Source organism: Jeotgalibaca sp. A127, assembly GCF_052266745.1.
Classification (GTDB): Bacteria; Bacillota; Bacilli; order Lactobacillales; family Aerococcaceae; genus Jeotgalibaca.
The window spans coordinates 1-57,671 of sequence record NZ_JBQPRC010000002.1; the positions used below are offsets into that span (position 1 = coordinate 1).

General features: G+C 40.6%; 52 protein-coding genes, 1 pseudogene and 1 other annotated feature (1 of these 54 running past the window's edge). Of the genes and pseudogenes, 40 read left to right on the forward strand and 13 right to left on the reverse strand.

From position 1 onward, the window contains the following. Positions 1–130: 130 nt before the first annotated feature. Positions 131–427 (reverse strand): hypothetical protein, encoded by a 297-nt coding sequence (locus tag ACTVAI_RS02285; RefSeq protein ID WP_443485779.1) that lies wholly within the window; start codon positions 425–427, stop codon positions 131–133. Between the two features lie 196 nt (positions 428–623). On the opposite strand from ACTVAI_RS02285, the gene ACTVAI_RS02290 reads away from it, so the two are divergent. The 11 genes from ACTVAI_RS02290 to ACTVAI_RS02340 all read left to right on the forward strand — a co-directional run bounded on the left by ACTVAI_RS02290 (position 624) and on the right by ACTVAI_RS02340 (position 15,972). Beyond that, positions 624–3,032 carry an AAA family ATPase gene (locus ACTVAI_RS02290; RefSeq protein WP_443485780.1) on the forward strand — a complete coding sequence of 803 codons (2,409 nt, stop codon included), beginning with the start codon at positions 624–626 and terminating at the stop codon, positions 3,030–3,032. Then, the gene (locus ACTVAI_RS02295; RefSeq protein WP_443485781.1) at positions 3,025–4,062 is read left to right on the forward strand and encodes a 5-methylcytosine restriction system specificity protein McrC; all 1,038 of its coding nucleotides are present in this window, start codon (positions 3,025–3,027) and stop codon (positions 4,060–4,062) included. The genes ACTVAI_RS02290 and ACTVAI_RS02295 overlap by 8 nt, the downstream gene beginning before the upstream one ends. A 362-nt stretch (positions 4,063–4,424) precedes the next feature. After that, complete coding sequence (locus ACTVAI_RS02300) at positions 4,425–5,378, forward strand: ABC transporter permease (RefSeq protein WP_443472644.1); 954 nt, start codon at positions 4,425–4,427, stop codon at positions 5,376–5,378. 14 nt (positions 5,379–5,392) lie between these two features. Continuing rightward, a complete protein-coding gene (locus tag ACTVAI_RS02305) occupies positions 5,393–6,274 on the forward strand; it encodes a carbohydrate ABC transporter permease (protein WP_443472643.1) in 882 nt (293 codons plus the stop codon). Positions 6,275–6,297: 23 nt separating this feature from the next. Further along, a complete protein-coding gene (locus tag ACTVAI_RS02310; RefSeq protein ID WP_443485782.1) occupies positions 6,298–7,914 on the forward strand; it encodes an ABC transporter substrate-binding protein in 1,617 nt (538 codons plus the stop codon). 33 nt (positions 7,915–7,947) lie between these two features. Further along, complete coding sequence (locus ACTVAI_RS02315) at positions 7,948–9,435, forward strand: glycoside hydrolase family 32 protein (protein ID WP_443472641.1); 1,488 nt, start codon at positions 7,948–7,950, stop codon at positions 9,433–9,435. Then, the gene (locus tag ACTVAI_RS02320; RefSeq protein ID WP_443485783.1) at positions 9,432–10,298 is read left to right on the forward strand and encodes an ROK family protein; all 867 of its coding nucleotides are present in this window, start codon (positions 9,432–9,434) and stop codon (positions 10,296–10,298) included. The genes ACTVAI_RS02315 and ACTVAI_RS02320 overlap by 4 nt, the downstream gene beginning before the upstream one ends. A 110-nt stretch (positions 10,299–10,408) precedes the next feature. Next, positions 10,409–11,392 (forward strand): LacI family DNA-binding transcriptional regulator, encoded by a 984-nt coding sequence (locus ACTVAI_RS02325; protein ID WP_443472639.1) that lies wholly within the window; start codon positions 10,409–10,411, stop codon positions 11,390–11,392. 213 nt (positions 11,393–11,605) lie between these two features. Then, a complete protein-coding gene (gene licT / locus ACTVAI_RS02330; RefSeq protein WP_443472638.1) occupies positions 11,606–12,430 on the forward strand; it encodes a BglG family transcription antiterminator LicT in 825 nt (274 codons plus the stop codon). A 133-nt stretch (positions 12,431–12,563) separates the two neighbouring features. Then, on the forward strand, positions 12,564–14,531 hold the full coding sequence (locus ACTVAI_RS02335; protein ID WP_443485784.1) for a beta-glucoside-specific PTS transporter subunit IIABC: 1,968 nt from the start codon (positions 12,564–12,566) through the stop codon (positions 14,529–14,531). A 4-nt stretch (positions 14,532–14,535) separates the two neighbouring features. Continuing rightward, a complete protein-coding gene (locus ACTVAI_RS02340; protein WP_443472636.1) occupies positions 14,536–15,972 on the forward strand; it encodes a 6-phospho-beta-glucosidase in 1,437 nt (478 codons plus the stop codon). 219 nt (positions 15,973–16,191) lie between these two features. On the opposite strand, the gene ACTVAI_RS02345 is transcribed toward ACTVAI_RS02340, so the two are convergent. Together ACTVAI_RS02345 and ACTVAI_RS02350 are read right to left on the reverse strand one after the other, a co-directional pair. Next, positions 16,192–16,737 (reverse strand): DUF6512 family protein, encoded by a 546-nt coding sequence (locus ACTVAI_RS02345; protein ID WP_443472633.1) that lies wholly within the window; start codon positions 16,735–16,737, stop codon positions 16,192–16,194. A gap of 74 nt (positions 16,738–16,811) precedes the next feature. After that, a complete protein-coding gene (locus ACTVAI_RS02350; protein ID WP_443485785.1) occupies positions 16,812–17,393 on the reverse strand; it encodes a dihydrofolate reductase family protein in 582 nt (193 codons plus the stop codon). Between the two features lie 158 nt (positions 17,394–17,551). On the opposite strand from ACTVAI_RS02350, the gene ACTVAI_RS02355 reads away from it, so the two are divergent. The 7 genes from ACTVAI_RS02355 (at position 17,552) to ACTVAI_RS02385 (ending at position 26,128) form a co-directional block, all read left to right on the forward strand. Beyond that, complete coding sequence (locus tag ACTVAI_RS02355) at positions 17,552–18,382, forward strand: DUF2382 domain-containing protein (RefSeq protein ID WP_443485786.1); 831 nt, start codon at positions 17,552–17,554, stop codon at positions 18,380–18,382. Positions 18,383–18,541: 159 nt separating this feature from the next. Next, positions 18,542–19,114 carry a TetR/AcrR family transcriptional regulator gene (locus ACTVAI_RS02360; RefSeq protein ID WP_443472630.1) on the forward strand — a complete coding sequence of 191 codons (573 nt, stop codon included), beginning with the start codon at positions 18,542–18,544 and terminating at the stop codon, positions 19,112–19,114. Between the two features lie 73 nt (positions 19,115–19,187). Continuing rightward, positions 19,188–20,315, forward strand: coding sequence for an ABC transporter permease (locus ACTVAI_RS02365; protein WP_443485787.1), 1,128 nt, complete (start codon positions 19,188–19,190; stop codon positions 20,313–20,315). Further along, a complete protein-coding gene (locus ACTVAI_RS02370) occupies positions 20,315–20,992 on the forward strand; it encodes an ABC transporter ATP-binding protein (RefSeq protein WP_443472628.1) in 678 nt (225 codons plus the stop codon). Before ACTVAI_RS02365 ends, ACTVAI_RS02370 begins: the two co-directional genes overlap by 1 nt. Positions 20,993–21,959: 967 nt before the next feature. Further along, the gene (locus ACTVAI_RS02375) at positions 21,960–24,317 is read left to right on the forward strand and encodes an ABC transporter ATP-binding protein/permease (protein ID WP_443485788.1); all 2,358 of its coding nucleotides are present in this window, start codon (positions 21,960–21,962) and stop codon (positions 24,315–24,317) included. A gap of 45 nt (positions 24,318–24,362) precedes the next feature. Continuing rightward, positions 24,363–25,277: an ATP-binding cassette domain-containing protein gene (locus tag ACTVAI_RS02380; protein WP_443485789.1), complete on the forward strand. Its 915-nt coding sequence runs from the start codon at positions 24,363–24,365 to the stop codon at positions 25,275–25,277. Next, complete coding sequence (locus ACTVAI_RS02385; RefSeq protein ID WP_443485790.1) at positions 25,274–26,128, forward strand: ABC transporter permease; 855 nt, start codon at positions 25,274–25,276, stop codon at positions 26,126–26,128. Before ACTVAI_RS02380 ends, ACTVAI_RS02385 begins: the two co-directional genes overlap by 4 nt. 162 nt (positions 26,129–26,290) lie before the next feature. On the opposite strand, the gene fabV is transcribed toward ACTVAI_RS02385, so the two are convergent. Continuing rightward, positions 26,291–27,487 carry an enoyl-ACP reductase FabV gene (fabV, locus tag ACTVAI_RS02390; protein WP_443485791.1) on the reverse strand — a complete coding sequence of 399 codons (1,197 nt, stop codon included), beginning with the start codon at positions 27,485–27,487 and terminating at the stop codon, positions 26,291–26,293. 171 nt (positions 27,488–27,658) lie between these two features. Between fabV and ACTVAI_RS02395 the strand changes: the two genes are divergently transcribed. The 9 genes and pseudogenes from ACTVAI_RS02395 to ACTVAI_RS02435 all read left to right on the forward strand — a co-directional run bounded on the left by ACTVAI_RS02395 (position 27,659) and on the right by ACTVAI_RS02435 (position 37,624). After that, complete coding sequence (locus ACTVAI_RS02395; protein ID WP_443485792.1) at positions 27,659–28,930, forward strand: CinA family nicotinamide mononucleotide deamidase-related protein; 1,272 nt, start codon at positions 27,659–27,661, stop codon at positions 28,928–28,930. 15 nt (positions 28,931–28,945) lie between these two features. Next, positions 28,946–29,464 (forward strand): DNA-deoxyinosine glycosylase, encoded by a 519-nt coding sequence (locus ACTVAI_RS02400; RefSeq protein ID WP_443472622.1) that lies wholly within the window; start codon positions 28,946–28,948, stop codon positions 29,462–29,464. Between the two features lie 550 nt (positions 29,465–30,014). Further along, the gene (locus tag ACTVAI_RS02405; protein ID WP_443472621.1) at positions 30,015–30,215 is read left to right on the forward strand and encodes a cold-shock protein; all 201 of its coding nucleotides are present in this window, start codon (positions 30,015–30,017) and stop codon (positions 30,213–30,215) included. A 239-nt stretch (positions 30,216–30,454) separates the two neighbouring features. After that, complete coding sequence (locus tag ACTVAI_RS02410; protein ID WP_443485793.1) at positions 30,455–32,566, forward strand: DNA topoisomerase 3; 2,112 nt, start codon at positions 30,455–30,457, stop codon at positions 32,564–32,566. Between the two features lie 286 nt (positions 32,567–32,852). Further along, positions 32,853–33,221, forward strand: a pseudogene (locus ACTVAI_RS02415) (transposase); the annotation flags it as partial. A gap of 106 nt (positions 33,222–33,327) precedes the next feature. After that, positions 33,328–33,574, forward strand: a binding site (T-box leader). A 63-nt stretch (positions 33,575–33,637) separates the two neighbouring features. Next, positions 33,638–34,483, forward strand: a complete 846-nt coding sequence (locus ACTVAI_RS02420) for an SAM hydrolase/SAM-dependent halogenase family protein (protein ID WP_443472619.1) — start codon at positions 33,638–33,640, stop codon at positions 34,481–34,483. 22 nt (positions 34,484–34,505) lie between these two features. Beyond that, positions 34,506–35,060 (forward strand): ECF-type riboflavin transporter substrate-binding protein, encoded by a 555-nt coding sequence (locus tag ACTVAI_RS02425; protein WP_443472618.1) that lies wholly within the window; start codon positions 34,506–34,508, stop codon positions 35,058–35,060. Positions 35,061–35,087: 27 nt separating this feature from the next. Then, positions 35,088–36,803: an ABC transporter ATP-binding protein gene (locus tag ACTVAI_RS02430; protein WP_443472617.1), complete on the forward strand. Its 1,716-nt coding sequence runs from the start codon at positions 35,088–35,090 to the stop codon at positions 36,801–36,803. Beyond that, positions 36,794–37,624 carry an energy-coupling factor transporter transmembrane component T family protein gene (locus ACTVAI_RS02435; RefSeq protein ID WP_443472616.1) on the forward strand — a complete coding sequence of 277 codons (831 nt, stop codon included), beginning with the start codon at positions 36,794–36,796 and terminating at the stop codon, positions 37,622–37,624. The genes ACTVAI_RS02430 and ACTVAI_RS02435 overlap by 10 nt, the downstream gene beginning before the upstream one ends. A gap of 178 nt (positions 37,625–37,802) precedes the next feature. Here the strand turns inward: ACTVAI_RS02435 and ACTVAI_RS02440 are convergent, their stop codons facing one another. From ACTVAI_RS02440 to ACTVAI_RS02450, 3 genes are all read right to left on the reverse strand, one after another. Continuing rightward, on the reverse strand, positions 37,803–38,516 hold the full coding sequence (locus ACTVAI_RS02440; protein WP_443485794.1) for a Fic family protein: 714 nt from the start codon (positions 38,514–38,516) through the stop codon (positions 37,803–37,805). Positions 38,517–38,806: 290 nt separating this feature from the next. Further along, on the reverse strand, positions 38,807–39,784 hold the full coding sequence (locus ACTVAI_RS02445) for a D-alanine--D-alanine ligase family protein (protein WP_443472614.1): 978 nt from the start codon (positions 39,782–39,784) through the stop codon (positions 38,807–38,809). 72 nt (positions 39,785–39,856) lie between these two features. Continuing rightward, complete coding sequence (locus tag ACTVAI_RS02450) at positions 39,857–40,498, reverse strand: YaaA family protein (protein ID WP_443485795.1); 642 nt, start codon at positions 40,496–40,498, stop codon at positions 39,857–39,859. Between the two features lie 211 nt (positions 40,499–40,709). Between ACTVAI_RS02450 and ACTVAI_RS02455 the strand changes: the two genes are divergently transcribed. Both ACTVAI_RS02455 and ACTVAI_RS02460 read left to right on the forward strand, forming a co-directional pair. After that, positions 40,710–41,582, forward strand: coding sequence for a DegV family protein (locus ACTVAI_RS02455; RefSeq protein WP_443485796.1), 873 nt, complete (start codon positions 40,710–40,712; stop codon positions 41,580–41,582). A 99-nt stretch (positions 41,583–41,681) separates the two neighbouring features. Continuing rightward, the gene (locus ACTVAI_RS02460; RefSeq protein ID WP_443485797.1) at positions 41,682–42,173 is read left to right on the forward strand and encodes a hypothetical protein; all 492 of its coding nucleotides are present in this window, start codon (positions 41,682–41,684) and stop codon (positions 42,171–42,173) included. Positions 42,174–42,294: 121 nt separating this feature from the next. Here the strand turns inward: ACTVAI_RS02460 and truA are convergent, their stop codons facing one another. Continuing rightward, the gene (truA, locus tag ACTVAI_RS02465) at positions 42,295–43,035 is read right to left on the reverse strand and encodes a tRNA pseudouridine(38-40) synthase TruA (protein ID WP_443485798.1); all 741 of its coding nucleotides are present in this window, start codon (positions 43,033–43,035) and stop codon (positions 42,295–42,297) included. A gap of 425 nt (positions 43,036–43,460) precedes the next feature. On the opposite strand from truA, the gene ACTVAI_RS02470 reads away from it, so the two are divergent. After that, entirely contained in the window at positions 43,461–43,592 is a 132-nt protein-coding gene (locus tag ACTVAI_RS02470) for a hypothetical protein (protein WP_443472608.1), read from the forward strand. Positions 43,593–43,613: 21 nt separating this feature from the next. On the opposite strand, the gene ACTVAI_RS02475 is transcribed toward ACTVAI_RS02470, so the two are convergent. Further along, positions 43,614–44,240 carry a phosphatase PAP2 family protein gene (locus ACTVAI_RS02475; RefSeq protein WP_443485799.1) on the reverse strand — a complete coding sequence of 209 codons (627 nt, stop codon included), beginning with the start codon at positions 44,238–44,240 and terminating at the stop codon, positions 43,614–43,616. Between the two features lie 78 nt (positions 44,241–44,318). Here ACTVAI_RS02475 and ACTVAI_RS02480 point away from each other — a divergent pair, with 78 nt between their 5' ends. The 8 genes from ACTVAI_RS02480 (at position 44,319) to ACTVAI_RS02515 (ending at position 50,783) form a co-directional block, all read left to right on the forward strand. Then, positions 44,319–45,083 carry a helix-turn-helix domain-containing protein gene (locus ACTVAI_RS02480; protein ID WP_443485800.1) on the forward strand — a complete coding sequence of 255 codons (765 nt, stop codon included), beginning with the start codon at positions 44,319–44,321 and terminating at the stop codon, positions 45,081–45,083. Between the two features lie 71 nt (positions 45,084–45,154). Further along, positions 45,155–45,808 (forward strand): YczE/YyaS/YitT family protein, encoded by a 654-nt coding sequence (locus ACTVAI_RS02485; protein WP_443472605.1) that lies wholly within the window; start codon positions 45,155–45,157, stop codon positions 45,806–45,808. Next, positions 45,771–46,766, forward strand: coding sequence for a hydroxyacid dehydrogenase (locus tag ACTVAI_RS02490; RefSeq protein ID WP_443485801.1), 996 nt, complete (start codon positions 45,771–45,773; stop codon positions 46,764–46,766). Before ACTVAI_RS02485 ends, ACTVAI_RS02490 begins: the two co-directional genes overlap by 38 nt. A gap of 11 nt (positions 46,767–46,777) precedes the next feature. Then, positions 46,778–47,530 carry a sugar phosphate isomerase/epimerase family protein gene (locus tag ACTVAI_RS02495; RefSeq protein ID WP_443472603.1) on the forward strand — a complete coding sequence of 251 codons (753 nt, stop codon included), beginning with the start codon at positions 46,778–46,780 and terminating at the stop codon, positions 47,528–47,530. Between the two features lie 167 nt (positions 47,531–47,697). Beyond that, complete coding sequence (locus ACTVAI_RS02500) at positions 47,698–48,273, forward strand: TetR/AcrR family transcriptional regulator (protein ID WP_443472602.1); 576 nt, start codon at positions 47,698–47,700, stop codon at positions 48,271–48,273. Between the two features lie 20 nt (positions 48,274–48,293). Further along, positions 48,294–48,941 (forward strand): cobalamin B12-binding domain-containing protein, encoded by a 648-nt coding sequence (locus ACTVAI_RS02505; RefSeq protein WP_443485802.1) that lies wholly within the window; start codon positions 48,294–48,296, stop codon positions 48,939–48,941. A gap of 2 nt (positions 48,942–48,943) precedes the next feature. After that, positions 48,944–50,101 (forward strand): ABC transporter permease, encoded by a 1,158-nt coding sequence (locus ACTVAI_RS02510; RefSeq protein WP_443472600.1) that lies wholly within the window; start codon positions 48,944–48,946, stop codon positions 50,099–50,101. Next, positions 50,094–50,783 carry an ABC transporter ATP-binding protein gene (locus tag ACTVAI_RS02515; RefSeq protein WP_443472599.1) on the forward strand — a complete coding sequence of 230 codons (690 nt, stop codon included), beginning with the start codon at positions 50,094–50,096 and terminating at the stop codon, positions 50,781–50,783. Before ACTVAI_RS02510 ends, ACTVAI_RS02515 begins: the two co-directional genes overlap by 8 nt. Positions 50,784–51,013: 230 nt before the next feature. On the opposite strand, the gene ACTVAI_RS02520 is transcribed toward ACTVAI_RS02515, so the two are convergent. Together ACTVAI_RS02520 and ACTVAI_RS02525 are read right to left on the reverse strand one after the other, a co-directional pair. After that, on the reverse strand, positions 51,014–51,757 hold the full coding sequence (locus tag ACTVAI_RS02520) for an SDR family NAD(P)-dependent oxidoreductase (protein ID WP_443472598.1): 744 nt from the start codon (positions 51,755–51,757) through the stop codon (positions 51,014–51,016). 30 nt (positions 51,758–51,787) lie between these two features. Beyond that, positions 51,788–53,329, reverse strand: a complete 1,542-nt coding sequence (locus ACTVAI_RS02525; RefSeq protein ID WP_443485803.1) for an FAD-dependent oxidoreductase — start codon at positions 53,327–53,329, stop codon at positions 51,788–51,790. A 199-nt stretch (positions 53,330–53,528) separates the two neighbouring features. Between ACTVAI_RS02525 and gloB the strand changes: the two genes are divergently transcribed. After that, on the forward strand, positions 53,529–54,230 hold the full coding sequence (gloB, locus tag ACTVAI_RS02530) for a hydroxyacylglutathione hydrolase (protein WP_443472596.1): 702 nt from the start codon (positions 53,529–53,531) through the stop codon (positions 54,228–54,230). A gap of 26 nt (positions 54,231–54,256) precedes the next feature. Here the strand turns inward: gloB and ACTVAI_RS02535 are convergent, their stop codons facing one another. Further along, positions 54,257–55,564, reverse strand: coding sequence for an MATE family efflux transporter (locus tag ACTVAI_RS02535; RefSeq protein WP_443472595.1), 1,308 nt, complete (start codon positions 55,562–55,564; stop codon positions 54,257–54,259). Positions 55,565–55,697: 133 nt separating this feature from the next. Continuing rightward, complete coding sequence (locus ACTVAI_RS02540; protein WP_443485804.1) at positions 55,698–56,807, reverse strand: PQQ-dependent sugar dehydrogenase; 1,110 nt, start codon at positions 56,805–56,807, stop codon at positions 55,698–55,700. Between the two features lie 166 nt (positions 56,808–56,973). Here ACTVAI_RS02540 and ACTVAI_RS02545 point away from each other — a divergent pair, with 166 nt between their 5' ends. Continuing rightward, positions 56,974–57,671, forward strand: partial view of a 2-keto-3-deoxygluconate permease gene (locus tag ACTVAI_RS02545; protein ID WP_443485805.1) — the 5' portion only. It continues 241 nt past the right edge of the window; 698 of the gene's 939 nt are visible here — the first part of the coding sequence; it begins with the start codon at positions 56,974–56,976; its stop codon lies off the right edge, out of view.

Below are 57,671 nucleotides of genomic sequence, written 5' to 3' on the forward strand. Positions count from 1 at the left end.
TTTGAGCCGAAGGCACTCCATTACAAGGAGGAAAAGCGCCGACAAGAAGAAAAAGAAAAAGCCAAAGCGAGTTAGTCTTCGCTTTGACTTTCATTTGGTCCACCAACACTATTTGACATAGAACCATTTTTTATAATAAAACGGCAAACCATTCACTTAGTTTCCATGAACAAATGACAATCAACAATGTATAACTCAAAAACAGAAAAATATTATTGTAAGTGAGCTTTTTGTAGTGCACAAAGATATTTTTTCTAGCAAAAACAAGCAGTGTCAATGCCATTGCGATGATGATGCCGAGATGAATGAGTCCAAAAGGGTAATAGGCCATACTTAAAGTTGATTCAACCCGGAAATATAAGGTGAAGACTACGAAATAAAGAAGAGCATAAATGAATAATAAAATTCTTGCCGTACGTGCGCCCATTTGTGAAACCCCTTTCTTTTTAGTATACCATTGAAACGGGTTTGATACTCAGAAGAAACCCGCTTCTTTGAGGAGTGGGTTTTTATTTATAAGTTGCAAAACAACCACTAACAATTGACTCTGTTATGTCAATTAAACACTTAATACATTAATGGTACAATTAATATGACAATTATTATTACGAGGTGATTAGTATATGGATAATGAGTATCAATGGATACCTTTTTACGAAGAGTTTGCTGACAAGTTACTGGGTTTTTATGATAAACGGGATGCGTTATTTGAAATTGTGCGTGAACTATCAGAAACGCAACCGTTTATGACTTACCTCCATTTTGAAAGAGATGATTGGTGGGAACCGCGTAATTACCATATTGATCCTTTTTCTGTCTTGGCAACATTCAATCGGGGAACTAAGAATAGTAACCGTACGGCTTTAGCTAAAGCATTTGCAGAGGTCTTGGGTATTCTGTCTCCCATTCCAGAAGAATTTGATGGAATTCCTGTAGTTGATAATAGAAACTCATTTTTCGGAGACACAGAAGAGGGTGTTTTATGGGAGTTGTTTGCAGAGGCGTTAAAAATATCCAAGGAGAATACCTCAGTAGAAAAATTCACGGAGTTTTTTGATAAATCAATTAATGGCATAGCGATGCTAACATGCGGTTTGTATTGGATACGACCCAAAACATTTATGCCATTAGATGCGAATTCCCGGAAATATATTTCCGATGCTTTCGATATTGATATAATACCTAGCACACTCTCAGGTCATGACTATCTGAACATATTAATGAAAATTGAATTGGAAACACAACTTACTTTTCCAGAGATCTCTAATTTGGCTTGGACTGAAAGGGGAAATATCGAAGGAAGTAATTATACGCCTGGTATTTCAGTGGGACAATGGCAGGAACTTTTGGATAATCCGTCTGTCTTTGATAGTAGAAGTTTAGAAATAATGAAACGGTTCAAAGATTCAAGTGGAGCAGCTACATGCACACAGTTAGCAACTAAGTATGGGGAATTGAAGAATTTTTATAGTCGGGGTTCCTCTGCTTTGGCGGAGAGAATCCATAGAGAGACAAATTGTGACTTGTTCAAAGTGAATGGAAAGCCACAATGGTGGCGGATTCTATATACCGGTGAACAAGTTAAAGATTCGTCTGTCGAAGGATCTACCATTTGGCAATTAAGAGACGAACTGAGTGCGGCTCTGGATCAAGTTGATCTATCAGATATTCAACTTTTTGCGAATCCAGCAATTAAAAAGGACAAAACGAATACCAAAGAATTACTTTTTGAAAATTTTATGGATTATGATCATGACCAAGCTAATTATTGGTGGGTTACTGCAAGCCCGAAAATATGGAATTTTTCGGAAATAAAAGTTGGGGAAAGTATCAATTACACGAAGTATAACGAAAATGGGAACCGACGAAAAATCATTAAAAACTATAATGCAATCAAGGAGGGGGATCTTATTGTAGGATATGAGAGTTCGCCGGAATTGCAAATCGTTGCTTTGGGAACCATAGCTTATACTGATGATGAGATTGTGCGCATTACAAAGCAAGAAGAACTCATTCATCCAATTTCCTACAATGTCCTGAAAGAGATAAACGAAATACAGGATATGGAATTTTTTAGCGGAACACAAGGTAGCTTATTCAAACTTACTAGAGAAGAATTCTATCATTTGATGGACCTCATTCGAGAAGATAACCCTATCCCTGAAGTGGATGAAATACCTTCTTATGGGAAAGAAGAATTGTTAAGCGAGGTATTCATTAATGAAGGCGATTACGACACTTTAGTGAATCTACTTAAACGGAAGAAAAACATTATTCTTCAGGGATCACCAGGGGTGGGGAAAACATTTTTGGCCAGACGCTTAGCGCATGCATACATGGGAATGAAAGATGATAATCGTATAGGCTTTGTACAATTCCATCAGAATTATACCTACGAGGATTTTGTGATAGGCTATAAACCGGAAGAAGATGCCTTTGTCCTAAAAAATGGTAAATTTGTGGAATTTTGCATTCATGCAAATAATAACCCTACTCAACCCTACTTTTTTATTATCGATGAAATAAATCGCGGAAACATCAGTAAAATTTTTGGTGAACTCTTGGTGGCAATTGAATCGGACTACCGTGACGTTCCAATCGAACTAGCGTATAAAACTAAAAAGTTTTCGGTTCCGAGCAATGTCTACATTATTGGAATGATGAACACAGCGGATCGCAGTCTGGCCATGATTGACTATGCGTTGAGGCGACGGTTTAGTTTCTTTGAGATGCAGCCTGGTTTTGATTCTTTCGGTTTTAAAGAATATCAAGCTGGCCTTGATTCAGATAACTTCAATCGGGTTGTTGAGGTTCTGAAAAATTTGAATGAAACAATAAGTTTGGAACCATCTCTGGGTTCGGGATTTCAGTTAGGACACAGCTACTTGATTACGGATACATATGAAGATGCGTTGCTCATGGAAATCATTAATTACGAAATCGTTCCTATGTTGCAAGAATACTGGTTTGATGATGCGGATCAAGTAGGCATATGGCATGAAAAGCTGTTAGGAGCTATTCGAAATGACTAGTACAATTCTTATTAAGAATATTTATTACATGCTGTCATATGCTTTCACGGATTTAAATCATCCTATTTATAAACGTATGGCTGGTGAAATGTTTCAGAACAGTCACGATTTGTTTGCGGCTATTCTGGTAAATGGACTTAGGAAACAAGTGAAACAAGGACTTTTTAAAGACTACGTTCGTTACTCAGAAGACTTAGCAGTTTTACGAGGGAAAATTAATCCACGCAAGACCATTGCTAATCGAATGCAACGCAAGCAACTCTTGCATGTTGAATTTGATGAGATGACGGAAAATAATCTTTATAATCAAATTCCAAAAACAGTAGCCTTACTTATAATCAGGAATCCTTATGTCAAAAAAACGACTAAGAATAGCTTAAAATGTCTCTTGCCGTATTTTAACGAAGTGTCTACAATAGGTTTGCAACACGTTTCGTGGTCGGAACTTATATACCATCGGCATAACAAGGAATATGAATTGCTACATAATATTTGTTATTTCATATATAATAGTCTCCTGCTAACTTCAGAGAATGGAGAAAATCAATTACCGGATTATAATGAAGAAAATTTATCCCGATTGTTTGAAAAATTTGTTTTGTGTTATTTTCAAAAACATCATCCTGAATTAAAGCCCAGGGCGAGCCAAATTAGTTGGGCTCTTGATGATTTTTCACAGAAAAAGACGCATTTACCTAGGATGCAGTCGGATATTACTTTGTCGGGGAAAGAAAAAGACTTGATAATTGATACCAAGTTTTATAAGCGCATGTATCAGCATAATTTTGAGACCCGAAAACATCACTCGAACAATTTGTACCAAATTTTTACATATGTGCAGAACAAACAGTTTTCTCAAGAAAAAGAGGTTTCGGGAATGCTTTTATATGCCCAGACCTACAACGAAGACCGAATACAGGCAACTTATAGTTTGGTAGGAAATAGCATCACTATCCAATCGCTTGATTTGAATAAAGAATTCAAAGAAATTCAAAGTGATTTGGAAGCGATAGCTGTTGGAATAAAATAAAAAATCTATTACATACATTAAAAGTATTCCGTCTGAAGGCTCTCTTCCGTAGCTAACGAAATACGTTTTCTATTTCATCGTCCTACCTTATAAAATAATAAAACCATTTCAGATTTTTTAAACAATCGAAATGGTTTTATTATTGCTTTTTGAACCATTTGTAGTTCGTTTAGAAGCCAAAAAGGTTTAATTATCCAAATAAGATTTATCCGTCCCCATACTTTTTATTATTTGGAAAAAAAACAATTGACACCCCTTTCAATTCAAGTTATTATGTGTTTAACAAATATGAAACGTTTCCAAAAACGGAAAACTTTATTTTTTCTCACATATTGGAAACGTTTCAAAAAGGAGGAATTTAAGTGGAGTCTTCTCCAACGGTAGTTAAAGAAAAAGTAAAAGTAAAAGAAAAATCCTCGAATTGGGAGTACTTTAAGAAACACCGTTTGCTATATCTTATGCTAGTTCCTGGACTCTTGTTGACGCTTGTTTTTAAGTATATTCCGATGTACGGAATATTACTTGCTTTTAAGGACTATAATCCACTGCGTGGAATATGGGGAAGTGATTGGGTAGGGTTAGATAACTTTAGGCAATTTATAATTTCACCAAATTTTGGCATGTTATTGGAAAACACTTTGAAAATTAGTATCTACGGACTTTTACTGGGCTTCTTTCCTCCTGTCATACTTGCCATTTCGTTAAATCAGATAATGAGTACGAAGTGGAAGAAAAGATTTCAATTGATCCTTTATGCACCGAATTTTATTTCACTAGTAATTGTAGTGGGGATGTTGTTTATTTTCCTTTCTGCAAATGGACCAATTAATAGCTTTATTGAAGGCTTAACAGGACAAAGTATTCGATTCATGAGTGAGACATCCTTTTTCCGTTCAATCTATATTGCTTCTGGTATTTGGCAAGGAATGGGCTGGGCATCCGTTCTTTATACCGCCACACTAGCAAATGTTAGTCAAGATTTGATAGATGCTTCATTTATAGATGGGGCAAATATTTTCCAACGTATTTGGTACATTGATTTACCAACCTTACGTCCAATCATGGTCATTCAATTTATTTTATCAGTTGGAGGAATCATGAACGTGGGTTATGAAAAAGCATTCTTGATGCAAACACCAATGAATTTACCTACCTCCGAGATTATTTCTACTTATGTCTACAAGGTTGGTTTACAAATGGGGGACTATGGTTACTCAACTGCTGTAGGACTTTTCAACACAGTTATTAATGTCATCTTACTTTTATTGGTAAATACCATTGCAAATAAAATAAGTGATGACGGAAGTGCTCTATAGAGGAGGGATAAAAGATGATTTCATTAACAAAATTTGATAGACGAATTCTTTGGTTAAACAGATTAGTGATTGGCTTGTTGATTTTAATTACGCTGGGACCTTTAATATATGTTTTGATTGCTTCTTTTATGGATCCGTTTACTTTAAGAACGCAAGGTTTGAGTCTTAATCCGGGTAACTGGACTTTGGAAGGCTATAAGCGCGTTTTACAAGACCCTGCAATTGTAAGGGGTTTTATAAATTCCATCGTCTATTCAGTCACCTTTAGTACTTTAACCGTAGCCGTTTCGATCTTGACGGCCTATCCACTGGCCAAAAAAAATCTGGTTGGTAAGAGACCGATAACGATTTTTCTAATCTTGACCATGTTTATTGGGGGTGGACTGGTTCCCACTTATTTATTGATTAAAAACTTGGGTATGCTGAACACGATTTGGGCGATTATTCTTCCGGGATCAGTGAATGTATGGAATATTATTTTAGCGCGAACCTACTTCAGTCAACTGCCAAACGAGCTCGAAGAAGCGGCAATAATTGATGGTGCCAATGAAATGCAAGTGTTCTTCAAAATCATGTTGCCGTTAGCAAAACCGATTATTTTCGTACTGTTTCTATATGCATTTGTAGGGCAATGGAATGCTTACTTTGATGCAATGATTTATTTGAATGATGCGGATTTACAACCATTGCAACTCGTCCTTCGTAAAATACTTGTTCAGAATCAACCGCAACAAAACATGGTCGGTGCTGCAACAGAGATGGCAGAGATGGCGCAATTAGCCGAACTGATTAAGTATTCTACAATCGTCGTTTCAAGTTTACCATTGTTGATTATGTACCCATTCTTCCAGAAGTATTTTGATAAAGGCATGATGGCTGGTTCATTAAAAGGATAATAAATAAAAAGGAGATAAATATAATGAATAAAAGAAAAAAAGTTTTTCCATTAGTTTTAGGGGCTTCTGCAAGCTTGTTATTGGCGGCGTGTGGAGGTAGTACTGGGAGTGCTTCTTCAGAGGACTATGAACTGACAGATGTTTCATTTCCATTAGAAGAAACGGTCACTTTAAAAATGACGACATCGAGTTCTCCGCTCGCTCCAGCAGATCCGAATGAAAAATTGATTTTTGAACGTCTTCAGGAAAAGACTGGCGTTCAGATTGATTGGAAAAACTATTCTTCTGATTATGTTGAAAAACGCAATTTGGATATTTCTTCAGGCGACTTGCCAGATGCGATGTGGAATGCCGGTGCAAGTGACTATGATCTCCTTTCCTGGGCAGATGATGGCGTCATTATCCCATTAGAGGATTTAATCAATGACCATATGCCTAATTTCAAGAAAGTGTTGGACGAAAACCCGGAATATTTAGCAATGATTACAGCACCTGATGGCCACATTTATTCATTGCCATGGATTGAGGAACTGGGACAAGGCAAAGAATCCATTCATACCGTAAATGATATGCCGTGGATTAACGTGGATTGGTTAGAAGCATTGGATTTAGAAATGCCGGAAACGACTGATGAGTTAATGGCAGTGCTGGAAGCATTTAAAACGCAAGACCCGAATGGCAATGGTGAAGCGGATGAAATTCCAATTTCATTTATTTTTGATGGTGGCAATGAAGATATGAAATTCTTGTATGGCGCTTTCGGAATTGGTGATAATGATGATCACTTGGTAGTGAATGATGATGGCACGGTCGATTTTACGGCAGATAACGAAGAGTACAAAGAAGCGACTAAGTACTTTAGTGAGTTATACGCAAAAGGACTGATTGATCCAGAAGCTTTTGAACACGATTGGAATGCTTATATAGCGAAAGGAAAAGAACAACGCTATGGCTTATATTTCACTTGGGACAAAACCAATGCATCTGGAGCTAATGAATCGTACCAACCATTACCAGTTTTGGAAGGTCCAACAGGCATCAAACACGTAACACGAACAAATGGTTTCGGATTTAGCCGTGATCGTTTTGTCATTACAAGTGCGAACAAAAACTTGGAATTAACGGCGAAATGGGCGGATCAAATGTACGAACCCATCCAATCGGTTCAAAATAACTGGGGAACTTATGGCGATGAAGAGCTACAAAATATTTTTGAGCTGGATGAAGCTAACAATATGTTGAAACATTTGCCTCTAGATGGAACAGCTCCTGGCGAACTTCGTCAAAAAACAGAAGCAGGCGGTCCGTTAGCGATTTTGGATGAATATTTTGGAACGGTAACGACAATGCCGGATGATGCACAATGGCGTTTGGATATTTTACATGAGAACTACGTCGAATACGCTAATAATGAAAATAATTACCCACGTGTATTTTTAAGTTTGGATGATGCTGACCGTATTGCACAAATCGATGCAGACTTGTTCCCATTTGTGAACAGAAAACGTGCCGAATGGATTACAAATGGCATGATTGATGAAGAATGGGATAGCTACCTTGAAGAACTGGAACGTTTAGGATTGGGTGAATGGTTAACGATTAAACAAAATGCCTATGACCAGTTCCAATCAAACCAATAATGACAATTTATGTGATGTAAGAGGGGTGCCTTAGTGGAAAAATTAGTTGAACAAGCTTATTCTCTTGACCGAGCGCGAGAGTATATTGACAAAAATAGAAAATCAGTAAATGAGACATTTAGAAATAATTATCACTTGATGCCACCGGTAGGCTGGATGAATGATCCCAACGGATTTGTATATTATAAAGGAGAATACCACCTTTTCTATCAGTTTTATCCGTATGATTCTAAATGGGGTCCGATGCATTGGGGACATTCAAAAACAAAAGATTTCATTCATTGGGAAGAGCTTCCTACGGCGTTAGCGCCGGATGAGGCCTATGACAAGGATGGATGCTTCTCTGGGAGTGCCATCGAGAAAGATGGGAAATTGTATTTGATGTATACGGGGCATCTGAACGAGAATGGGAAAGTTATTCAGACCCAATGCGTGGCAGTTTCGGAAGATGGCGTTCATTTTACCAAATATAAATCGAATCCCGTTATTGGTGAAAATGAAATAGGCGAATACGGAATGATTCAAGATTTCCGTGACCCTAAAGTTATTGAGAAAGATGGTATTTACTATTCTGTTGTTGCCTCAAAAACAGCTGATGATAGAGGATTAATCCTCCTCTATCAATCTTCTGATATGTATGAATGGACTTTTTATTCGGTCCTTTTAGAAGGAAATCCGGAACAAGGGGTTATGTGGGAATGTCCTGATTTATTCCACCTTGATGGTAAAGACGTTTTGATCATGTCGCCTATTCAAATGAAGCCTCAAGGGATTGAATATCATAATACGAGTTCAACAGCAGTCTTTGTAGGTGAGATGGATTGGGAAAAAGGAACCTTACAAGTCGATAATATTCACGAAATTGATCACGGACTAGACTTTTATGCCCCTCAAACGCTAAAGGATGATCAAGGCAGAAGAATTATGGTTGCCTGGATGCAAATGTGGGGAAGAACGTTCCCCACTGATGAACTCGGACATGGTTGGGCTGGTTCAATGACACTTCCGCGTGAGTTGGGTATTAAAGAGAATAAACTTTATCAAAAACCTGTTTCTGAAATATACAAGAGTATTGCGATAGAAGACTCTAAAAAAGATTTTATCGTTGATAATGAAGTTTTAGAGATTGAATCCGGTGTAGCGAAAAATCAGTATTATAAATTAAAAGTAGATACTGTTAAAAACAAAAGCTTCTCACTTACATTATTAGGCACTGATAATGGTGGGTTAATTCTGGATTATGACAAAGACGCTCAACTACTTACACTCAGTCGAAATAATTATGGTCATAAGATAACAGGTGACGAAGAAAGCCACTTAACACAAAGGCAAGTATTCGTAGAGGAACAACTTATTGAACTAGAGATTTTCATGGATACCACTTCTATTGAAGTATTTGTTAACAACGAAAAGACGATGACATTTACATTCTACAAAGAGGTTGAAGACTCAAACTTAAAGATTTATTCAGATGGCGTATTAAAAGTATTGTCATTGGATATCGGAAGTGTAGAAGTATGAGTAACCTTTACGGAAGTATCGAAGCGGGTGGAACAAAATTTGTTCTTGCAGTGGGCGATGGAGAGTTAAATATAATCAAAAGGATAACGATCCCAACAAGATCCCCGGGGGAAACAATTAAAGAAGTGATTGATTTCTTCAAGGACTATTCTTTGAAAGGAATCGGTTTAGGCTCTTTCGGTCCAGCGGATATCAATAAAGGGTCATCGACTTATGGTTATATCACCAACACACCCAAACTAAGTTGGAACATGTACGATATCGTCGGGAATTTGGAAAGAGCGTTAAATGTTCCGATATATTTCACCACGGATGTGAATGCAGCTTGCTATGGTGAGTATGTAAAAGGGAATGCCCAAGGAACCAAAAGTTGTGTTTACTTCACTGTCGGTACAGGTGTTGGGGCAGGTGCGATCAATGCTGGAGAATTCATCCAAGGATTTGGCCATCCTGAAATGGGACACATGATCGTTAAGCAACATCATTCTGATACATATGAAGGAAACTGTCCTTTCCACAAAAATTGTCTTGAGGGACTTGCAGCGGGTCCAACCATTGAAGACAGACTAGGAATCAAAGGAGAGCAAATTGAAGAAAATAATCCGGTATGGGATTATATAGCAGATTATCTTGCTCAAGCTGCCTATAACACAACACTATTCCTATCCCCTCAAGTCATCATATTTGGTGGTGGGGTAATGAATCAACCTTATTTACTGGACAAGATTAAAGCTAACTTTAAAGAGCTTATGAATGATTACGTTGCAACGCCCGACTTAAATGCTTACATTTTACAACCAGAACTAAAAGACAACGCTGGAACGATCGGTTGTTTGGCACTTGCAAAGAAACATTTTGAGTAGTATCGCATTATCTCTCCAAGATAAATCAACTTCTTGGAGGGGTAATGGTTTTTTGGTTATGAGTCATTTATAATTAGCTGATGAGAACAATTGTAATGGAGGTGGAACTATTGAAAGCAACGATGAAAGATGTTGCAAAATTAGCAGGAGTGGGAGTGGGAAGTGTCTCGCGCGTTATAAATAATGTGCCTGTTAAAGAAAGTACAGCCTCTAAAGTAAAAGCTGCTATCAAAGAATTAAATTATGAACCCGATATTTATGCCAGAGGATTGAAAACAAATAAGACCCATACCGTTGCACTTATACTTCCTACTGTTTGGCATCCTTTTTTCAGTAAATTTGCTTACTACGTTGAAGAAGCATTGGAGGCAAATAATTATAAAATGTACCTTTGTAATTCTGATGGTAATTCGGCCAAAGAATATGAGTATATTCAAATGGTAAAGCAGAATAAAGTTGATGGTATTATTGGTATTACATACTCGGATATTGATCAGTATATTTCGAGCACGCTTCCTTTCGTAAGTATTGACCGTTATTTTACAGAGGACGTGATTTATGTTACAGCTGATAATATTGAAGGCGGTAAAATCGCGGCCAATGAATTAAAAAAACGGGGCGCCAAAAATGTTGCCTTTATAGGGGGACATCAAGAAATACCTAATGAAACCAAAAATAGGCGCAAGCATTTTCAACTTGAAGCTGAAAAAATTGGATTAAATTGCGCAGTACTGGATTTACATGAACCGATTACCGATTTAACCTTTGAAGTGGAAAAATTCTTGACTGATAATCCTGAAATCGATGGCATATTTACCATTACCGATTTAGCCGCGGTTGATGTCATTAAAGCTATCGAAAAACTTGGTAAAAGGGTACCCGAAGATATCCAAGTAATCGGGTTTGATGGATTAAAAATGACGGTAGCAACAGATTACCTTGTCTCCACAATCGTTCAACCAGTTGAAGAAATGGCAAAAACGGCAGTATCTTTGTTACTGGACGTCATTCAAGGAAAAGGCACACCTTCTCGAACCGTTTTGCCGGTGTTTTTTGCAGAAGGAAGTACGACGAAGAAAGTACAATCCCCATAAAAAAACTATTAAAGCGATTGCATTAATTTCCAGAACTTGTTATACTCCTGTTAGAGAAAAAATTCAGTTGATAAAAAGTAATGTCATAGGATTGTTACTGACTAGCAGGCAATACCTAAGAAGGTTACCGGTACTCCGTTTTTAGGACGGGGTTGGTGTATCCTTTTTAGGTATTTATTTTTTATCATGAAGCATTTGGAAGGAGAGACGCCGTTGAATATTGAAAAAGTATTGAATAATAATGCTGCACAAGTGATGGATGATGACGGACATAGTTACGTGATTACCGGGAGCGGCGTCGCCTTTCAAAAGAAAAAAGGTGATACCATTGATGAAACGCGGATTGAGAAGCGATACATCTTGCAACCTTTTAATGATGAAATTATTTCAATGTACCAAGAAATATCGGCCGAAGAAATGACAGCCGTCTCAGAAATTATTGATGAAGCGGAAAAAGAACTAAAGACGACCTTTGGAGCGAATTTATTGATTCCATTGAGTGATCATATTCATTTCGCTATTGAACGGCATCATCAAAAAATGCCCTTGAAGAATCCATTGGAATGGTCAGTTAGACGTTTATACCCCGATGAACTGAAAGTTGGTCTGAAGGGATTGGAGATTATCGAAAGGCACGTGGGTGTAAGATTAAATGACTATGAAGCAACATCCATTGCCTTGCATCTGATTAATGCCCAAAAAGATAATGTCACCATCAGTGATACCATGCATTCCGTTGAATTGGTTGAGGATATCATCAAGATTGTGGAATTACACTTCAACGAACAATTCGATTCCAATAGTTTTGCATTCAGTCGTTTCGTCGTGCATCTACAATTTTTTGCAGAACGGATTTTAACAAATCATACCTATCAAGGGAAGAATGACAGTTTCCTGTATGAACAAATCATCACTAACTACCCTGAAGCATTTGCATGTTCGGAAAAAATAAAACACTTCGTTTCAAAACGCTACGGTTATCACATTGAAATGGAAGAACAAGTTTACCTGACGATTCACATCAATAAAATTAAATAATAATCTTTTAAGGATTGTTACTGGTTTCCAGGCAAAACCTAAGAAGATGACAGACACTCGCTTTGCGGGCCGCTTTGTCGTCTTTTTAGGTTTTTCTTTTTGGAAAAAATAAAAATTAAGGGAGTGGAAAAGGATGGCTAATCAAAATTACAATAAGTTAGCTAAGGATATATTGGATCATGTAGGCGGGGAGGACAACGTCAAAGACGTACGTCATTGTATCACGCGTCTGCGCTTTAATTTGAAGGACGATAAAAAGGCGGATACGAATTATATCAAACGTCTGGATGGCGTCGTAACAGTTGTTCAAAGCGGGGGTCAATACCAAGTCGTAATTGGTGAACAAGTTGCGGAAGTTTACGGAAGCTTGATGCAAATAAGTAAACTGGGAAATGGCGGAGGCCAAACGGAAGAAGTTGATGTGCAAGATGATCGTAGCTTCGTGACTAAATTCATTGATTTTATTTCCGGAATCTTCCAACCGTTCTTGATGCCATTGGCGGCTACGGGGATGATTAAAGGTGTTGCAGCCTTAATGACAACGTTTGGTGTTGATCCGACATCTGGTCTATACTTGATTGTCAATTTCGCCGGTGATGCGTTCTTCCAATTCTTGCCAATTATGGTAGCCTTGACGGCAGCACGCAAATTCAAGATGAGTGAGTTTACTGCCTTGGCAATTACGGTTGCTTTGTTACACCCTGGTATCGGTAATTTGTTGGGTGACACACCACTTTATACGCTATTTGCAGGTACGCCATTCGAATCACCAGTCTTTTCAACATTCTTGGGCCTACCAGTCATTTTGCCACCAAGTGGAAATTATTTTTCTGCCATTATTCCGACGATTTTAGCCGTTTGGGCGGGTGCGGAAATTGAAAAACGGATGCGGGTGCTTATCCCATCTTTGGTACGATCATTCTTAACACCATTCTTTACCGTTATTATTGCTGTTCCACTTGCGTATTTGGTTATCGGTCCAGTCGCATCATGGGCATCTGACTTGATCGGCGTAGTCTTTACTGCTTTGCAAGCGTTCAGTCCGTTATTGTTTGGAGCAATCCTTGGTGTAGCATGGCAAATTTTGGTTATCTTCGGATTGCACTGGGGAATTATTCCAATTATGTATGTTTTGTTGGCGGAACAAGGTTCCAACCCAATTAGTCCAGTAGCAATGGTTTCGACCTTTGGTGTTCTGGGTGTAGTCTTGGCTCTAGCATTTAAATCTAAAGAAAAACGTGTCCGTGATATTGCTATTCCAGGTTCTATTTCACTGTTATTCGGTATTTCCGAACCAACTATCTACGGTTTAATGTTACCATTGAGACGTTCATTCATGTATGCTTTGATCGGAAACTTGGTTGGTGGCGCGTATATCGGGGCAACGAACGCTGCTGCTTACCGGACAGGAGGCTTGGGTGTTTTCTCCGTCCTGAACATGATTGAATCGGATGGCTCCATCTCAATGAACGTATGGAATACTGTTATCGGTTTTGCCATCGCCATCATAATCGGTTTTGTGTTGCAAATGGTGATGCCGGTTCCGGTTTTGGACGAAGCGGTAGCCGCTGAACCAGTCAAAGATGACACACAAGCAGTAACCGAACAAGAAATGCTGGCCAGTGCAAATGAAGAAATTATCGGCAGCCCTGTAACCGGCGACACTATGCCTTTGAATGAAGTACCGGATGAAGTTTTCTCCAGTGAAGCGTTGGGTAAAGGGATTGCAATCAATCCAACGGTTGGGGAAGTTGTGGCACCGGCTAACGGGACCGTAACAGCATTATTTGAAACCGGTCATGCAATTGGCATCACGACTGATTCAGGGACGGAACTGTTGATTCACATCGGTCTGGACACAGTTGAAATGAACGGCAAAGGTTTTGAGGCATTGGTTACAAAAGGCCAAACTGTTTCAGCGGGTCAGACATTGATTCGTTTTGACATTGAAGCCATCAAGGCAGCAGGTTACTCCCCAATCATTCCAATTGTCGTAACCAACACCAATACTTTCATGGATGTGCTTATGGCACAAGAAGCACGTATTGAAAAAGGTGACTATCTACTCACTACATTGAAGTTACAAGAAAGGGGTATATAAAAACATGCAAAAAGATTTTCTTTGGGGCGGCGCAACAGCTGCGAATCAAGTAGAAGGCGGCTATCTGGCCGGTGGTAAAGGATTGACGAGTGTGGATTTGATTCCCCATGGCGAATATCGCCGCGCTATCTTGGCGGGGGAACGTCACTACGCAGACGTTCCAGAAGGACAATTCTATCCTTCCCAAGAAGCAATCGATTTCTACAGTCACTATAAAGAGGATATTGCTCTGTTCGCAGAAATGGGCTTCAAAGCGTATCGTTTCTCAATGGCTTGGTCCCGCGTTTTCCCGACTGGGTTGGAAGAAGAGCCTAATGAAGAAGGTTTGGCATTCTATGAGAATGTGATCGATGAGTTGCTGAAATATAACATTGAACCGGTTGTTACCATCAACCACTTTGATGTACCAAAAACCTTGATTGATGACTATGGTTCATGGAAAAGCCGCGAAATGATTGCACTTTTCGAGAAATATGCGACGGCTTTATTCAACCGTTTCAAAGGCAAAGTGAAATACTGGATTTCCGTAAATGAAATCAACATGTTGTTCCATTTACCGTTCATGGGTGCCGGAATCTATTTCGAAGAAGGCGAGAACCGCGAACAGGTGCTTTACAAAGCGGCCCACCACGAACTCGTGGCGAGTGCGCGCGCAACCAAAGTATTGAAGGAAATAGATCCAGACGCGCAGATGGGCTGCATGATTGCGGCCGGGGATTACTACCCGTTTAGCTGTAACCCGAAAGACGTCCGCGAGGCACAAGTGGCTAACCAAGAAAACTTCTTCTTCATCGATGTGCAATCCCGCGGCGAATACCCACGTTGGACGAAGAGCAAATTTGAAAAAGAAGGTATCGACATTGGCATGACTGAAGAAGACCGAAAAGTCTTGGCAGAAAATACAGTGGACTACATTTCCCTGAGCTATTACTCGACCCGGACTTCCAAAGCCGAACTTGCACCGGGTGAAGCAATCACTGGTAATGCCTTCAAAGGGGCCGTGAACCCTTACTTGGAAAAATCGGAGTGGGGCTGGGCAATTGATCCGTTGGGTATGCGCACAACCTTGAACACCATCTGGGATCGGTATCAAAAACCACTCTTCATCGTGGAAAACGGATTGGGTGCCAATGACACACCAGAAGCGGACGGCAGCATCCATGATGATTACCGCATTGCCTACTTGAAACAACACGTCGAAACTTTCAAGGCAGCTGTCGAAGAAGACGGAATTCCGCTACTGGGCTACACTACCTGGGGTTGTATCGACCTTGTTTCCGCATCAACGGGTGAAATGTCTAAACGCTATGGTTTCATCTATGTCGACCGCGATGACGCAGGAAATGGCACAATGAAACGCAGCCGCAAAGATTCGTTCTACTGGTATAAAAAAGTTATCGAGACAAACGGTGAAGATTTAAGCGTTGATAACTACAAATAGAAAAAAGAGTGGAGCTGAAACATTCAGCCTCACTCTTTTTCGTTTGTAAGATTCTTTTTTTGACGTTGGCGACGATTAAGTTTTGCTTTTTGAGCTAATCGTCGTGATTTCCCAAAAAAGCGACGGTCAGAAAAAAAGTAAGCAGCTGACAGGCGCTAAATTGCCATTTAACGACGATTAGCAATTTTCTGAATCACCAATCGTCGTTTTTTCATCTCTTTAATTATTTGGAGTGAAAATCGGAAAAGCCGGTGGGGATAAGGTAGTGTAAACAAATAAAACTCCCATCACGAAAAGAAATACGAACGATAGCAACAGGTAGAGCTTACGTGGCTGGATGACGCGGTAAATATGGATGGCAATGGCTTGGCCAATCGGAACTCCGATTATGAGAGAACTGAAGTCTATGACGAGGGATTCTTTGGCGAAGCCACCTTTCCAAATATAGTACCAACCCACGATGAAGAGCATACTGATGAAAATAGAAACGGTGCCTGCCGTGAACCATTTGCTTGGTGATAATTGTTTTTTATCACGGAAAAGGAGATAGCCCATTCCCCACCAAATCAGTAGCGGCCAGAACACCAGCTTCAAGTGTTCCCAGACACTTTCGTTGATTGGGGTAAAGATGCCGACCAAGGTTATTTCTCCAGTCCATTTATACAAAAAGTGTAAGGGCGTGGAAAAAAGATAGACAACAATGGTACCGATCCAACTGTATTTTTTATTGAAATGGTTGTCTACGGTTGAACGATTTGGAATCATGATTTCACCTCCTATCCAAGCCGATTTTATCGAAGGAAAAAATGACGTCATCAAGGGATTCAACTTTCCGGAACTTAAAGCATCAGGCGGTAGTGGAGGTGGACAACCCCGCTTGCAAAACGGCGCTCACTAAGCAGTTCGAGCGGCATATTCAGGTTATCCGGCAAAGCTCGCTTGCCACCACCTAAAATGATGGGATGAATAAGAATATGAAGTTCGTCAACGAGTCCCATGCTTATAGCCTGTTTGGCAAGGTGGGGCCCGCCAATCGTAATATCGGAACTCGAAGACTCTTTCAACTTCCGGATTGCATCAGGATTGAATTCGTCATCAATCCTAGTCCTGGCACTTGAAACGTCTTGAAGCGTCCGGGAATAAACAATTTTTTCAGCCTTTTGCCAAATCCGTGCAAACTCTGATAGGGTATCTGGCTGATCACCACTAGTAAAGTTACTTGGTATTTGAGGTTTTTCTGTCTCCCAATACACCATTGCTTCATACATGCGGCGTCCATACAGGTAGGTGCCAATAGAGCATAGAAAATCAGCCCAAAATGTAAAAATCTCCTCATCCGAAATAGACCACGCGAGATTGCCGTCATCATCTTCCATATAGCCGTCCAACGACACATTAATAGGATAGATTAATTTAGCCATTTCCATAAGGCCTCCAGTCCCTTGATCTGTCATGATAATTGTAGCAAAAGTAAACGTTTAAATCGCACAATGGGTATTATTTGAATTCCCTTACTTTAAAGGCTACAATAAAAATGTTCAATAAACTATAGATTTACAACACAGGGAGGAAATGTATTATGAATAGACATGTAGAAGGAAGTTATGAAACTGTCACTCAAGCATTCGATGCTGTGGAACGTTTAAAAGAACAAGGTTATGGCCGCAACGACATTTATATTGTTGCTAATGACACAGTTCGGGATCAGATTCCCTATACATTGAATGCGGAAGTTTCTACAGATAATGATCTTGGTGGGACTGATGAAGAGCGTTCATTGTGGGAAAAAATCAAAGATGCGTTTACCTTTGATGATGCTTACGAACACAATTATAATACGCCAGACTACAATGTAGACAATGACCCATTATCATCCTATCGTGATGATTTAGATAGAGGAAACATCTTAGTCCTTGTCGACAAGGATGCAGCAACAACTCATACCGACGTTTTAAGCGATCAAACCGATACAACCTTTAGGGATGATACTGAGACGGACCGCCTTCATGATGAAGAGACGCTTAAGCTTAAAGAAGAACGTTTGGATGTACATACGGAAGAAGTACAAACAGGTGACGTAAGGCTACAAAAACATGTGACTGAGGAAACAGAAACAGTGGATGTTCCGGTCTCCCATGACGAAGTGACAATTGAACGCCGTCGTGTAACGAATCCAGATTCAACTAATGAATCAATCCATGAGTTTGATGATTCGGAAGAGATTGTTATTCCAATTACTGAAGAACAAGTGGATGTGTCCAAACATACGAATGTTGTGGAAGAAGTGGTTATCCGTAAAGACAAAGTAACGGAAAATAAAAAAGTTACGGATACTGTTCGTAAAGAAGAGTTGGAAGTCGAGGGCGATGAACACCTTCACGTTAAAGATGAAAATGATGATTTAATTTAAACAGATTAAGAGAAGTAGGCAGGGCCCCAAAGGGTTCTGCCTACTTATTTATTTGTAATGATTAAATATATGACCAAAACCAGTAAAGACTAATTTCCTTAACTATAGCACCCCAGTCAAACGAATATGCTAAAATAAACCTGAAATGGAGTGATGAGTATGGCACGTAAAAAAACTTTTACCCAACAAGAGCTCTATCAGGCAACGCATGACTTGATGCTGGAAGTGGGCTATGATAACTTTTCTTTCCAAATGGTATCCAAAAAGCTCGATATAACCCGAACGGCACTGTATAAACATTATACCAATAAGGATGAACTTCTGCAGGCATACCTGAATCACCAATTGGAAAAAGTGGTCGCACAAATGGATGCGACGGAGTGGCCAGTGGCATATCCTGAAAAACTCTCTGCTTTAATCGATTTGGTATTTACTTATGCAGATACGCATGCAATTTCCGCGATGGTTCCAACACGTAAGTGGACGAAAGAAAACGCCGGCGATCCTGATATTATTAAATCCAAAGAACTCCACACACGCTTTTTTGGATTTATCCAACAAATAATTGAAGAGGGAAAGGAAAAGGAGTACCTGAATCCTGAAATCCCATCAATGGTTATTATCGAGACGGTCTTTCACAGCATAAATCTACCAAATCAGGCAGGGTTGTCATTTGAAGAACGGGCTTATTTTGTTAAAAAGATGCTTTTTGAAGGAATTTTAAAAACATAATTAGTGACACTAGTGTCACTTTAGGATATACTTAATCCTGCTTTCATTAATAAGTGAAGAAAGAAGGAATAGTATGTTTTTAGCGCGTAAAGAGCTATGGTTCTCTAAAAAACGATTTTTTCTAATTGGTTTTATTATCGTTTTGATTACTTGGCTTGTTTTTATGTTATCCGGATTAGGGAATGGTTTGTCTGATCTCGGTACAGCAGTTATCCGTTATTCAGATATGGACTTAGCGGTTTTTGAAGAAGAAGCGGAATTTACTTTAGGAAAATCTACTTTGCCAGAAAGCGTGGTAGAGGAGGTTGCACAACTAGATGGCGTAGATGAAGCTGCCGGAATTGCTACAGCTGCGGGAGCGATTTTACATGGTGCTAGCGTAGACGAAGAAACTGGTAAAAAAACATCCGTTTTATTCGTTGGGGTGGAACCAGGTAGTTTCTTGGAACCAACCGTTACTTCTGGGGAAGTTCTGGATACTAAGAGCCCAAACCGGGTCTTGGTGGATTCCAGTTTAATAAATGAAGGTTTTGAATTAGGGGACACCATCACATTGAGTGGTGTTGGTACAGAATATGAGATTGGTGGCTTTGTGGAAAATAAAACACTTAACCATATGCCTGCCATATTCGTGACCCTCGACACATTGCGCGAATTTAAATATCTCGTGCCTGGTTCCGATATGGGGATTGAAAAACCTATCAGTGCCATCTTCCTAAAAGGAAAAAATTTGGATGCAGAGCAAATGACATCTGCTATTGGTGGTATTGAAGTTGCCAATAAAAAAGAAACGCTGAACGGCGTGCCTGGTTATTCTGCCGAGAGCGGGACGATTAACTTGATGCTTTGGCTGTTAATCTTTATCTCAGCTTTTGTGATTGCGGTTTTCTTCTACGTGCTGACAACGCAAAAAGTTCATCAGTTTGGTGTGATGAAGGCAATTGGCGCAAGCAATGCTTTTGTGATCAGAAGCGTTGTATCGCAGGTATTCCTTTTATCAACCATCAGTATTTTGATTGGGGTCGGGTTAACGTATTTAATGACATTAATATTGCCGGAAGGTATGCCGTTTAATTTACTTCCCGAAATGGTTATTATTTACAGTTTGGTATTATTGGCGACGAGCTTGATTGGATCACTTTTCTCTATCAGAAGTATTATCAAGATTGATCCAATTACAGCGTTAGGGAGGGTTGAATAATGAGCGGCATTACACTATCCAATGTTACAAAGGTTTATAAAGAGGGAGAATTTTCAAACACAGCGTTAGAAAATCTATCGCTAAGCGTTGAACCGGGTGAATTCATTGCCATTATTGGACCATCGGGATCAGGGAAAAGTACCTTCCTTTCAATCGCGGGTGCCTTACTGCAACCGACTGAAGGTAAAGTGCTCATCGATGGCGAGGATATTGCTTCTCTATCTGAGAAAAAACTCTCTAAGGTGCGTTTATCCAAAATCGGTTTTATCCTACAGACATCGAACCTACTTCCTTACTTAACCGTGCTGGATCAGTTGTTGGTTGTCAAAAAAATGGGCGGCAAGATTACACCGGAAGACCGTGAATATGCGAAAGAATTGTTAACCGAAATTGGCTTGGGGGACAAGTTGCACAAATACCCTCACCAATTATCCGGTGGCGAGCGTCAACGGACGGCAATTGCACGTTCCTTCATGAACGATCCAAAAATTATTTTGGCGGATGAACCAACCGCAAGCCTGGATACGAAACGGGGACATGAAGTCGTATCGCTGATTGCCAAAGAAGTAAAAGCGCGTAACAAGGCTGCCGTGATGGTGACACATGATGAACGTATGTTAGCTTACTGTGACCGCGTTTACCGTATTGAAGACGGCATCTTAACCGAAGAGGCTTAAGAATAACAGGAATTAAATTTGTAAAAGATAGCGGGCGGCTAAGAAGATAAATCGCCCGCTATCTTTTTGCATGAAAGGGTGAATACGTTATGTCCATACAAATGCTCTAGTAGCGACTGCTTGTGAAGCGTTCTCAAAATGACTAAACTTAAAATATGGATGATACAAAAGGAAATTCATTGTAAAAATTGGTGTTATTACAGGCAATACACGTCCTAACCGGAACAAAGAAAAGAATTAGAAGACTATGTAACAATTCCAAACCTGATTTCTTATTGGGATAGCTTGTTTGGTAAGCTGGCAATTTTACAGATTAACAACCGGGACTTTCATTTAAATGATTTTATGAAATGTTCAAAATAGCTCTTCTACGAGGATAAATAGACCTGGTAATGAAAGCGGTTGTTGTATAATAGTATTTGAACTAATCCATCTTAAAATCCGACGATTCTTGAAGGTGGAGATTGCTAAATAGCTGAACCTATCCGTTCTCCTGACAGTTGATGGCTTCTCATTCGCAGCGCCTCTTGCATTCATGTATCTATCACGGACAGCGAAGTCTTTCAACCGGAATTAAACCATTTTATAATAGAAAATCCATTAAAATGGTTTAATTAACCGTTATTAAACCATTTCTATTAATTTTTTAGGTACAAATGGTTTAATAAACCATAATTAAACCATTTCAAGCAAAAATCACGAGTGAAATGGTTTAATTAACGCAAGATTGGGGAAGGATTTGATCGATTCACAAGAAATTTGGTGGAAGCAATCGAAAAGTATCAAGAACATAACGGAATCGCCCCATTTACACTAAGCGTTCTCACGTTATTACGAAAGGCAGAATGTTTGTTTTGGGGCTTCGCTTAGAGGCGGTAGTCTTCTACCGAGACACAGCAAAATAGGGGTTTGGTATTTTCTGTCAATAAACTTTAGTGCATCTCAGGTGTAAAACGGAGGAATGATTATGTTGAAGCTAAAATTGGATCATATTACCAAAACGTATACCGGCGGCGAACTGGTCACCGCTTTAGATGCTGTTTCCTTGGGGTTCCGGGAACATGAATTTGTCGCCATCTTGGGACCTTCAGGCTGCGGGAAGACGACACTCTTGAATATTATCGGGGGTTTGGACCGCTATGACAGTGGTGATTTGATAATCAATGGTTTATCCACCAAAGCATTCAAGAACAACGATTGGGATGCTTACCGCAACAACTCCATTGGTTTTGTTTTTCAAACTTACAATTTAATCGGGCACCAGACTGTCCTGCAAAATGTGGAAATTGCCCTGACTTTATCGGGTGTTTCTGCTTCTGAACGGAAAAACAGAGCGAGAAAAGTGTTGGTGGAAGTGGGTTTGGCAGATCAAATCAATAAGAAACCCAACCAATTATCTGGCGGTCAGATGCAGCGTGTCGCTATCGCCAGGGCATTGGTCAATGATCCCGACATCATTCTTGCGGATGAGCCGACTGGGGCATTGGACAGCCGTACTTCAACACAAGTCCTTGATATTTTAAAGGGAATATCCCGTGAGCGCCTCGTCATTATGGTCACCCACAACGGGGAACTTGCGAAAAAATACTCCGATCGGACGATCCGTATGTTGGATGGTAAAATCCAGTCCGATAGTAACCCTGTGGAAGAAGTGCAAACGCAGGAAGATTTTCCGATGCAATCACCCTCAAAATTCAAAAAAACCGCAATGTCTCTTTGGACAGCAACCTCACTTTCCTTCCGAAATTTACTCACTAAACGTGGTCGAACGATTATCACCGCCTTTGCCGGCAGCATTGGTATTATTGGAGTCGCTTTGGTGTTGGCATTGTCCAATGGGATGTCAGCCTATATCAGCAGTTCTCAGTCGGATACCTTGAGTAATTACCCCATCACCATCACCACAAATGAACAAACGATCGATTTTAGGGGAGAAGGACCCACATCGGGAGCAACAGCTCCTTGGGATACCAATGTGGAATTTCCCGATGAAAATATTCTCTATTCCTATGATTCCCAGGACAGCACCCAGCATAAAAATGTCATCACACAAGACTATCTGGATTACATTGAAGAACTGGAAAATGAATTACCCGAAGCAGTCAATGACATTGCCTATACGCAAGGGGTGACTATGAACCTCTTGGCGAAAGGGGAAGAGACAGTCGTCAAATTCGAAACCATACCGGAACCGGGTGGCTTTAATATAGGTGGTAACGGCACCTATTGGCAGGAACTACCCGAGGATGATGCGTTTATATTAACGCTCTATGATTTGATTGGAGAAGGCAGCCGGCTCCCTTCCGGGGAAAACGAAGCGGTTTTGGTTGTGGACAGTTATAACCGCATCGACAAAGCCTTTTTTGAAAAATTAGGGATGACGGAGGATGCCGAAAATTATCAGCTCACCGATTTTATTGGCAAGACCATTTTGAACGTTATTCCCAACGATGATTACTACATAAAAAATGGGGAGATTTTCACACCGGCCAGCCCAGCCGATTATGAAACGTTGTTTGATAGTGTTGAGGGAACTAAACTTACTATCACCGGCATTTTGCGCCCTCAGGAAGATGCCACCAGTAACTACTTGTCTACCGGTCTGGCCTACACACCTGCTTTGACCTCTTTGGTGATGGCGGATGCCGAAAGAAGCGAAATCGCACTTGCCCAAGAAGAGTCCGATCGGCATGTACTATTAGGGACACCTCTGGACGAAGAGGCAAAGAAAAATGTTCTACTCACGCTAGGGGCCGATACGACACCTACCGCCATCCGTATTTATCCAAGAGATTACGAGAGCAAAGACCTTATAAAAGAATATCTGAATGCCTACAATGCAGACCAGGCTGAAGAGGACCAACTGATTTATACGGACTTGGCAGAAACAATCGCTTCGCTGACCAGTACGCTCATTAATACGATAACCTACGTGTTAACAGGTTTTGCGGCTATTTCTTTGGTAGTTTCGACAATCATGATCGGTATCATCACGTATGTTTCCGTGATTGAGCGTACAAAAGAAATTGGTATTCTTCGAAGTGTGGGGGCACGCAAGAAAGATATTTCCCGTGTGTTCAATGCAGAAACCCTGATTATTGGCTTCACATCAGGTGTGCTTGGGGTTGGTATCTCATATTTGCTTACTTTCCCAATTAATGACTTAATCGAAAACCTGACGGATATTGCCGGTATCGCCGACTTTAATCCGCTTCATGCCGTAGCATTGGTGGTCGGAAGTATGATTCTGACTTTAATTGCTGGCTTCATTCCTTCCAGAATGGCGGCCGGGAAAGATCCTGTTATCGCTCTTCGGACCGAATGAATGCTGTTATAGATTATATTTGTACACCTGAAGGAGGATAATTTAATGGAACCTATTATCCAAGTTGAGAACCTGAAAAAGTATTATGGTGAAGTGAAGGCCGTGGACGGGATTGATTTTCATGTGGAAGAAGGACAACTTTTCGCCTTTTTGGGTCCGAACGGGGCTGGAAAATCAACCACGATCGATATTATTTGCACGTTGTTAAATCCTGACAGTGGTCGTGTGCGCGTAAATGGGCAAGAATTGGGGGAGGATGACTACGCAATCAAAGCAAGCATTGGTGTGGTTTTTCAAAAAGGGCTCCTCGACAACCTTTTGACGGTAAAGGAAAACCTTGAAGTACGGGGAAGCTTTTATGGATTGACCCATCTGGAAAGGGATCAGGCAATGAAGGAAGCCATCAAAGCAACGGGTGTCAGCGAATTTCTCAACCGGCCTTATGGGAAACTCTCTGGTGGACAGAGGAGGCGGGCGGATATTGCCCGTGCTCTCATGAACCGCCCCAAAATCCTTTTTTTGGATGAGCCTACGACCGGATTGGACCCGCAGACGCGTAGCAATGTCTGGGAAACGATCCGGAAATTGCAAAAGGAAACAGGAATGACCATTTTCCTGACCACTCACTACATGGAAGAAGCGGCGGCCGCGGATTATGTGGTGGTGATTGATAAAGGAAAAGTGGCGGCAGAAGGCACGCCAGAACAACTCAAGGAAAAATACAGTACCGATAAATTAGTGCTTCACGCCCTTGATTCAGTTGCGATAGCAGGGTATCTCCGTCAAAAAAATATGCCATTTGAACAAAAAGGCACGACTTTCCAGGTTCCTTTGAAAAAGACATTGGAGGCCATACCCTTATTGAATGCGTGTGCCCCTTATCTGGAGCATTTTGAAGTATTGATGGGTTCTATGGATGACGCTTTTATTGGTATTACGGGAAAGGAGATACGGACATGATTCCCATCATTCGACGCAACGTCCTGGTGTTCTTGCGTGATCGGACAAGTGTATTCTTTTCTTTATTGGCAATCCTTATTATTTTTGCCCTCTACATTCTGTTTCTGGGAGAAAATTACCAGAGCGGGTTATTGGATGGATTGGATGGTGCCCAGTATCTGATGGATACATGGTTGGTCGGTGGGATTTTGGCAGCGGCATCCATCACTACAACCATGGGGGCCTTCAGTATCATGGTGGAAGATAAATCAAAACAGATTTTCAAGGATTTTTCCTCCTCGCCTATTCGGACCAGTAAATTAACGGCTGGTTACCTCTTCGGTGCTTTTATAGTCGGGCTTTTCATGACGCTACTGGCTCTGTTTGTGGGTGAACTTTTCATTATTTTCAATGGTGGAGAGTGGCTGAGCCTGTTGGATACCGTTAAAGTTATTGGATTGATTATCCTGTCGGTAATCACCAATACAGCTTTTGTCTACTTCCCGGTTTCATTTATGCAAAGCGAGAATGCCTTTGGGACCATGAGTTCCGTCATCGGTACCTTGACCGGATTCTTGGCTGGGATTTATCTCCCGATTGGTATCCTGCCGCCAGTCATCCAAACTGTTGTCAAATTGTTCCCGGTATCGCACTCGGCCTCCTTATTGCGACAAACAATGACAAGGGATGCAGTTGACAAAGTTTTTCAAGAGGCCCCTATGGAGGCAAGGGAGGGGTTTGAAAAATTCATGGGCATAAGGTTTGAATGGAATGGAACAGAAATCTCTCCTTGGCTGAGCTTTCTATACTTGTCTGTTATGGCTATTGTTTTTTATCTGCTTTCGATCTGGAGTTTTAAGAGGAAAAAATGAGGTTATCCATACCACATCTGCTGGTGGAAATTGTTGGTAAGTAATTCCAAAGAAAAAACTCCAGAAGAGAATTTTTCTCTTCCGGAGTTTTATCATTTTCTACTCTGCTCACAACTCTCTGAAAAATTAAAATAGTTATGCAGGCTTTCTACTTGCTACAACTTAAAATGTTAATGCTTTTAAATCTTCCAAAGTAGCTTCTTGTTCCTCATAACCATCCACCATGAAACCACTCAAGTTTGAGAATTCTTTGTAGAACAAGCCATAAGCAGTCATATCAGAAGTAAAGTTTTCTGCATTTATCTGTTCAATCAATGCTTTGGTTTTGGCTTGGGTATCGCTGTCGATTTCCCAATTATCCGGTCTTAAGCGACCAACTTCATCATACTCGGGTTTGTCGCCGTATACCATGTCACGGTAAATGCGGTCGATATGCTCAATTGGTGTTTCGTGCGTGCCTTTTTCGGACATCACTTTATAAAGCCCCATGCAATAGACCGGGAAGAAAGGAATGACTGAACTTGCTTTGGTTGTCACGGCAGTTGCGACCACCACTTGAGCTTTACCATTGATATCTGCCAACAGGTGATTAATGTGCGTTGCTTTGTCGTCCACATCAGCTTTAGCGCGTCCCAGAGTACCACCACCGTAGTAGGAATGGTTCAATTCAGTTCCAAGATAGGAATAATTGGTCGTCAATACACCCTCAGCCAGAACACCGGCTTCTTTCAGTGCGTCCATCCAAAGGACCCAGTCCTCGCCACCCATGACCTTGATGGTATCAGCGATTTCTTGTTCCGTTGCGGGCTCTAAAGTTTGGGTGTAGAAGCTTTCTTCCTGCATATTGATGTTTGGGCCAATCACGGGTTCGCCGATTGCTTTAATAGCGGATTTATGTGTTTCGCCGGTTGTCGGATCTTTCCTTATACCACTCGCCAGACTATAAACAACCAAATCTATTTTGCCACCGAACTCGTTGTTGATATAATCAATGACCTCTTGTTTGGTTTCATGACTGAAGGCATCTTGCACAAAGTTTTTGGCAACCAGTCCTTCTTTCTCAGCTGCTTCACGAAAGGCAATATTATTGTACCAACCAGCTGTACCCAAGTTACGCTCGTTTTTAGGTCCCTTTTCAAAAGAAACACCAATGGTATCTGCACCCGCACCGAAAGCCAAGCTAATGCGTGTGGCTAAGCCGTAACTGGATGAGGCACCAATAATTAAAACCTTTTTCGGTCCTTCAAAAGTTCCTTTGTTTTTTACATAATCTATTTGATTCAATACTTCTTGTTTGCATCCAAGTGGATTTACACCTAAGGCGACATTTCCACGTATATTTTGTTTGAAAGTAAGCATGTTTTAATTTCCCCCTGTAGGTTGATATGAGAGTATCATATCAGAAAAAGATAAAATGGAACACAATTCAGATAACTGTACCTTAAATAAAAACCATACAGTTTGAGAGAACTTTTGATTATGCTAAAATTATTTTAACATAAAGCGAAACGATGAAGAGGAGTGGGGATTATGAAAGCCGAGCTTATTACCGTTAGTTCAAGCTTATTAACCGGTCTCGCAGTAAACGATAATGCTTCTTTCCTGACGCGTGAATTGTCATCTATTGGAATTGAAATGACCCAAGCTGTCATGATCCATGATTCAAGTGAAAAATTAATGGATGCCATCCTCCGTGCCGAAGACCAGGCAGATATTATCGTCATTACGGGCGGGTTGGGTCCAAATGCAAATGATATCGTCAAAACGACCCTTTCAGAGCATTTGAATAAACCACTTGTGTTGGATGAAGATACCCAAAACCGGATTATCACCTACCATAAAAATTCCGATTTAGTCATGCCTGAAAACAATCAGTTACAGGCCCTAACCTTACTTGATTCCATACCATTAGTGAACATTACCGGTTTAGCTCTCGGAATGTTCTATCAGTCCGATTCACATACGTTCATTTTACTGCCAGGACCTACAGATGAATTAATACCGATGTTCAACGAAAAGACGAAGCCTTTGATTCTGGAACATCTTTTGGAAAACAAAGTCGTTTCCAAAAAAATAATTCGTTTGTTTGGTTTGACCATGGCGCAGGCGCACCATGATTTGGCGGATTTACTGACATCCGAAGGTAATCCCTTTATCCAAATCTATCCGGATGGATTAGAAATCGAAGTTGAAATCACTGCGATTGAAAAGGATGAAGCGAAGGCGAATCAGCCCCTCGCTAAGGCCGAGCAAGAAGTCGAGGCGTGTGCGGGAACGTATATCATCGGTACGGGTAAGAATGATTTACCCAATATCGTACGGGAATTATTGATTGAAAAAGAACTAATGATCACTGGAGCAGAAAGTTTAACCGGTGGTGCTTTTTTAAGTACAGTCTCGAGTTTATTTGAAGCCGGCTCTTTCTTTGAAGGCGGGGTCGTGACTTATAGTGAAACGATCAAAAACGAAGTGTTGGAGGTCACCAAAGAAACCATCAAAAAATATGGCGTCGTCAGTGCGGAATGTGCCTTTGAAATGGCCGATAAAACGTTGGCCAAGTTCAACGCCGACATTGCGGTTTCTCTAACTGGAGCGGCTGGTCCCAGTTCCCTGGAAGGGGAAATTCCCGGAACAGTCTGGATTGGAATTGCCAGGAAGGACAAAAAAACCTTCGCCAAAAAATTCCATTTTGGTTATAAACGCAATATGAATCGTGAGTATTCAGTCTGGAGCGCTTTTAATATGGTGCGACAAGTATTGCTGGGTGAAGAGATTGAAGATGTGGTTTATGCATCAAAATAGAAAAGGAGGATGAGCGTGGAAGCAACAAAAGGGTTTGGACCGGTTATAAACGCGCAAACACGGGTGTTGATTTTGGGAAGTCATCCCGGTGTGGTTTCGCTAAGGAAGCAACAATATTACGGTAATCCGGGCAATGCCTTTTGGCGGACCGTCTTTAGTGCGTTGGGAATTAGTGATCCTGTTAATTATACAGAACGACTGGAAGCATTGTTGGCCCATGGCATTGGCTTGTGGGACGTTTATGATACCGTTGAGCGTGAGGGCAGCCAGGATGTGAACATCAAAAATGAAACCTTGAATGATTTCGAGCACGTTCTGGGACAAACGGCTATTCACCTGATTATCGCGAATGGCCAGACGGCTTATCGGGAAACACAAAAGCACGCTATTTTTCAGGATTATGAAGTAATTTGTGGCTTATCGACGAGCGGCTTAAATAACGGACGTGAACAAGAACGGATGAAACAATGGCACGAAGCCATTCAATACGGTTTGAAAAAAGTTAGTAAAAAGCGCACTCAATTTTGCGAGTGAGCCTTTTTCAAAAATAAAGCTCACTCACGGAGAAAAACCTCGCTGAGTGAGCTATTAATTGTAATAAGGCCGACTCGTGCAACATGAGTCGGCTTTTTAAACGGAAATAATTTAGCTTTAGCTCACGCCTATGCGACTCCAAAGCAAAAAGCAGGATTAGCAGTTAATGACTTGCGACAAGTGTACAATGAAGAAGGTGACTACTTGATTCCGAACCTGTAGTGGGTTACCTAGATCGATAGACATTTTATTTTCTAGAAATTTTTGTGGGGAATACAGGAGCGGCTCTTATTAGGAAATGACACTAATATCCCCTAGCTATTCGTTTCCTTTTACAGACACATCGTCCACGGTACTAACCAGTTTTTTTCGAGCGTATAAATCAAAATGCTTTACTTCTGTCGCAAGAAGGATTATAGTTATGAATGTAGTAATTTATTTAACAAAATTAGATTGTATGTTATTCATGTATATGATTAATTCTCTCTTAATTTTTTTGAACGAAATATTATAAATATAACGTGCAAAAGCACAACGGAGGAATTTCATTATGAATAACGGTACAGTAAAATGGTTTAACGCAGAAAAAGGCTTTGGTTTTATCGAATGTGAAGGTTCAGATGACGTGTTCGTACACTTCTCTGCAATCCAAACTGATGGATTCAAATCTTTAGACGAAGGACAAGCAGTTACTTTTGAAGTAGAACAAGGTAACCGTGGACCGCAAGCAGTTAACGTTAACAAAGCTTAATTTAAACTTTAACTTAATAAACACCTCAGCGAACTAGCTGAGGTGTTTTTCTTTTATCTCTAACGATTAATGTGAAATTTTAAACAGGATTGATTTATAATAAAAAATTATGATATGATACCGCCCGAATGAAAGGAAATCCAAAGAATCCTTCACTATCCATGAATTATATGTACTGCTTGGCGGCATGATGGTTATCTATTGAAATCAGTTAATAATACCTAGAAAGAAGTGAGTTAATGAGTAAAACCGTTATTTTGGCCGAAAAACCCAGTCAAGCGTCCACTTACGGAGACGCTTTTGATCATTCAGAGCGTAAAGATGGCTACTTTGTGGTGTCGGACAAAGAATTTCCGGATGCCGTCATTACGTATGGATTCGGTCACCTCGTTTCCCTTTTTTCTCCTGAAGATTACAATGAGAAATGGAAAAAATGGGATTTGAATACATTGCCGCTGTTGCCAACCGAGTATCGGTTCAAAGTCAGTGACGGAAAGCAAAAGCAATACACCATCGTTAAAAAGCATTTAGATGAAGCAGACACGATTATTATCGCCACTGATGGCGATCGAGAGGGAGAAGCGATTGCGCGCTTAATCATTAATCTTTCAGGAAATAACCATAAACAACTCAAGCGTCTTTGGATCAATTCATTGGAAAAGGAAGAAATAAAAAATGGGTTCCGCCATTTACGGAACGGAGAAGAATTCTATTCCAGTTATAAAGAGGCCGAAACCAGACAAATCGCTGACTGGCTAGTCGGCATGAATCTCTCGCGTCTCTACACGCTCTATATGCAAAAAAGCGGCATGAAGGGTGTTTTTAGTATTGGCCGCGTCCAAACACCGACCTTATATTTGATCTACCAGCGGAATAAAGAGATTGCGGCATTCGTTAGTAAACCCTTCTTCGAATTATATGGCAGATTTAGTCATGAAAAAGGCATTTACCAAGGGAAATATGCAGGTCGTTTTGATAGTGAACACGATTTAGAGGCTTTTAAAGAGAGACATGAACTAAACGATCATGCTCCCGGAAAAATCAAATCCGTAAAGACGGAAGAAAAGAAGCAGTTTGCACCCAAACTCTTTAGTCTTTCCGATTTACAAGCGACAGCGAACAAACGGTTTAATTACGGCGCTTCAGAAACTCTGAAAATCGTGCAAGGTCTGTACGAGAAAAAGCTGGTTTCTTACCCGCGTACCGATACGAACTATATTGGTAGTCCGGAGTTTGACTATTTAAAAAACGCTCTTCCCAGCTATCTAAATTTAGTGAATGAAACGATTGCCGAACCGCAGTTAAAAGAGAACAAGCGCTATGTCAATGGCGCAAACGTCCAAGAACATTATGCCATTATCCCGACGCGAACGTTGCCAAACTTAGCAGCTTTATCTCAAAAGGAAAGAAATATTTATGTACTGATCCTGTATCGCACGTTGAGTATATTTGAAAAACCTTATGTGTATGATGAAACAACGATTGAAACCACCGTCAATGCTGTTTTGTTTAAGACGACCGGTAAAGTAGAAAAAGCGATGGGTTGGCGGAAGTTTTACAAAAACGAGAAAAATACGAAAGAAGAAAATCAAACACTTCCCTCTGTAAGAGAAGGAGACTCGGTGGTTAGTCATTTTTACGCCAAGGAAGGGAAGACACAGACGCCCAAGTATTACACAGAGGGAACACTGATTACGGCCATGAAAAATGTTGGTCGCGACGCCGAAGATGAAGAGAATAAAGCTATCTTAAGAGAAACCGAAGGCATTGGGACGGAGGCGACGCGAGCAAATGTGATTGAAACCTTGAAAAAGCAAGACTATATCACGCTTCAGAAAAATAATATCCTGGTCACACCAAAAGGCGAGACGCTTTGTGAAGTAATCCAAAATGATGAAATAGCCAATGCATCTATGACCGCTAAATGGGAAAAGTACCTTAAAAAAATACGCAATCAGGAAGGCACACAAGAAGCGTTCTTGAGCAGCATTACAAACTTTATTAACCACTTAATTCAAAAAGTACCGGGTACATTCGAAAACAGTGCTATAAAAAAACATGCTGAAAAAAGTGAAGCAGACACTGCCATTGGCGCATGTCCCCTGTGCCATAAGAGCGTCATAGATAAAGGGAAGTTCTTTGGTTGTGCGGGTTATCGTGAGGGCTGTAAATTTACTTTGCCTAAAAAATGGAGCGGGAAGACACTCACGAAGAAAAACGTAAAGGATCTTTTATCTAAACAAGAAACCAGTCTAATAAAAGGATTCAAAAGTAAAAAAGGCGCTACTTTCAACGCAAAGTTGAAGTTGGCCAATAATAAACTTGCCTTTGATTTTTCCGATTCGCAATAAACCCGCCTGACATTCACTCCGATGGGGCGCTTTTCAGTGAATAGAAGCAGATTTTGTTTGTAAAGCTGAATATTTCTTCAGTACTGTATTTTAGTAATGGAGAATAGATTCCCGATACATAGTTTCATACAATTTCATGTATTTTGTTAACTAGGAGTTATATGATACTCATATGCATTCATTTCATAATGCGTCGATTGTAAAATTAAGCTAGACAAATAAATAAGCCATTCGTGGTACACTCAAATTGTAATTCCGACCAAAGAATACATAGGAGTGATCACGAATGACCTACACCCATCTTACCACGGATGAACTGGTGATGATAGAATCTTATTACCACCAAAACATCAAGGTTACCAAAATTGCTGCGTATTTAAAACAATCCAGAACACCGATTTACAACGTCGTCAATTTCTTGAAAGAAGGCCATACGGCCTTGGATTATTACCAACAGTACAAGAAAAATAAGAAGCGTTGTGGACGGCGTAAGATTGATCTGCCAACGAAACAACAGGAATACATCAATGAAAAAGTCGCACAAGGATGGACACCGGATATCATCATTGGTCGGAAGGAGATGCCGATTAATTGTTCCATGCGAACGCTTTATCGTCGCTTCAAGGACAAGGTAGGCGACGTTGAATCCACGATGAACCAATGGGTGGTACAAAGCCGCTGTCAAAAAAATATTTCAAATTACATATAAAAGTATATTGCTTTCCATTTTAGTATCAACTATAATTGATTAGAATTAAATGTGAAAAACGTTGAAGAGAATAAGTAAATACTCATGGTGTTCATTAGAGAGCTTCGATTGGTGAAAAGAAGTAACCCACGTATTGAAAAATGGTCTTGGAGTTTTACTAGTGAGAGAAGTCTAGCTAGTAACGGAGTGGCAATCGTTAACAAGGCCGGAGTAAGCTGCTTTCCTTACTCACTGAGTCAAGCTTGTGTGAACAACTTGTAAATGTAAGGTGGTACCACGTCTCAAACCACGTCCTTGCCGTTTATTCGGTGCGACGTGGTTTTTTTGTATGGTGCTTTTAATATAGAGGAGGAATAGAGATAATGAATAAACAATTGGTATTACAAACGGATTTTGGCAGAGCGGATGGTGCAGTGAGTGCCATGTATGGGGTAGCATTAAGTGTTAACCCGCGTTTACAAATTTATGATTTAACGCATGAAATCCCGCAGTATAATATTTGGGAAGCATCATACCGGTTATATCAAACGGTTCAATACTGGCCGGAAGAAACGGTATTTGTTTCGGTTGTTGATCCAGGAGTCGGCACTGATCGGTTGAGTGTCGTAGCCAAAACAGCAGCTGGACAATATGTTGTGACACCTGATAATGGAACCTTAACACATCTGGAAGAAAGTATTGGTATTGTTTCTATTCGAGAAATTGATGAGACAGTTAACCGTCTGCCAAATTCCGGTGATTCTTATACATTCCATGGGCGAGATGTCTATGTCTATACGGCGGCGCGTTTAGCAGCAGGTGTGATTTCATTTCAAGAAGTAGGACGTGAGTTAGATGTAGCGGATATTGTCAAACTAGAACACAGTCAACCGGAAGTTTTAAACGCCTCTATTTCGGGAAATGTTGATATTTTGGATAGTCGTTTCGGGAATTTATGGACCAACATTCCACGGGAAATGATTCTATCACAAGGTATTAACTATGGGGATACGCTGGAAGTGACAATATCGAATAATCATAACGTTGTTTATCAGAATGACATTACTTTAGGTGAATCCTTCGCTAAGAGTCGCGTTGGCGATCCGATTTTATTTATCAATTCATTGGACAAATTAGGTGTTGCAATTAATCAAGGCTCGTTTGCCTCTGCTTACCATATCTTAAGTGGTGATAATTGGCGAGTTCAGATTCTAAAAGTAATAAAATAATAAAAGAAAAGTGGGGATGAGAATGAAAAAAGAAGATTTATCAATTAAAACGATTGTAGCAATCGGTATTGGAGCAGCGGTATATGTCGTATTAGCACGTTTTGCCTCGATTCCGACTCCTATTCCAAATACCAGCATTCAAACGGCATATGCCTTTCTAGCCTTAATGGCGGTTGTATACGGACCACTAGCAGGCGGCTTGATCGGGTTAATTGGCCATGCCTTAACCGATGCCATTTCATATGGCTCTGTTTGGTGGAGCTGGGTATTGGTGTCATTATTCATTGGTTTTACAATCGGTTTACTGACAAGAAAAATATCTGTCGAAGACGGCGAATTTGGTAAAAAAGACATTATTAGTTTTAATGTAAGTCAAGTAGTTGCACAAGTCATTGGCTGGGGGATTTTAGCGCCCGTTTTAGACATTGTGATTTATGCTGAGCCAGCCAATAAAGTTTTCACTCAAGGGATTGTCGCAGGACTGGCCAATATTGTAACGGTAGCGATTATCGGGACATTACTGTTATCCGCTTATGCTAAAACACGTCTAAAAGGAGACAGTCTTTCGAAAGAATAAAGGGAAAAAGTAAGGAGTCGTTAGACAATGAACCAAGCAGTTATTGCGTTCAAAGATTTTACATTTAAGTACCGCAGTCAGACCGAACCGACCTTACAAGATATCAACCTTACGATTCATGAAGGTGAAAAAGTGGTTATCGTCGGTCCATCTGGCTCTGGCAAAAGTACACTAGCCCATTGTATCAATGGGCTAATTCCCTTTGCATACCGGGGTGAGAGTCAGGGCCAGTGCCAAATAAAGGGGAGAGAAACGAAAGAACTTGATATTTTCCAGCTATCCAAAATGGTAGGAACAGTCCTACAGGATTTAGACGGTCAGTTTATTGGTTTGTCTGTTGGGGAAGATATTGCTTTTGCCCTAGAAAACGACTGTATTTCTCAGCCCCTGATGCATGACCAAGTTAGTCAGGTAGCCAAACTCGTTAAAATTGAAGACTATTTGGATGCCTCTATCCATCAACTGTCAGGCGGGCAAAAACAACGTGTATCCCTTGCAGGTGTTTTAGTGAATGATGTGGATATTCTTTTATTTGATGAACCATTGGCAAACTTGGATCCTGCGACTGGCAAGCATGCCATTGCTCTCATTGACCAGCTACAAAAGCAGACGAATAAAACAACGGTCATTATCGAGCACCGTCTAGAGGATGTTCTGTACCGAGATGTCGATCGGATTATTGTGATGAACAACGGTCGAATCGTAGCGGACGATACACCGGCTCATCTTTTAGCGACGCCCGTTTTATCACAGAGTTATCTGAGAGAACCTCTCTATCTCAAGGCTTTGGATTATGCAGGCGTAACGATCACCCCTGCTATGCATCCGGAACATATTGAACGCTTAAGGCTTTCTAAAAATCAAGAGGAAAACTTAAAACAGTGGTATCGCGCTGTCAAAAAAAGCGAAAGGGTTGAAAGTCAGGAAATCGTATTAGAACTCAATCATTTATCCTTCCATTACCCCAACAAATCGAATACCCTCAGTGATGTTTCTTTTAAACTGAGAAAAGGGGAGATGGTGAGCATCGTAGGTGAAAATGGCGCCGGAAAATCAACCTTGTCCAAACTCATTTGTGGTTTTGAACGCCAACAAAGCGGTGAAATCTTATACCACGGTCGGGACATCAGTAAAGACACCATTACGAAACGGGCAGAAGCTATCGGATTAGTTATGCAAAATCCTAATCAAATGATTTCTAAGCATATGATTTTTGATGAAGTCGCATTTGGATTACGTCATAGGCGGGTTTCTGAAGAAGAGATTCGTGAGCGTGTAGAAAAGACGCTAAAAATTTGCGGCCTCTACCCATTCCGTAATTGGCCGATTTCAGCTCTCAGCTTTGGTCAGAAGAAACGCGTTACAATTGCGGCCGTGTTGGTGCTGAATCCAGATGTTTTAATCCTTGATGAACCAACTGCGGGACAAGATTACCGTCACTATACAGAAATCATGACCTTCCTGAGAGAGTTAAATAAGCGGGGGGTCACCATTTTAATGATTACCCATGATATGCATTTGATGTTGGAATATACACAACGAACCTTGGTAATAGGGGAAGGTGGATTGTTGGCGGATCAATCAGCAGTGTCAGTTTTGGCAAGTGAACCCCTCGTTGAGAAAGCTAATTTGGCGATAACCTCACTTTATCAATTAGCTGAGAAGGTTGGCATTGAGGAAGCCGAAGATTTTGTTTCAACCTTCATTCGTTATGATAAGGAGGTACGTCGAAAATGGCAGTAGAAATGCTTTCATATATCGAACGCCAGTCGCCTGTCCACCGCTTGGCTGGAGCAACCAAACTTATTTTCTTTCTTTTGTTTTCAACCGCTGCTATGTTGACCTACGATACACGGGTTTTACTGGTATTGTTCGTTATTAGTTTAGCTATTTTTAAATTATCCAAAATAAAAATAAAAGAAATCGGCTTTGTTTTACTCTTTATTCTGACTTTTTTACTATTAAATAACGTAGCCATCTATTTGTTTTCACCTCAAGAAGGTGTTCGGATTTACGGAAGTAGCCATGAGTTGCTTCATATCTGGGGGAGATATAACATCACCCAAGAGCAACTGTTTTATCAGTTCAATGTGACTCTTAAGTATTTTGTGGTCATACCTGTTGCCTTGCTTTTTATCGTGACGACTCACCCGAGTGAGTTTGCCGCCTCACTCAATAAAATTGGTGTCAATTATAAAATCGCCTATTCCGTATCGCTGGCACTGCGCTATATACCGGATATTCAGCGTGATTTTCGTACGATTTCTCAATCCCAGCAGGCAAGAGGAGTCGATATTTCTCGAAATGAGAAAATGGTCAAGCGGATTAAAAATATCTCGGCCATTATTTTCCCTTTGATTTTATCAAGCCTTGACCGAATCGAAGTGATTAGCCATGCAATGGAGCTAAGAGGGTTTGGAAAAAATAAAAAACGCAGTTGGTACAGTGCAAAGAAACCCTCACAATCGGACAGCATTGTCCTTCTCCTATCAGCACTGATTTTTGTGTTCAGTATATGGCTAACCCTACAAAACGACGGGCGCTTTTATAATCCATTTCAGTAGAATCGTACATAAACTTGAGCTAACGAGATAGGCCAATTGTTAAAGAAACAGTTCTTGATACCAAAAAATACCCTCTTGTTTAAAAGTGAAAATTGATTATCTATTGGTAAATCCCTATCCGAAAAAAGAACGCTCTTTTTTGAGTGTCTAGTTTTCGGGTAGGGATTCATTTTTATAATCACAGTTTTATTTGTTCAGAGTCCATATTCTGAAATCCCTGCATACGTTTCTGTTCTTTTTCTATGAGTTCTTTTGCAAATTGAAAAAAGCCATCTAAATCCCGGTTACCTAGAAATTCGATGTATTCCGCTTTTGCTTCTTTTTCAATAATCAAAGGAGGAAATCCTTGCTGTAATAAGGAGTAGTTCAAGATCATGCGCCCTGTCCGCCCATTACAACCGGGGAATGGGTGAATGCGTTCGAATTGGATATGCGTATCCAGGATTGCTAAAAGTTTAGAGTCATCCGAATCAGCAACATCTAAGCGATATGCCAGATTATCAATGAGCTGGGTCATAAGAAACGGTGTTTCTGAGGGTGATGCCGTTTGAAATTCCGCCCCTAGAATCATATTTTCGTTTTTTTTAAATTGCCCACGATCATATTGCAAACGATCCGTTAAATCAGCATGTATGTCCTGAATGATAGCAGTCGTTAAGGGCTCTTCATTTAGTAAGTGGGTTAGAATGTTCTCAAAGGCTTGTTTGTGGTTTTCAATCTCATAAAACTCACGTACAGTTGCTTTCCCACTCATAGGCAGAGTCCCATTCACAATAATTGAAACCGTTGCAGGTAAGGAAATAGTATTGCCTTCAATACCAGCCGAATGATGGGCTAGCCGAACGAGAATGTCGTCTAGATAATCTTGTGAGAATGTATGTAAGATGCTCATTGTATTCCCTTCCTTCTTTATAAATGTAAAAATAAGTATACTAATACGAATCTACACGATAGCATACTGGTATACTATCGTGTAGTATGTAATTATTTTTTTGCATGATTAAAAAGATGCTGATACATTTGATTGTATCCTTCCTATTTTCTATTTTAGGTGTTGCTTTTTCCTTTGTATTTACGAGGGGTGAAAAATCAACTTTTTTGTGTCCTCTACTTTCGAATGAATTGGTATACAACCAAAATCATTTGTTCCTTTAATTAGAATAAGGATTTTTCCCCTTATCTTTATCTAAACCCTTTAGGCTCCAATGCAATCTCTACCAAACGATTGATCAGCTGTTCATAATCATATCCAGCTGCCTTTGCGATAAGAGGAAAATAGGATATCCTTTTACCCAAACCTGGGAATGTGTTCAATTCGATGACATGAGGCCGTCCTTCGCCATCCAAGCGAAGATCAATGCGGGCAAAATCCTGGCAACGAAGAACGCGATACGTCTTTTCGACCATTATTTCTATCTCTTCTTTTAAATCTGGAGAAATATCCGCGGGGATTGCCGAAGTGGCGGTATTACTTAACTTCAAATCATTTGTCAGAAGTTGCGGACCATCTTTATGGAAAATCGTTTCTTTTATCGGCAATATTTCAAGCGTATGATTTCCCATTACTCCAACCGTAAATTCCCGGCCGGGTAAAAACTCTTCAACTAAAAGCACTTGCTGATGCAAGTCCAGCTTTTCCTTAATGATCTTTTGTAATTGTTCCGGTGTATCCACCTTGGAAGAGGCAGTCACACCAATCCCTGAACCTTCATGTTCCGGTTTGACAATCAGCGGATAAACAAAATCCTCGCGAATCTTGTCATTTTCGTCACCAACGAGTTGGAAGCGGGCGGTACGGACATTGTGTGCTGCCAAAATTGATTTGGTGATTTCTTTATGCAGGCCTATAACGTGGGTAGCCAGTCCCGACCCCAGCATGGGGATGCCAGTCATTTCCAGCATGCCCACTATATTTGCTTGCGTACGCTTGTCGGAGACACCTGAACTGAGATTGAAAAGCAGATCGGGCGCAGCGACTTTTTCAAGTTTGCTGAGTAAATGATGGTCTGCTTCAATCTTTGTGACGGTATGTCCCCCGCTTTCCAAAGCGCCGTGGACATCGACAACAGTCTCACCCATTAGTTTGGGTCCATCGGGATTAACATTTGTAATAGCTAAATCCAAATCATCGAACTTTGAATGAATTAAAACGACATGCATATCGATCCCTCCAGTGTACTTTCGTTAAGTCCAGTATAGCATCCGGGAAACCAACTACCCAAAGATAATCCCTTAATCTTTGGGCCGGATAAATACCCATTTTGAGGCATCAGAGTTCGTTTCGTTGTATTGATAGCCCATATCATCAAATCCCTTTACGAAGTCACTATCAGTGATGCGATGGCGCGCAATGAAGTTCACCAACTGGCCACGTCCTTTTTTAGAAATACTGGCGTGTTTTTTCAACTTTCCGTTTTCATCTTTTTCGAAAAAAGAAACCGTCACGATACGATCCTTGGGCGTCGCATAGCGAGTGATGGTCTTTCCGAACTCCTCACTCGCCAAGTTCAAAACAAGCGAACTTTCCTTGGTCAACGACTGATAAATCTTGTCTCCCAAAGCTTTATATAAGCCTTTTGAGGTGAAATCACGGCGATAGTGGCGAATCCCATCCATTGGTTTCACAACACCATATTGCGCGGAAATAACGCGGAGATAATCATCCAGGAAAAGAAAATCATCTTCTGAAAGTCCCTCCCGTAAATAACGAAATTGCAGTCCATTATATAAATGGATGGCTTGGTAACGATTCAGATCTTCCGTTAATTCCTCACCCGTACTAAATTCTTTAGCGAAATCAATAAATTCGGGTAGTCGATTTGAAATGGGTGGTTCTTTGCTCATTTCTTTTGACGGTGAAATAATAATACGCACGTTAAACATCCCTTCTTCTGGAGCGTTTTGAATCAATACGTTATTATATAGTAAAAGAATGAAAGTTAGAAAGGGCGTTTTCGAATTCATGGCGATTTATTAATATACCACCCACTTATTTTAAAGCTTGGCATTAAGCCCTGAATGTGCTTTAATGCAACATAAGAACAAAGTGTTTGTGTAAATTTTTTTTAAAACAAGGAGATTACAAATGATTAAGATTATGGCAGATTCAACTTGCGACTTGTCACCGACATTCCTGGAGAAATATAAAATCGGTGTTGCCCCTTTGAAGATAAATATGGAAGGGGTTACGTACTTAGATAAAATCGATATTACCGCAGATGAATTTTTTGCCAGATTGCCGAAAATGAAAGAACTGCCTACGACCGCAATGCCTAGTCCAGAGGCTTACTTAAACATTATTGATGAAGGCATGGCTGAAGGCTACAAAGAATTTTTGTGCATCTGCATGTCAAGTGGAACAAGTGGTTCATACCAATCCGCTGTATTGGCTAAAGATTTATTTTATGAACGACACCCTGATTCAGACGTTAAATTTCATGTAGTAGATTCTTTGTCGATGAGCCATGGGAGTGGTTGGTTAATTTTGAAAACGGCTCAGTTACTGGAAGAAGGCTATACATTCGAGGAATTGGTAGATTTTGCTGAAACGCATAAAAAACGCGTGAAACATTTTTTATGTGTAGAAGATTTGCACAACCTCATTAAAAGCGGCCGTATCTCAAATGCGGGAGCATTCATTGGAAGTCTGCTCCAAGTGAAACCCATCATGTCCATGAAAGGCAGCAAGGGCGCAATTGTAGCGAAGGTAAGAGGAACGAACAAGGCCTTAAAATATTATGTTGATGAGTTTATCAAACGGTATGATCCGGAATTAACGAACTTTATCCTTATCGGCTATTCTTCTGATATTGAGATTGCGAATAAGTTGAAAGAACGTATTGAAACCCAAACAGATTTTAAAGGAGACATCTACATCATGCAAATGGGCGTGGCGGTTGGAACGCACGTTGGTTTAGGTGGCGTTTCGCTGTTCTTTATGGAAAAAGAACAGAATTAATAAATTGAGGAGTAGACGGTAAATGCTTGCTGTTTACTCCTTTTGTATAATAGTGGTAGATACGATGGTCAGGTTACTGAGTAAAGGAAGGTGAGCGCCTTGTATTTATTATTGAAGCAGAAGCGTTTGTCCGATAAACAGGATTATGATGTGTTTGATGAAGGTGGGAGAATGGTCTTCCGTGTTGAAGAGCAGCCGATGAGGTACGGACGTTATCTCACCATCTACGATAGTGTGTCAGGCCAGGAACTGGCTGTTTTGAAAGATATAGAAGCAGGCATTTATGAAGTTGAAATGGGCCTTTTTGTCGAAGGAGAGCGGGTGCTGAGTGTGAAACAAGCGCGTTTAGGGTATCATGTCCCGGTTCCGCTGGCAATCATCGGGAAAGATTGGCGTTTTGATAATCGTGATGGTGGCTACCGTTATCATATTGTAAATGGCAATGATGAAGATTTGATCCTCGTAAGACGTGATTATCAGGTGACACATTCTGGCTATGAGCTCTTTATAGCGGATGAAACGTTAAATCCGATTCTGGGGCTCGGTCTTGTTCTGGCCGGGATAGGGATCGATGAGCAGACGAAAGAATGAGAATGAAGCGTATATAAATAAAAAAGTTCTAACTCAAGCAGTTTTTTATGCCTGAGTTGGAACTTTTTCTAGATAGTTCTAACTCAGCAAGAAAAAAGCGTCTGAGTCGGAACTTTTAGTTTTAGTCGTAGTAAACTTCATCCAAAAACAGTCCTTGCGCGGGAACGGTCATGCCGGCTTCGCTACGAATGCCACTCGCAAAAACCGCATCAATATCGTCCAGCATCATTCTGCCTGCACCGATTTCCAGTATCGTACCCATCATGATGCGCACCTGGTTATAGAGGAAACCTTCGCCGACAAACGCAAAATGCAATATATTGCCTTCTTTTTGAAGTGTGACAGATTCGATGGTCCGTACCGCTGATTTTTTAGATTTCTTCAAGGAAGAAAATCCAAGGAAATCATGACGTCCCACGAATTTCTGACCTGCCTGATTCATCAAGTCCAAATCCAATTTTTCTGGCACGTGGTAGCTAAAATGCCGTTGGAAAGCTGATGGCACTTCGTTGTTCCACACATGATAGCTGTATTGTTTGCTGACTGCGTGATAGCGAGCGTGGAAGCGTTCGGGCACTTCTTGCATTTCCTTAACCACAATATCGCGCGGAAGGTGACGATTAAGGTGTTCCTGCATCGCCGGTAATGTCATAGTGGAATCCGTTTTGAAATTAGCAACTTGGCCATTGGCATGTGTTCCGGCATCGGTTCGTCCGGATCCCACAATTTCAATTTCGCTATTCGTCATATTTGAAAGAATATTCTCGATTTTACCCTGGATTGTCTTATCCGAATCCCCGAGCCTTTGCCAACCAAGGTAACGCGTCCCATCGTACTCGATGGTCATTTTTATATTTCTCATTTTATTATTCACCATTTCCTGTTTGATTCTTTTCTTATTATACAGAAAATCTATCAATTTGCATCAAACACCCATTCGTGTTATACTATTGGTTCGACATCCCATTACATATGCAAGTGATATGTACGGAACCAAGGCTTTTCTCTATTCTGCAGCTAGAACTGCAGGTATTCGGAACCAAAAATAAGCGAAGTTAAATTTATTTTTGAAGCACGCGTGTGCTTCACCATGTGAATTTCCAAGATTTAGATTTGATAGTGAAAAAGTCGTGTTTCCTACTATAGGAATACCTTTTTCTTTCTTTTAAAAATAAGAAGCGGAAAGGTGCTCATCGGAGTACCTTTTTTATTACGGAAAAAAGGAATTATGAGGAGGTTGAAAGGAGAAGAGCGCACGCATATGGTGTGCTCAAAAAGGAGTAACAATTGAAAAATATCGTCTATACGAACACAGAAAATGTGACGATTGAAATATCTTGGAAAGATTATTTCAAGGAAATCGAATTGCGCCAGCAAGAACGATTGAAGAAACAAAAAATACAACAAGTCACTAAATAATAAAAAATAGAGACATCTTCGTCATGAAGGTGTCTCTATTTTTTTGATGAAATAACGTGTTAAGTAATTGAGTGAAAAACCAAGGGAGAAGCCACCTACCACATCTGATAGATAATGAACGCCCAAGTAAATGCGACTGAAACCAACTGATAACACTACAACAGCTAGTAGAAAGTACGCAACTTTTTTGTGCTGCGAAAGCCGCGTATGACGAACCATGATATAAACCGTCAACGGATAAATCATTGCTGATGCGAAGGAATGCCCACTCGGAAAAGAGTAGGAATTTTCGGATACCATCCGAAATGCTTCATTCGGGCGTTCCCGTTGGAAGAAGTTCTTGAGCATCGGGTTAAGCCAGACATTCCCCGCGATAACCCCACTGGTATAGATAAGCGCGGTCTTCCATTTCTTCAAAATGAGAACAAGGACTAAAATCGTCACTATGATCAAAGCCTTGATGAAGTCTATATTGGCAAGTTGCGTCATGGTTCTGAAATAAGTATCAGCTATGACATTTCGCAATTGCACAACCGTCTCTGTTACGTTTTGATCTATTTGGTTGAGTGCTTCAGGAAATAAAGTGAGTAGAATCCGGATAAGCAAGTAAGGGACCAGTGTCAGTAGGGCTTTTTGGATGTTTTTCATAATAGTCTCCTAAACCAATAAAATTCGATATAATCATCATATAATATTTGAACACAGTAAAGCAACGGAGGAACCTTCATGAGTATCCGTCTTTTCGAAAACAAACATCCAGCGGGGCATGTCGAAGCAAAGCATGCTCACGATTATTATCAATTACTTTATACACTCGACCAATCAGGGGAAATTGCGTTTGATGGCGAGCAGTATTCTTTTGAAGATGGCAGCATCGTCTTTTTGCCACCCCAAACTTTTCACGAAGTCCATTCGAAAAAAATGACGACCATCCTCGTGTTAGAATTCGAAGCGCACCATTTAAACCACACAATCGCCAAATTACTGGGAAATGAGCGCTTTGATAAGGCGTTTATTCTGCCATTACAAAAACCGGAAAAAGGCACCGTTCAGAACATCTGGCGGCGTTTGTTAAATGAGACATCAAGTACTGATTGGCTTAGTGAGGTGGCTATTGAAATCGGTTTGGCTGAGTTGTTGTTGGGTCTGGTCAGGTGGGGAGAACCCGATGAAAAAAAGAGAGGGGACCTGAGTCAACAAATCAAGCAGTACATCGAACATAACTACTATAGCATTAACCGCCTGGATGACCTGATTTCCGTCTTTAATTATACCGGCCGGTACCTTACTCAAATTTATAAAGTGGCATTCCATCAGACACCCATGCAGGCTGTCCAGGACAAGCGTATCGAGAAAGCCATTGAACTATTGACGACGACCGATTTGGAAATTATTTCGATTTGCTTCCAGGTCGGCTATGAATCACTGGCGACTTTTTACCGTCAATTTAAAATGAAAACCGGTCAATCACCGAAAAAGTTCCGAAATTGAGAATTTAATCATCGTTCTTAATAAGATATTCCATCAAAATAAGCTTAAACTAACTGGTGAGGAGGGATTGAATGAAGATGTGGCGAAGATGGTCGCTCTTTTTATTGAGTATTTTAACGATGGGGCTTGGGATCAGCATGGTAAGTTTAACCCAACTGGGAACGACCGCCATCACCAGTCCGGCATTTGTCATGAGTTCTCTGACTGGTCTTACTTTTGGTAACTGGACGATTATCTTTAATTTTACTTATATTATGGGACAATTGGTTCTGTTGGGTCGACGTTTTCCAAAGCACCAGTACCTACAAATTATAGTAAGCCTTCTATTGGGTATGGCGATTGATGGTTGGTCAAGTAACTTGAGCTTTATTTCATCGTTGCCTTATTTAGTAAAAATAACGGTCTTGGTTGTAGGCTGTTTTGTAATTGCCTTGAGTACAATTTGGCAGCTGGAGGCAGACATCGTGAATAATCCGGCAGAAGGAATCGTAAAAGCCCTTGCCTCGAAGACTAAGAAGACGTTTGGTAAAGTGAAGGTTTTATTTGACGGAACGCTTGTCGCAGTTGCGGTTATTCTATCATTGGTATTTTTACAACAGTTGATAGGGGTGCGCGAAGGAACGGTTATCAGCGTTCTTCTAATCGGACAGTTTATTACAGCAATTAATAACAGGAGGAATCAGAAGCATGAGAGCCGTTTATATGATGATGGAAAGCCAGTTTGAAGCAGTTTATACACTAGAAACACGTTCGAAAATTGAGGCGTTATTGGGACCTGTAAATTATTACCCAACACTTGAAGCACTAGAGGCTGATAAGGAAGCATTAACAAACGTTGAATTTTTGTTTGGTGGGTGGGGCGTTGCCAGAATGGATGCCGCATTCCTGGATTTATTGCCGAACTTGAAAGTTATTTATTATGCGGCAGGTACCATGAAGAAATTATTGACAGATGAAGTTTGGAAACGTGGCATTCGCGTCACGACTGCGAATACGGCCAATGCCATTCCGGTTGCGGAATATACGCTGGGTATGATTTTATTATCATTAAAAAATACGTGGCAGTTGATTCGCCAGGTTAAAACGGAAAAGACTTTTAAACCAGGTTTGTTTTACCCGGTGACCGGGAACTATCAAGCGACTGTGGGGTTGATCTCATTCAGCCAAGTGGGGCGGATGGTTGTTGAATTATTGAAACCCTATCATTTAAATGTAATTGCGTATGATCCTTATGTGAGTGCGGAAGAAATGGCTAAATACAACGTTGAAAAGGTTGAATTGAATACGTTGTTTGAAAGAGCGAATGTGGCTTCTTTACACGCGCCCTTGCTTGATTCAACAGTCGGCATGATAACGGGGGAGCATATTAAATCATTACCAGAAGCCGCAACGTTTATCAACACAGCGCGTGGTGCGATTGTGAAAGAAGATGAAATGATTGAAGAGCTCCAGGTACGTCCTGATTTGACCGCGATTTTGGATGTGACGCATCCCGAACCACCCGTGAAGGAATCACCCCTTTATACAATGGAAAATGTGATTTTAACACCGCACTTGGCGGGTAGTGCTGGAAACGAACGTGCGCGTCTAGGTGACTGGATGTTGGCAGAGTTGGAAGAATATCTGGCAGAGGGTAAGTTGAGTTATGAAATTACCAAGGAATCTTATGAGAAAATGGCCTAGGGAGTGATAAAATGTTGGGACTTTGCTCGGTAACTCTGGGGAAGTACTCGGTAGAAGAAGTCATTGAAATTATCAAGCCAACAAAAATACAATCCATCGAATGGTGGGGCAAGGACCATGTACCACCGGGAGATTTGGAAAACGCGCGGCGGGTAGGAAATCTGACACGTGAAGCAGGTTTGGTTGTCAGTTCGTATGGCTCTTATTTCCGGTTGTTGGATGGCTTGGATGCATTCAAAGAAGTAGTGGAAACAACCAAAGCGCTTGGAACCGACATGATCCGAATATGGGCTGGGGCTGACGGGTCGGAGGCTGTGGATGAGGAAACGCGCAGACGGATGGTTGCGGAAGCTAAGGAAATTGCCGATTTTGCTTCAAAGAGTGCGATGCAGATTGGAATTGAATATCATCAAAATACGCTGACTGATACACCGGAAAGTGCTTTGGCTTTGATTGAAGCAATCGCAAAAGATAATGTAAGTTTGTATTGGCAGCCAAGTGAAACCTTAAGTGTCGATGAGCGTTTGGCGAGTTTAGATATATTAGCTTCATGGATTAGTAATGTTCATGTATTCAACTGGAAAAACTATATGGAGCGTTATTCTTTGGCAGATGCACAATCAGACTGGCAAAAATATATCGACAAGATTGAAAAAAAACATTCTCAGTCAAGGCACTACCTTTTGGAATTTGTAAAAGATGACGATCCAAAGAACATCGTGCACGATACAAATGCATTATATCAGTTGATAAAAAATATTTAATAAGGAGAAGGGCTTCGAAAGCCCTTCTTTTTTTTTGTATTTAATTTGACTTGTATTACTTTATTTAACTAATTTAGTTTAAAATGGTTGCTTAATTATTTCGAATTTGATATTCTTTGTTTGAACTTATCAACTGATAAAATTTTAAGGAGAGTGGGGTTTAAGGTGTGGATTCGGAAAAAATTACAACTCGGCAACTCATTTTAAATATCGCCTCGGATTTGTTCATGGATAAAGGTTTTCAAGCCACTTCAACACGGATGATAGCCGATTTGGCCGGTATTACCCAACCGAATTTGTATTATCATTTTAAAACCAAAGAAGCCATCTATATTGCCGTTTTGGAAGATTTGTCAGCCGAAGTTAAGCAAAAGATGGAAGAAATTGTAAGTGAACACAACCAATCCTTAGAACATAAGTTAACTGAGATTGTTAATTTTTTAAGGGAAAGACATCCTGTCAATCTTTTTATCATGCAGCATGATATTGAAAATGAAATGTCAAAAGAGAATCACTTACTTTTATATCAATTGTGGCGGCAGTCATACTTGCAACCGTTAATTGAATTATTCAGTAATTATGTAGGAGACGAGTCACCCTTTAATTCGTTTGAATTAGCGTTACATTTTTACGGGACAATTTCTCCTTATATTCAAAAAGACAAAAGATTCCATGAATCGCTTAGAACTGAGCAATTAGTACATCTATTCGTCTATGGAATTTTAGATAGAGATGAAACTTAAAATTTAAGGAGGAACTTAAAGTGGAAAAATTGTATAAAGAAGTACTAACTGCGTTGCAAGCGGAAAACAAAGAACAAGCTGTCATGATTTCTATTAACGCGCTTCAAGCGGGTGAAGTAACAATTCCGGAGCTTTATGAAATGATTTTGGCTCCAGCATTGGTAAGCGTCATTGATGAATATCCAAAAGACGAGGAACTAATTTGGCGAGAGCACGTGCGAAGTGGGATTATTCGAACCATTATCGAATCTGCTTACCCCTTTATATTAGACCAAAGAAAAAAAGTGAGACGTAGAAAAGGAAACGTCGTTGTGATGTGTCCAGAATTCGAGGATCATGAATTAGGCGCAAAAATGGTTGCCGATTTCTTCAAGCTCGAAGGCTATGAACCAACTTTTATTGGAGCCAGAACCCCAGAAAAAACAATTTTCAAAGCGATTGAAATCGTAAAACCTGATTACATTACGATCAGTGTAACGAATTACTATAACTTGGTTTCAGTGAAAAAAATGATTGAAAATATTAAAGCCCAATTTGGTAATGATTTTATATTTATCGTTGGGGGCAATGCTTTTAAATCAAATCCTGAAGCGTATAAAATGGTGGGCGCAGATATGTTAATAAATAGTTATGACGATATTAAAAATCTAGATAAGGCGGTTGATTAATAATGAAGCTGGCATTTAATATAGCAACAAGGTTTCTGAAGTCCAGCATGGGACAAACAATCTTGATTGTAATTGGGATTACGATTGGGGTTGCGGTACAAATTTTCATCGGATCGCTTATTGATGGTTTGCAAGTTTCCTTGGTGGACCGTACGATTGGTAGTTCCTCTCAAGTGACAATAGCGAACGAAAATAATGAAAATTACTTTAGTGACAACGAGGATTTAATGAATGAACTTAACAAAGAAGAGCGTTTAACAGCTGTTTCTAAAGCTTTCGATGCTTCTGGATTTGTTATTGATGAGGAAGACAGCTTCCCTGTTTTGATGAGAGGTTTCGAATTTGAAGCTGCAAATGATATTTATAAATTTACAGATAAATTAGTTGAAGGTGACATGCCTAAATCAGAAGGCGAAGTATTGATTGGTACAGAACTTTCTGAAAAAGTCGCTATCCAAGTTGGTGATGTTATCGAATTTGGCCTTCCTGCTGGTGGGGTTGAAGAAGTTGAAGTTGTCGGGATTTTTGATTTAGGTGTTGCAAGTTTGAATGAATCCTGGATGGTAACAGAACTTGAAACAGCCCAAACCTTGTTTGATGAAGAAGGAAATATTTCTTCTATTGAAATGCAAGTGGAAGAGGTGTTTGAAGCAGACGTTATCGCTGGTGATATCCAGTCAGATGCTGAAAGCTACGAATTGGAAGTTACCAACTGGAAAGATGAAAATGAGCAACTATTGGCAGGGCTATCCGGACAATCGATTTCCAGCTACATGATTCAAGTCTTTGTACTGGTTGCCGTTCTGTTGGGAATTGCCTCCGTATTGGCAGTATCAGTGGTTCAAAAATCGAAACAACTGGGTATTTTGAAAGCGATGGGAATTAAGGATAAGACCGCCAGTCAAATTTTCTTGATTCAAGGTTTCTTATTGGGAACGATCGGTGGTGTAGCCGGAACGGGTCTAGGCGTTGGTTTGATGTATGGATTTTCAACGTTTGTCAAAAATCCAGATGGGACGTCATTGGTACCGTTCTTCCTGGATTGGCAATTTATCGGTATGTCAGTAGTGATTGCTATCTTCGCTTCAACTCTGGCGGCATTTATTCCAGCTAAGAGTTCTTCAAGACTGGATCCAATGGAGGTAATCAAGAATGGGTAAAATTTTACAATTAAAAGACATTAATAAAATTTATGGAGATAAAGTTAAGAACCAAGTTTTGCATAACGTAAACCTGGACTTTGACGAATCCAGCTTTAATGCCATCATCGGAGAATCCGGTAGTGGAAAGTCCACACTGATGAATATCATCGGGACGTTGGACAGAGCAACGAGCGGTGAAGTCATTATAGATGGAAAAAACATTTCCGGTATGAAGAAAAACCAACTGGCTGCTTTGCGTAATGAAACAATCGGTTTTATCTTCCAATTCCATTATCTTTTGCCGGAATTTACGGTACTTGAAAATGTCTTGATGCCTTATAAAATCAAGCACGGTAAAGTAACCAAAGAAGCCATGGAACGGGCGAATGAATTGCTTGATATCGTGGGCTTGACTAAAGTCCGCGATAACAAATCAACAGATATCTCAGGTGGTCAGCAACAACGTGGTGCCATTGCCCGCAGTTTGATCAACAATCCAAGAATCATTCTGGGCGACGAACCAACCGGTAACTTGGATTCTGAAACAACACAAACAGTCTTCAAACTTTTGAAAGAAATCAACCGTGAATACAAATCAACATTCATCCTGATTACGCACGACCAAAGAGTTGCGCAACAAGCGGACCGTATTATTGAAATCAAAGACGGTCGCGTGAATATGGATATTTCAAACGTTTAACTGGTAAAAAAGTCCCCGCTTTCTCTATTCGAAAAGAGAAAACGGGGACTTTTATATTTTTATTATTTGCTAGGGACGACGATTAAGTTTTGTCATTTGAGTTAATCGTCGTGATTTTCCAAAAAAGCGACGATTAGAAAATGAGCGATAAGATAACAGGCGTAAAATCGCTAATTTGCGACGGTTAACCATATTCTATACAACTAATCGTCGTTTTTACTTCCATATGGCTACTGCGCAGTATAACCGCCATCGATTGTCAATGTGTTGCCAGTCATGAACGACGAGTCATCGCAAGCCAGGAATAGAGCCGCCTTGGCCATTTCTTCGGCGGTTCCCAAACGTTTCATCGGAATAGTCGCGGCCAAAGTAGCTTTCATTACCTCGGGGACACCTAATCCGGGCGTATTGGTGTAGCCAGGGCATAAGGCATTCACACGAATGTGACGATCCGCAAATTCAAGAGCGAGGGCACGAGTCAAATTGATAACACCGCCTTTTGCCGCACTCAGGGCCGCCAGTTTGACGCCCCCAATTATTCCCCGAATGGCAGCGGTGTTAACAATGACGCCACCCTTATTTTTTAACATGTCCTTGATGGCCAGTTGTGAATAGAGGAAATAGGCATCCAAATCAACTTCAACCGTCCGGCGGTATTCGGCATATGTTGTTTCTTCAGTTGGTTTGGCATAACCGATGCCGGCATTGTTAAACAGTACTTTGACGGGACCAAATTTTTCTTTGGCTACTTTGAAAACATTTTGGGCCTGCTCCTCATTGGTGACGTCCGCTTGAATAAAAATGACGGGATAGCCTTTTGATGCCAATTTCTGTTCAAACTTTTTACCTTTTTCATCATTCTGATCAACTAAAACGAGCTTGGCACCTTCTTGCCCGAACAACTCGGCAGTAGCGGCACCGATGCCGGAAACACCTCCCGTAATGATGATCACCTTATCTTGTAGTTTTCCCACGACAGTTCCTCCTTATTGTCAAGAATGAAGCTAGTCATCCATCTTTGGCAAAGGTTTAACGGCGGGGCCATTCAACACTTCCCCGGAATAACTGAAACGGGAACCATGACAGGGACAGTCCCAAGAACGTTCAGCATCGTTCCAGCTGAGTCCACAACCCAAATGGGTACATGTCATTTTGACCAAATGGAGCTCCCCTTGTTTATCCCGATAACCGCCGACTTTTTTGCCATCAACTGTGACGAGACCACCTTCATCAAGACCTAAATCGTCTGGCATCAAATCGGGTCGTTTTGCTTTAGAAACGATGAAATCTTTACCAACGGCTATATTTTTTTTAGCAAATTGCTGAATGTCTTTGGGTTTGTGTTTTGACCTTGTTGGGTCGAAGAGTGTCTCATAGTCATTCTGTCTCCCGATAACGCGGTCTGCCAACAATTGCCCGGCAAGTGCGCCGGCTGCCATTCCCCATTTGTTAAATCCGGTGGCAACCAAAATGTCAGACGAATCATTTGTCATCTGGCCGATATAAGGCATTTTATCCGTTGTTGTCATATCTTGTGCGGACCAATGATACGCAACTTCTTGTAAATCGAAATGATCGCGACCAAATTTTTCTAAGTTTCGATAGTGCTCCTGCGTATCGGTTTTACTTTTCCCTGTTTGATGCCCGTCCCCACCAATCAACAGGAACGAAGAACCATCCGTGTCAGTGATTGAGCGCAACGAACGAGTCGGGGAGTCGACACTGATGTACATGCCATCCGGAATCGCACCGTTGACTCTGGCCGCAATACCATAAGAACGAGAAATAGAGAGCTTAGTAAAATAAAAACCATCAAAGTCGTTAAACGGAAAATGAGAAGCCACGACCACTTTTTCGCAAACAAGGGTTTTACCGTTTTCCATTTCGATATGTGTTTTATCTTTTATATTTACTGCACGGGTTTGCTCGTAGATTGTTCCACCGTATTTGATAATTTCGTCAAGGAGTGGGGCCAGAAATTTAACGGGATGGAATTGGGCTTGGTCCGGCATCGTGAGTGCAGCCACTGTTTCAAATGGTAGTTCCGGCAATTGCCCCATCGAAAAACGCCCTGGGATTTCCAAAGCTTGGTACGCCCGCACTTCTTTCCTGATTTGCTTCTCGCCATCTTCAGATGTGGCAAAGACGACTGCTTTTTTCTTCTCGAAATTACAGTCGATAGCAAGTTCATGGGCAATCTTTTCGATAAGCTGAAGACCGTCAATATTTGCATTGTAGTATTGTTTTGCTTTTTCTTTTCCAAAAGTTTGCAGGAGTTCAGCGTAGATTAAAGCGTGTTGTGCAGTTATTTTTGCGGTGGTATTGCCGGTAACGCCAGAGAGGATTTCGCGAGCTTCGACCAGAGCAACATTTTTTCCTGATTTTGCCAGTAAGTAGGCTGTGATGATGCCGACTATGCCACCGCCGATAACGGCGATTTCAGTTGTACCATCGGCTACCATTTGTGGGTAGTGGGGAACGGGATGCGTGCGCCAATAGGATTCAGGGAAATGAGCGAGATGCGTTTCAGTTTCGTTATCCGTCATAACATACTCCTCCTTGCCTCTTTTAACAAAGCCTTTACTTGAATTATAGCACCACCGCTTAAAGGAACAAAAAGAAAGCTAGGGTGGTAGGGTGTACTTCGCCGTGTCATTAGTCTTAGAATTTCTAATATCCATAATTATCTGATATTATAAACGTAGCAGAATTCGAGTGATGGAACTGATAAGGAGGTAAAAGCAAATGGAAGTAAGTTTAATAAAAGCTTTTTCGGACAACTATATCTGGGTGATTGAAGAGGGAGAGGACATTGCTGTAGTGGATCCGGGCGAAGCGAACGGCGTATTGTCATATCTTGAGGAGAATAAATCCAACTTAGTGGCCATTCTTTTGACTCATAACCACGATGACCATATTGGCGGTGTTCGTGAAATTCTTGAAAAATATCCGGATGTTCCAGTTTACGGACCAACTGAAACAGATTCACTGGCTACTCAAATTGTCCAAGAAGGGGATACATTTGAATTGTTTGGTGAAACAGTTGAAGTTTTCAAGACAGCGGGGCATACAGAAGAACACATCAGTTTTCTGATGGGTGACATATTATTTTGCGGAGATGCACTGTTTTCGGGAGGCTGCGGTCGCGTCTTTACAGGGGATTACGAAGCACAATACGAGGCTTTACAGAAATTCAAAGGTTTGAACGATAACGTGAAAGTCTATGCGGGACATGAATATACCCAAACGAACCTGCGATTCGCCATGTCCGAAACGCCATCCAATCCTGATATTTTGACGGCGCTCCACGAGGTCAATGATAAGCGGGCTATTGAAATGCCAACCTTGCCATCCACGATCGGCAAGGAAAAATTGATTAATCTCTTTTTGAATGCAGACACATTGGAAGATTTTATTGAATTACGTAAAGCCCGGGATAATTTTTAAAAATATAGTCACCTCAAAGTCTAGATTCACTTTGGGGTGACTTTTTTTGCTATAACGATAAACAAAACACCCATGCATGTCAGCAATTCAACAATCGTCATCGCAAGCCAAATGCCATTTATCCCTATGGCCTTACTCATTATCATGACAACGGGGTAGACAAGTACTAAACCACGTAAAGCAGAAACAACCATTGATTTTTTACCTTGATTCATGGCCGCCAAATAAAAAGTGATTGTAAAGTTAATACCGGTAAACAGGAATGAAAGAAAGTACAGTCGCACCGCCGGTATTGCCAATTGGGTTAACTGCAAATTGTTCTCGCCATTGAAAATGCGGACAATAATATCCGGCACTAAAAAGCCGAGAATCACAAAAAATAATCCAATCAGGAAAGATGTCAATAAACCAAGCTTCAATACTTTTTGTACAGCGACATCATTTCCTTTTCCGTGATAAATGCTGATGAGTGGCTGGAAACCTTGCCCGATGCCCGTGAAAATGGATACTGCTATGATATTCATATTGGCAACAATGCTATAGGCAGAAACACCAATATCACCAGCCATCTTCAATAAGATCAAATTGAAAATGAGCATGACAAATGCAGAAGAAAACTCATTCAAAAATGACGAAAAACCAATGCGTAAAGTAGAAATAAGACGGGTACTTTCAAATTTAATTGCTTGAAAAGCCAATGTTCGACGTCCATATTTAAAATGCAGACTGCAAATCAACAGACTCACAGCAGGTGAAAATATAGTGGCAATGGCGGCACCGGTTAAACCCCAACCAAATGGATAAATAAAAATATAATCAAAAATGATATTTATGATGCCACCGCAAATCATTCCCATCATCGCTAATCGTGGATTGTAATCGTTCCGGATAAACGAAATAATGACATTATTTAAAATGAAAAAGGGTATGAACAGCGTTAATACCAAATAATAGTCATAAGCCATCTCAAATAGGCCCCCAGAAGCCCCTAAAAATGACAGAATTTGACGAGCAAATAACTGGCAAATGATTGTAAATAAAACCGCAAGTACACCAGCTGTGATAACCGTTTGGGTAAAGTGAGCGTTAGCCGCTTTTTGTTGCCCCTGGCTTTTCGTGATTGAAAACTGTGTAGCACCACCGATGCCAAACATCCAGCCCAAACCATTGATAATATTGACTAGTGGTAGGACTATATTCAAAGCAGCTAACCCTTGGGCTCCAACCCCATTTGCGATGAAATACGTATCGGCCAAAATAAACAACGATTGACCAACCATACTTAGAACACTAAATGAAACAAATTGAAAAAAATCTCGACGAATTCTCAGCATATTTAAAACTCCTTATTCCAGTATAAAAAAAGAGTACCATCCTTGTTTGCTTCAAAGGCCTACGCAAACAAAAACAGTACTCTTAATATTTTCCGGCGAAAATATAACTTATTTTTTCAAGTACTCTAACATATTAATCCAGTTCGTTCAAACCAATACGATACAATTGATCATCCGCGGTGCTTGGCATACCACGACCGTCGCGGTTATTTGTTATAAAATACAAAAATCCATCTTCCACGAAAACATCACGAATCCGTCCGAATTCAGTTAAATGGGCAGCGGCATCTTCTCTTTCTAGATCAAAAACAAACACTGCATTTCCACGCAATCCCGCAACATACAGCCGCTTTTCGTCGGTCGTCATTCCAGATGGGGCCCACGTTTCATAAAAACCTGATGTAAAAAGGGGCGAGACCATTTCGATTTGTTCTTCTTCTCCTTCGATAAAGGGCCAACCATAGTTTTCACCCGGGTTGATGCGGTTAATTTCATCATTCGCACTATTACCATGTTCACTCGCGTACATCGTCCCATCCGCTAACCACACCATCCCTTGCGGATTGCGATGACCATAACTATAAATGTAGGAATTGGAAAATGGGTTATCTTCTGGAATCGTTCCATCTTGATTCATACGTAAAATCTTACCAGCCAACGAATCCAAATTTTGAGCTAAATCAGGACTGGTGGCATCCCCCGTTGTCGCATATAACTTCCCATCCGGACCGATTTTCAAACGTCCGCCATGGTGGAAAGAACCGCTCGGAATGTTATCCAGCAATACTTGTTCCTCCTCCCAAACGCCATCATCTAATTTCAAAATAACGATCCGATTGGTTGGGCCAGTTTCGCCTTCATATGTGTAGTAGGCAAAGGCCTGTTTTGTTTCTTCAAATTCTGGAGCCAATACAAATCCCATCAAACCAGCCTCAGCCGCGATGGAGAGCGTTTCATTCAGTTGGACTTCTTGTCGTACGACTATGTCATTTTCAATTTCGACAATATGCCCCTCACGCTCGGTGATGTAAAAAATATCTCCATGCTTTTCAATCGACCAAGGAATCATCAACCCTTCCGCAATGACGGTTAATGCTGTATCTAGCTCTTCTTCAATGACGCTTTCTTCGGAAACAACACTCTCGCTTGACTCAATCACGGATTCTTCCATCGGTTCTTCAGCAGTTGTACACCCCACTAAACTTGTGGCTAAGAGACACGTAATAATTAACCTTGGCTTCATGGAAAGTCCTCCTCGTGATATTCTTATTACTTTCAGTTTATAGGAAACCAAGTAAAACCAGAAATGATTAACGCTATCAAATAGAGTTGCTTGAACAAAAACATTTAGAGGATTATGATTATATAAAGTAGAAAATGTTCTCAATGAGTGATATAGGGGTGATGAAATGATTAACTTTATGAGAAGGGTACCCGCAGGGACATTTTTAATTCCGATGGTCGTTTCGATGATAATCTATTCTTTTTGGCCAGAGTTATTTAAAATTGGGGGGCCGACTGAGGCGTTTTTGTCCAGTTCAGGGACGAATTACATTATTGGTTTATTGGTTTTTGCTTCCGGGACAACGGTGGATTTACACAAAATTGGAAAACTATTGAAACACCAAGGCGCTCTTGTTGTATTTAAAATAGGGCTTTCCGTTGTTTATTCATTTGTATTTTTATACTTTTTCGGTTTGGAAGGTATCTGGGGAATCTCTGGATTAGGGTTTGTGGCGGTCATTATGTCCATCAACCCGGCAATCAATTTATCGATCACAGACACATATGGTGATAAAGACGATGCGGCCATTTATCCGTTTGCGGTTATTCCATCGCTACCGGCAATTCCATTAATCATTATGAGTGTTTACATCTCTGGCGGCTTAGGGGATGTCGACTGGACGCCTGTTATTTCCGTGTTCTTGCCTTTAATTATTGGGATTGTTTTCGGTAACCTCGATAAGGAAATGGGTAAAATTTTCGGGTCGGCGATGCCAGCATCATTAATATTGTTAGGATGGTTGCTAGGACAAAATATGAATATGTTCGAAGCGATTGAATCAGGCGTTTCTGGTGTGATTGTGACAATCATTTTCATGATCCT

Excerpts from the sequence above, each read along its gene's own strand:
- ACTVAI_RS02285 (WP_443485779.1), bottom strand. The coding sequence starts at position 427 with ATGGGCGCACGTACGGCAAGAATTTTATTATTCATTTATGCTCTTCTT.
- ACTVAI_RS02290 (WP_443485780.1), top strand. The coding sequence starts at position 624 with ATGGATAATGAGTATCAATGGATACCTTTTTACGAAGAGTTTGCTGAC.
- ACTVAI_RS02295 (WP_443485781.1), top strand. The coding sequence starts at position 3,025 with ATGACTAGTACAATTCTTATTAAGAATATTTATTACATGCTGTCATAT.
- ACTVAI_RS02305 (WP_443472643.1), top strand. The coding sequence starts at position 5,393 with ATGATTTCATTAACAAAATTTGATAGACGAATTCTTTGGTTAAACAGA.
- ACTVAI_RS02310 (WP_443485782.1), top strand. The coding sequence starts at position 6,298 with ATGAATAAAAGAAAAAAAGTTTTTCCATTAGTTTTAGGGGCTTCTGCA.
- ACTVAI_RS02320 (WP_443485783.1), top strand. The coding sequence starts at position 9,432 with ATGAGTAACCTTTACGGAAGTATCGAAGCGGGTGGAACAAAATTTGTT.
- ACTVAI_RS02335 (WP_443485784.1), top strand. The coding sequence starts at position 12,564 with ATGGCTAATCAAAATTACAATAAGTTAGCTAAGGATATATTGGATCAT.
- ACTVAI_RS02340 (WP_443472636.1), top strand. The coding sequence starts at position 14,536 with ATGCAAAAAGATTTTCTTTGGGGCGGCGCAACAGCTGCGAATCAAGTA.
- ACTVAI_RS02345 (WP_443472633.1), bottom strand. The coding sequence starts at position 16,737 with ATGATTCCAAATCGTTCAACCGTAGACAACCATTTCAATAAAAAATAC.
- ACTVAI_RS02350 (WP_443485785.1), bottom strand. The coding sequence starts at position 17,393 with ATGGCTAAATTAATCTATCCTATTAATGTGTCGTTGGACGGCTATATG.
- ACTVAI_RS02355 (WP_443485786.1), top strand. The coding sequence starts at position 17,552 with ATGAATAGACATGTAGAAGGAAGTTATGAAACTGTCACTCAAGCATTC.
- ACTVAI_RS02360 (WP_443472630.1), top strand. The coding sequence starts at position 18,542 with ATGGCACGTAAAAAAACTTTTACCCAACAAGAGCTCTATCAGGCAACG.
- ACTVAI_RS02365 (WP_443485787.1), top strand. The coding sequence starts at position 19,188 with ATGTTTTTAGCGCGTAAAGAGCTATGGTTCTCTAAAAAACGATTTTTT.
- ACTVAI_RS02370 (WP_443472628.1), top strand. The coding sequence starts at position 20,315 with ATGAGCGGCATTACACTATCCAATGTTACAAAGGTTTATAAAGAGGGA.
- ACTVAI_RS02375 (WP_443485788.1), top strand. The coding sequence starts at position 21,960 with ATGTTGAAGCTAAAATTGGATCATATTACCAAAACGTATACCGGCGGC.
- ACTVAI_RS02380 (WP_443485789.1), top strand. The coding sequence starts at position 24,363 with ATGGAACCTATTATCCAAGTTGAGAACCTGAAAAAGTATTATGGTGAA.
- ACTVAI_RS02385 (WP_443485790.1), top strand. The coding sequence starts at position 25,274 with ATGATTCCCATCATTCGACGCAACGTCCTGGTGTTCTTGCGTGATCGG.
- fabV (WP_443485791.1), bottom strand. The coding sequence starts at position 27,487 with ATGCTTACTTTCAAACAAAATATACGTGGAAATGTCGCCTTAGGTGTA.
- ACTVAI_RS02395 (WP_443485792.1), top strand. The coding sequence starts at position 27,659 with ATGAAAGCCGAGCTTATTACCGTTAGTTCAAGCTTATTAACCGGTCTC.
- ACTVAI_RS02405 (WP_443472621.1), top strand. The coding sequence starts at position 30,015 with ATGAATAACGGTACAGTAAAATGGTTTAACGCAGAAAAAGGCTTTGGT.
- ACTVAI_RS02410 (WP_443485793.1), top strand. The coding sequence starts at position 30,455 with ATGAGTAAAACCGTTATTTTGGCCGAAAAACCCAGTCAAGCGTCCACT.
- ACTVAI_RS02420 (WP_443472619.1), top strand. The coding sequence starts at position 33,638 with ATGAATAAACAATTGGTATTACAAACGGATTTTGGCAGAGCGGATGGT.
- ACTVAI_RS02425 (WP_443472618.1), top strand. The coding sequence starts at position 34,506 with ATGAAAAAAGAAGATTTATCAATTAAAACGATTGTAGCAATCGGTATT.
- ACTVAI_RS02430 (WP_443472617.1), top strand. The coding sequence starts at position 35,088 with ATGAACCAAGCAGTTATTGCGTTCAAAGATTTTACATTTAAGTACCGC.
- ACTVAI_RS02435 (WP_443472616.1), top strand. The coding sequence starts at position 36,794 with ATGGCAGTAGAAATGCTTTCATATATCGAACGCCAGTCGCCTGTCCAC.
- ACTVAI_RS02440 (WP_443485794.1), bottom strand. The coding sequence starts at position 38,516 with ATGAGCATCTTACATACATTCTCACAAGATTATCTAGACGACATTCTC.
- ACTVAI_RS02445 (WP_443472614.1), bottom strand. The coding sequence starts at position 39,784 with ATGCATGTCGTTTTAATTCATTCAAAGTTCGATGATTTGGATTTAGCT.
- ACTVAI_RS02455 (WP_443485796.1), top strand. The coding sequence starts at position 40,710 with ATGATTAAGATTATGGCAGATTCAACTTGCGACTTGTCACCGACATTC.
- truA (WP_443485798.1), bottom strand. The coding sequence starts at position 43,035 with ATGAGAAATATAAAAATGACCATCGAGTACGATGGGACGCGTTACCTT.
- ACTVAI_RS02475 (WP_443485799.1), bottom strand. The coding sequence starts at position 44,240 with ATGAAAAACATCCAAAAAGCCCTACTGACACTGGTCCCTTACTTGCTT.
- ACTVAI_RS02480 (WP_443485800.1), top strand. The coding sequence starts at position 44,319 with ATGAGTATCCGTCTTTTCGAAAACAAACATCCAGCGGGGCATGTCGAA.
- ACTVAI_RS02485 (WP_443472605.1), top strand. The coding sequence starts at position 45,155 with ATGAAGATGTGGCGAAGATGGTCGCTCTTTTTATTGAGTATTTTAACG.
- ACTVAI_RS02490 (WP_443485801.1), top strand. The coding sequence starts at position 45,771 with ATGAGAGCCGTTTATATGATGATGGAAAGCCAGTTTGAAGCAGTTTAT.
- ACTVAI_RS02495 (WP_443472603.1), top strand. The coding sequence starts at position 46,778 with ATGTTGGGACTTTGCTCGGTAACTCTGGGGAAGTACTCGGTAGAAGAA.
- ACTVAI_RS02510 (WP_443472600.1), top strand. The coding sequence starts at position 48,944 with ATGAAGCTGGCATTTAATATAGCAACAAGGTTTCTGAAGTCCAGCATG.
- ACTVAI_RS02515 (WP_443472599.1), top strand. The coding sequence starts at position 50,094 with ATGGGTAAAATTTTACAATTAAAAGACATTAATAAAATTTATGGAGAT.
- ACTVAI_RS02525 (WP_443485803.1), bottom strand. The coding sequence starts at position 53,329 with ATGACGGATAACGAAACTGAAACGCATCTCGCTCATTTCCCTGAATCC.
- gloB (WP_443472596.1), top strand. The coding sequence starts at position 53,529 with ATGGAAGTAAGTTTAATAAAAGCTTTTTCGGACAACTATATCTGGGTG.
- ACTVAI_RS02535 (WP_443472595.1), bottom strand. The coding sequence starts at position 55,564 with ATGCTGAGAATTCGTCGAGATTTTTTTCAATTTGTTTCATTTAGTGTT.
- ACTVAI_RS02540 (WP_443485804.1), bottom strand. The coding sequence starts at position 56,807 with ATGAAGCCAAGGTTAATTATTACGTGTCTCTTAGCCACAAGTTTAGTG.